Source organism: Streptomyces sp. NPDC041200 (genome assembly GCF_055591805.1).
This window is the reverse complement of the sequence record NZ_JBVIZF010000016.1, coordinates 56993-113674: the sequence shown is the minus strand read 5'-3', so window position 1 is coordinate 113674 and position 56682 is coordinate 56993. Positions and strand designations below refer to the sequence as shown.

The following is a 56682-nucleotide window of genomic DNA, read 5'->3' as shown; positions in this document are numbered from 1 at the left end:
GACGCCTGGCTCGACGCACTGGCCGCCCAGGTCGCGGAGGCCACCGGCCTGGAGCGGGAGGCCACCGAATCCGGGGCCCGCGCCGCGTCGGACCCGGCGGAGGCCCCGGCCCTGCGCATCAACCTGACCCGGCTGCGCGACGACCCCGAGCTGCGCACCCACCACATCGTGGCCAAGCTGGCCGCGTTCGAGCACGCGGTCCTGGCGGTACGGGACCACGCCGAGACGGCCCTGCGCCGGGCCGACGCCCAGCGCGACGAGGTCAAGGAGCTGAAGGGCCTGCTGAACGCGTACGCGGCGCTGCTCGGCGCGAAGGCCGCGTCGGAGCGCCGCGAACTGTTCCCCCTCCAACGCGCCGCCCACCGCGAGTTGACCGCGGTGCCCTGCGACGTAGTGGCGGCGCGCCGCGCCGTAGACCGCTTCGTCCGGGCGGTGCACACGCCCCCGGGCGCGGAGGAGCCGCACGCGCCACCGCACCCGTCGCTGGGCGCCTCGCCGGGCGCCTCGCCGGAGGGAGACGCCCCATGACGGCCGCCGCGACGTGCCCGCGCCCCGACTGCCCCGGCGGCGGCCACGCCCCGATCAACGCCCGCGGCTTCTGCGCGGAATGCGGCCGCAGGCCCCGTACCGTCGTGCCGAGCCCGACCCCGCCCGGCACAGCCACCGGAACGGGCGCAGGGCCCACCACCGGCCCCGGCACGGCCGCAGGCGCAGGCGCCGACCCCAGCACGGGCACCAGCCGCGGTCCGAGCATCGGCACGAGCACAGGCGCAGGCACCGGCGCAGACCCCCGCACCCGCACGGGCCGACGCATCCGCTCCGGCGCGACCGCGGCCACCGATCGGGTCCGCCGTCGCGACGCCGCGCGGAAGTTCACGCTGGGGGCCGCCGGGGACGGGCTGCTGGATCTGCCCTGGGTCGAGCTGCCCTCGCTCACCGACCTCGTGCTCGACGATCCGCGGCCGCCGTCCCGGGGTCAGATCTGCGGGCGGCCGGGGTGCGAGGAGACCGTGGGCGCGCCGTACAACGGGGAGCCCGCGCTGGCCGCGGGGGTCTGTCCGCGGTGCCGCCACCCGTTCGACTTCACCCCTCGGCTGCGCCCCGGCGATCTGCTGGGCGACCAGTACAGGGTGATCGGCTGCGTCGCGTACGGCGGGCTCGGCTGGGTGTATCTCGCCGAGGACACCCAGCTCGACCGGCAGCCCGTCGCCATCAAGGGCCTGATCAACAACGAGGACGAGGCGGCGCTGCGGGCGGCGGTCGAGGAGCGCCGCTATCTGACGATGCTCGACCACCCCGGCATCGTCCGCATCATCAACTACGTCACCCAGCCGGAAGAGCCCGGCAGCGACCGGCTCACCGGCTACATCGTGATGGAGTTCGTCGGCGGCATGACGCTCGCCCAGATACGGGACGCCATCGCGGACGCGATGCCGCCGTACGACGGGCCCCGGCTGTACGAGCACATCCTGGCGTACGGCTGTCTGGTGCTGCGCGCGGTCGGCTATCTGCACGGCGAGCGGCTGCTGTACTGCGACCTCAAGCCGAGCAACGTGATGCACTACGAGAGCCGGGTCAAGGTCATCGACCTGGGCGCGGTCCGCCGCCTCGGGCAGCGGGGCGGCGATCCGCCCGTGATCACCGAGGGGTTCGCCTCCCCCGAGTCGCTGCGGGGCGGCCCGCTGACCGAGCGCCATGACCTGTACGGCGTCGGCGCGACGCTGCGGTCGCTGTCCGACAAGGCGCGGCGGCCCGCGCAGGCGCCGCCGGGGCTGGGCGCCGAGTCGTACCGGCGGGTGCTGGCCCGCGCCACCGCCCGCGATCCGCGGCGCCGGTTCGGGTCGGCGGCCGAGATGTCCGAGCAGCTGTGGGGCGTGCTGCGGGAGATCCACGCGCTGCGGCTGCGGGAGGAGCAGCCCGCGCCGTCCACGCTGTTCGCCCCGACCGCCGCGCTGCTGGACGCGGGGCTCGGCCGGATCCCGGGGCTCGAACACTGGCTGGACGGCGATCCGCGCCGGCCCCTCGCCCACGGGCTGCCGTCCCCTCGGCAGGTGCCGCCGGGGCTGCCGGTGCCGTTCCCGGACGCGTCGGACCCGGGCGCCGCCCTGCTCAACACCCCGACGGACAGCAGCCCGAGGCGGCTGATCGAGCAGCTGGGCGCGTTCCCGTACGCGTCGGCGGAGATCCGCTTCCGCAGCTGCCGCGCCTACCTCGACCTGGGGATGCGGGGCCGCGCGGACGCGGAGCTGACGGCCGCCGAGGAGATCATCGGCAGTGGCGCCGCGTACGACTGGCGGCCCGCCTGGCACCGCGCGCTGCTCCGGCTCGCGGGCGGCGCGGTGGCCGAGGCGCGACGCGCGTTCGACGCGGTGTACAGCGCGCTGCCCGGTGAGTACGCGCCCAAGCTGGCGCTGGGCTACTGCGCCGAGCACCTGGGCGACCACGAGGCGGCCAAGCGGTTCTACGAGGCGGTGTGGGAGCGCAACCGCTCCCAGGGCAGCGCCGCCTTCGGCCTGGCCCGGCTGCGGCTCGCCGCGGGCGACCGGGGCGGGGCGGCCGCCGTCCTCGGCGGGGTCCCGAAGGTCTCGCGCCACTACGACGCCGCCCGGATCGCGACCGTACGGGTGCTGGCGGGGCGGCTCGGCGAGCACCCGCGCGACCGGCCCACCGGCGAGGACCTGGTGGAGGTGCTGACCCGGCTGCCGCGGCTGTACCTCGACGACGGCCGCGCCCAGGGGCAGGCCCGGGACCGGCTCACCGCGGAGGTGCTGGAGGCCGCGCTCGACTGGGCGCCGCGACGGGACGCCGCGGGCGGTCCAGCCGACCCCGGGCTGCTGTTCGGCGAGGGGGACGACGAGCTGTCGGCGCGGTCCCGGCTCGAAGCGGTGCTGCGGCGGCTGGCCCGGCAGGCCGACAGCCCGGAGGCGCTGGGGGTGCTGGTCGACCGCGCCAACGCCATCCGGCCCATGACCGGCGTCTGACAGGCCAGGGGGACGAGGGGATCACATGAGCCAGGACCATCCGCGGCGGGAAGAGCGGGAAGAGCGGGAAGACGGCCCCGCCATCACGCTGCGCGTGCACCAGAACAAATACCTCCCGGCCGCCGCGGGCCCCGCCGAGATGCACGCCGTCATCGGCGTCGAGACCCGGGGACTTGGCCCGGCGGCGGCCCGTACCGCCGCCTCCGAGGTCATCGTCATCGACTGCTCCGGCTCGATGAGCTGGCCCCCGACGAAGATCGCGGCGGCCCGCCGGGCGACCGCGACCGCCGTCGGGATACTGCGCGACGGCACCCACTTCGCGATCATCGAGGGCACCGAACAGGCCCAGGTCGTCTACCCGTATCAGGGCGGCATGGCCGTCGCGGGCCCCGACACCCGGGCCGCCGCCGCCCGCGTCGCGGCCCGGCTGCCCGCGATCGGCGGCACGGCCATCGGCGCCTGGCTGGACCTCGCCCGCCGCCTCCACCTCAGCCGTTGCGCCACGATCCGGCACACCCTGCTGCTCACCGACGGCCGCAACGAGCACGACGCCGCCGGGTACCTTGACAAGGTGCTGGACGGCTGCGCCCCGCACTTCACCTGCGACGCGCGCGGCATCGGCGACGGCTGGGACGCCACCGAGCTGAAGGAGATCACGCGGCGGCTGCACGGCCGCGCCGACGCGGTGCTGGACGACGCGGCGCTGGCCGCCGAGTTCGAGGAGATGACGCGCGCCTCCATGGCCAAGGCCCTTTCCGGGGTGCGGATCCGGATCCGTACCCGGGCGGGCGGCCGGATCGCGTTCGTCAAGCAGGTGCACCCCACCCGGGCCGACCTCACCGCCGAGGGCACCCGGCCCGACGACCGCACGTGGGAGTGCCGCACCGGCGCGTGGGGCGACGAGTCCCGCGAATTCCATCTGTGCGTCCTCGCCGACCCCGGGGGCGATCCGATGGGCGAGGACGTCGAACTGGCCGCCGTCGACCTCGCCCTGGACGGCGATACGGACCTTCCGCCGCCGCCCGCCCAGTCCGTACTCGTCCAGTGGACCGACGACGTCCTGCTGTCCTCCCGCGTCGACCCCCGGCTGGCGCACTACGGGGCCGACTCCGACCTCGGGCACGCCATCACCGCGGGCTGCGACGCCTACGAGGCGGGCGACCGCGAGGAGGCCCGGCGGCAGTGGGGGCTCGCCGTGCGGCTCGCGCACGGGCTGGGCAGCGCCAAGATGCTGGAGCGGCTGGGCGGGCTGGTCCACATCACCGACGCGGCCACCGGCGAGGTGCGGATCAGGGAGCCCATCCGGCCGCTGGACCTCAACTCGGCGATGATCGTGACCGAGGAGAGCGTCCGCTTCACCGGCGCCCACGGCACCGGCGTCCCCGGCACCGCCCCCGCCGCGGCTCCCCCCGGCCCCGACCGGGTCTGCCCGTCCTGCCGCCGCACCGCGCCCGCCACCGCCGCGTACTGCCAAAAGTGCGACACCCCGCTGCGCCCGGAGGGCGTCTCATGAGCGTGGCCCGGCGCGCCGCGCGGGCTGGGCTGAGGAGCCGCGCAGCGACGAGGGAAGCCCGTGCGTCAGGGCGCGCCGGGGCTGAGCGGGCAAGAGAGGGCGGTACCCGCGCCTTCCTGGTGCGGCGGTTGACCGCGCTGCTCGTCGTCACGGCGGCGGCGGTGACCGCGCTGTTCGCCGCGTACTACGGCGTCAGCCGCAACACCACGGCGGTCAGCGACCGGTCGACCCCCGCGATCCTCCAGGTGGCCGCCGCGATCGACGCCCTCCACGTCGCCAACGCCAGGGCCGAGCTGAGCCTCGACGGTCCCACCACGGACGTCGAGGGGCTCGGCGAGGACTACCGCAACGAACTGTCCACGGCCAACCAGAGCCTGGCCCAGGCCGTCAAGAGCACCACCGGCGGCAAGGCGGCCCGGCAGTCGCTGCTCACCATCGCCGGGCTGGTCTCCTCGTACAGCGACATCATCGAGCAGGCGTATGTGAACCGCGGCAACGAGGATCTGCGCGACGCCTATCTGAGCTACGCCACGACCATGCTCATCCGGGACCACGACGGCATCCTGGCCCGGCTGGACACCGTGCAGGACGGGCAGCGGCGGGTGCTGCGCGCGCAGACCTCGTTCGGCTGGCTGCTGACGTTCGCCTGGTGGGTGCTGGTGCCCGCGCTGTTCCTCGCCCTCGGGGCGCTGCTGTGGCGCACCCAGCGCTATCTGCGGCACCGCTTCCGCAGGCTGGTCAACCCGTGGCTGGCCGCGGCGACCGTGCTGCTGATCGCGGTGATACCGCTGGGCTTCTTCACGGCGCAGACCCAGCAGCGGCTGGGCGAGGCGGGCGGCATCCTGCACCGCACGAACATCGGCTCCAGCGGCGGCGAGACCGCCGACAAGGTGGCGGAGACCATGCGGGGCACCCACTGGAGGGCCGGGGCGGTCGGCTGGATCCCGCTGGGCGGCGCGGTCCTCGCGGCGCTGATCCTCATCGGACTCCAGCCGCGCATCGACGAGTACCGGTTCCAGCCGCGATGAGCGCCCACACCCGCTCCTTCAACGTGACCGCGGCCGTCCTCGGGCTGTGGCTGCTGGTGCTGACCGCGGTCGGCGCGGGCGACACCGGCGGGCAGCGGTCACGCGGCAGCGTCAGCGTGCTGGCCACCTGGACCGGCGACGAGGCCGCGGCCTTCCGCGATCTGCTCACGTCGTTCACCGACGAGTCCGGCATCCGGGTCGACTACCAGGGCACCACCGCGCTGCGCGAGGTGCTGTCCTCGGAAGTGAAAGCGGGCACCCCGCCCGACATCGCCGTCCTGCCGAGCCCCGGCGAACTCGCCACCTACGCGGACGCCCCGCTGGTTCCGCTGCAGGAGGTGCTGCCCGCGCGCACCCTCGCCGCCTACGGCCCGCTGTGGAAACCCGCACCGCGCGGGGACGGCGCGGTCTACGGCATCGCGGTCAAGGCCGACCTGAAGAGCATCGTCTGGTACGACAAGAGCCGCCACGACGAGGAGGAGCTGCCCGCCCTCGCCGCACGGGGCGGCCAGTGGTGCGCCGGGATGGGCGGCGACGCGACCTCCGGCTGGCCGGGCACCGACTGGATCGAGGACATCCTGCTCCAGCAGCAGGGCAAGGCCGTCTACCAGGCGTGGGCGACCGGCGGCCTGGAGTGGACGGACCCCCGGATCGGGCGGGCGTGGCGGACCTGGGGCTCCCTGTTCGGGAAGGGCGCGGCGCGCACCGCGCTGCTCACGGACTTCCGGGACGCGGGCGGGAAGCTGTTCGCCGCGCGGCCCCCGTGCGCGCTGGAGCACCAGGGTTCGTTCATCCGCGGCGGCTACCCGCCGAAGGACCGCGCCCGGGCCTCGTTCGCGTTCTCCACCGGGCTGATCCCCGGGGCCGACCCGGACTCCACCGTCCGGGAGGTGTCCGCGGACTTCGCCACGATGTTCCACGAGACCCCGCAGTCGCGCCGCCTGCTGGCGTACCTCGCCTCGGCCGGGGCCCAGACCGCCTGGGCGAGCAACACCCCGGGCGGCCGCACCCGCCCCTTCTTCGCCAACAGCGAGGTCCCCGTCGAGGCGCAGCCCGACGACGGTGTGGCCCGGCCGATCGCCGAAGCGCTGGGGGACTCCCGCTCGCTGTGCCTGGACGCGTCCGACGCCATGCCGACCCGGATGCGGCTGGCCTTCCAGCGCGCCGCCCTCGCCTACCTCAGCGATGTCGCCAAGGGCCCGGGCTCGCTGCTGACCAGCCTGGAGAAGGTCCGCACCGAGCTGCACCAGGAGCGCGGAAGGCCCTGGCTGTCCACCGTGTGCGGGTGACAGCCAGGGCCCGGCCGGTCGTTACGGAGCCATCGCCTTCGGGCGGGGCCCGGGTCCTACGGAGCCATCTCCTCCGGGCAGGGCGTGCCGCGCGGCAGCTTGTACTTGCCCGCTATCCGGTAGGTGCCGGGGTGCGGGGCGTGCAGCACGGTCCACTCGTCCTCCGGCTCGCCCTCCTGGGTGTCCTCGACCCGCGTGGTCAGACAGCCCTGGCGGTTGACCGGCAGCCCCTGGCCCGGGTTCGCCTTCGGCGCCTTGATGCTGCGCCCCTTGGAGTCCACCAGGCCCAGCCACGGCGAGTACGGGATGCGGATCAGGACCGGCCCGCGCTCCCGCACCTTCAGGACCAGCTGGTCGGCGCCCGCCCGCTCCACGGTGGCGGGCGGGTCGGCGACCTGCGTCGGGTTCTTGACCTCGTACAGCTTCCAGTTGTCGTCCGACCACACCTGCCGCAGATACGGCAACTTGGCGTCCTCCAGCAGCCGGACTTCCTTCTCGGCCCCCTTGTCCGGGTCGTCGGCGGGCAGCACGACGAAGTGCACCGCCCAACGCTTGAGCCACGCGTGGTAGGTCGTGGGGGTGAGGGTGTCCTCGCCGTAGAAGATCGGGTTCCGGTCCAGGTCCCGCTGCCGGTTCCAGCCGCGCGCCAGGTTGACGTACGGAACGAACGCGGAGGACTCGCGGTGGCTGCGCACCGGCACCACCTCGACCCGGCCCTGGTCGACGTTCCCCCGCTTCAGCCGGTCCACCAGCGGCGCCAACTCACGGGCCCAGGACGCCGAGGGGGTGGTGTGGATGACGTCGTCGGCGGTCTTGGCGATCTGCCACACCGTGATCGTCGCGAGGGACAGCACCAGCGCGAGCCACCGCTGTCCGGCCCGCGTGGTGCGCAGCTCGGCGCGGGCGGGCCGGATGCGCGGCGCGGTCAGCGCGGCGATCACCACCACACCGCCGAAGATCATGCCCAGCCGGGAGATGTTGGTGCCGATCTGCGAGGGGATCAGCCAGGTGAGCACCACACCGAGCGAGTACAGCGCCGCGCCGACCCGCACCGTGCGCCACTCCGGCGGGGACAGCAGCCAGCCCGCGAGCCCGGCGGTCAGCGGCAGGATCACCGAGCCGATCGACATCGGCTGCTCACCGGAGAACGGGAACAGCCACGCGGACAGCGCGACCACCAGCACCGGCGTGACGCCGAGCGCGTACGCGGCCGGGCGACGCTTGGTCAGCCACAGCGCGGCCGCCACGATCCCCACGAACAGGCCCGCCACCGGGCTGGCCATGGTCGCCACCGCGGACAGCAGCGCGGCCAGCAGGAACCGCCCGGTCCGGTGATGCCAGTGCCGGGACCGCCAGCGCACCGGCCACGCGAAGATCACCGCCACCGCGGCGAGGCCGAACATCGCGCCGAGCCCGAAGGTCACCCGGCCCGAGATCGCGTTGCAGACCAGCGCGAACGCGCCGTACAGGGCGGGCCACATCGGCCGCGCCACCGAGCGGCTGCGGACCAGCAGCAGGGCGAGCAGCCCCGCGGACAGCGTCCCGGCGATCACCATGGTCGACCGCACGCCGAGGACCGCCATCAAATATGGCGAGATGACGCTGTACGACACCGGATGCATGCCGCCGTACCACGCCAGGTTGTACGCGGAGTCGGGGTGCTGGAGCGCGAACTCCGCCCAGGCGTCCTGCGCGGCCAGGTCGCCGCCGCTGTTCGCGAGCAGCGCCACCCACAGCAGGTGCAGCACCGCGGCGGCGGCCAGCGCGGCGGGCACCGGGCGGCGCAGAACGTCCCAGGCGCGCTGGAACACCCCGGTCCGGGCGGCGGTCTCACCCCCGCGTGTCGCCGCTCGATCGTCCGGCTCGGTGGGGTGGCGCTGCGCGGGCAGGCGTATTCGCGCCGCGGTGCTCTCCTCCGAGCTGCCGTTCTTGTCGGCCCGTGTCGGATCCACGGTGGTCACTGTGGCTCTCCCCGTCTTCCCCCGAGGTCTGCCCCTGTCATCTTCTCAACCTCGTACCGGTTCCCCACGGTTCGCCTCGGGTTCACCTCGGCGAGTCAGGTCAAGGGACATTCAGGCGACGCTAGCACGCGAGGTGGTTCGTCAGCGGTTACGGACACGGGCACCGGCGCGACCTCGCGCCGGTGCCCCTGGGGGGGTCTGGCCCCCCTGGTGCGTCAGGAGATACGGGTCAGCTTCGACCCGAACGACGGCTCGGACAAGTCATTTTCCAGCGCCACCGGCGCCTTGACCTGACCGGGCCCGGTGCCCACGGTCACCTCACCCACGACCGTGCCCGCCTTAGCGGTGTGCGGAATGGTTTTGCCACCGTCGCCGATCTTGATGTCGACGTTCAGCCCCGCCCAGCCGACCGCCTTCAGGTCCTTGGTGGCGACGACCGGCACCGTACCGCCGAGACCGTCGTCCACCTGCCCGACGACATCGCCCTTCTTGATGACGGTCGCCGAGGTCAGCGCGTCCTGCGCGGCGGTGATCAGCTTGTAGCTCTCCGTCTGCGCCAGCTGGAGGCTGGCGTCCAGCGTGGTGGGCGCGCGCTGTTCCAGCACGACCCCGAGGATCCGCTGCTTCTTGCCCTCGATCGTCCGCACCGCGCCCCACATCAGGGCGCCGCCGGCCGGGGTGGAGGACCCGGTCTTGATGCCGATCACACCGGGCTTCACCAGCAGGTTGTTGTTGTTGTAGATCTTGCCGTCGAGACCGGGGACCTCGGTGTTGGGCGTCGCCACGACCTCCCGGAACGCCTCGGACTCCATCGCCGCCTTCGCCAGCTTGAGCTGGTCGGCCGCGGTGGACTTGGTGGACTCCTTGAGCCCACTGGGGTCCGTGTAGGTGGTGTTCTTCATGCCCAGGCTCTTGGCCGCGTCGTTCATCTTCTTCGTGAACGCGTCCAGCGAACCCGCGTCCCAGCGGGCCAGCAGCCGGGCGATGTTGTTGCTGGAGTTGATCAGGAGCAGCTGGAGCAGCTGGTGCTGGGTGAAGCTCTGCCCCTCCTTGACCGACGCCCGCGACTCGTCGGCGGACCCCGACTCCTCGGCCGCCGTCGCGTCGATCTTGATGCGCGGGCCCTCCGCACCGGCCTTCAGCGGATGGTCCTTGAGCACCACGTAGGCCGTCATCACCTTGGTGACACTCGCGATCGGCACCGCCTTCTGCGCCCCCGACGTCCCCAGGCTGCCCACGCCCTGGACCTCGGCCGCGGACTGGCCCTCACCGGACCACGGCATGGCCAGCTTCTCGCCCTTGAACGTGTACGACGCGTCGGCCGTCAGCTTCAGCTCCGGCTCGGGCAGCGGCCGCACCGCCTGGGCGACCCCCAGGAGCACCACGAGCAGGATGGCCAGCGGCGTCCAGATCTTGACCCGCCGCACCGCCGTCCGGATCGGCGTCTCGGGCTTGGGCGGCCTGTTCGTCAGCTCCGCCAGCAGATCGAGCGGCGCGGGCTGTTTCCCGTCCGGCGTCTGCGGCGGCAGCGGCTGCTGCCGGGTGCGCTCGGTCTCGGGTACGTCGTCCGGCTTGGCCGGAGCCTTCGCGGACGCCTTCGCCGGTGCCTTCGGCTGTGCCTTCTGCGGCGCGGGGGCGTCGGAGGAGCGCAGGGGTACGAACTTGCTGGTGCGCTCGTTCTCGCCCTCGGACGGCTTGGTGCCCTTGCCGTCCTTGGCACCCTTGCCGCCCTTGTCCGCGTCGCTGGGGAGCGCCTTGATGGCGGTGGTCGGCTGGTCGACGTCCTTCTTCTTCTCCGGGAGCACGCCGAACGCGGCGGTGGGCCGGTCGACGGGCTTGTCGCCCTTGTCCCCCTTGTCGTCCACCTTGGGCGCGCGGAAGACGGCGGTCTTCTGGTCGACGGACGGCCGCGACGGCTTGTCGTCACCGTCACCGTCGTCCCCCGCCCAAGCAGGCCGCCGCCCACCGGACGCCCGCTTCTCATCACCGGACGCGGTGGCCTTGCCACGGTCGTCGGCGCCGGAGCCCGCCTTCCCGGAACCCTCGCCCTCGTCGCCCGACGCGCCCGCGTCGGGGGCGGCGTCCTCGCCGTCGGACGGCACCTTCGGCGCGCGGAACACCGCGGTCTTCTGGTCGACCGGCGCGTCCGACGCGGCGGCCTCGTCGTCGGAGTCGGCGTCACCCTTGGCGTCGGCGCCCGCCTTCCCCGGACGAGACGCCCCCGAGCCCTCGTCACCGGACGCGTCCGCGCCGTCCTTGGCGGCTGAGTCGTCGGCGTCGCCCTTGGTTACGGCCTTGCCCTTGGCAGCCGACGCGCCCGCGTCGCCCTTAGCACCCTTGGCGCCCTTGGTGCCCTTGGTGCCCTTGGTGCCCTTCGGGCCAGAGGCAGTCTTCTCAGAAGCTTCGGCGTCCGACGCGCCCGCGTCGGAGCCAGCCTTCGCCGTACGAGACGCCTCCGAATCCTCGCCCCCGGAAGCGTCCGCGCCACCCTTGGCCTTCCCTGAAGCCTCGCTCTCGTCGCCCGACACGTCCTCGCCGGAGGCGGCGTCCTCGCCGTCGGACGGCACCTTCGACGTGCGGAACACCGCGGTCTTCTGATCGACCGGCGCCTCCGAGGCGGCGTCCTCATCGCCCTCGCCCTTGGCGTCGGAATCGGCGCCGCCCTTGGCGCCCGCCTTCGACGGACGAGACGTGCCCGACCCCTCGCCGCTCGACGCGTCCGCGTCGTCCTTGGTCGCGGCGTCGTCCGACGCGTCCGCGTCGGAGGCGCCCGGCGCGTCCGACGACTCGCCCTCGGCCGCCGCCTCCGCATCCGCATCCGGTTCGTCCGACGCGACCCAGGCCGCGACAGCTTCCCGCAGCCGGGCGTCGCCCCCCTCCGGCTTGGCCGTTTCGCCGGATTCACCGGATTCGCCCGATTCATCCGTCACGTCCGACGAGGACGAATCCCCCTCAGACGCCACCCCAGGGCGGACCGGTAGCCCCGACTCGGTTTCCGTGCCACCGGATTCACTGTCTTCGCTTTCGCGAACACCAGACTCCGGACGCTCCGATTCCGGTTCCGTGGACGCCGTACCGGTCTCATCGGGAGCCGACTCGGACGCCTCCTCGGCGACGGCGATCGCCGAGCGCCCGCCCTCGGCCTCCCCCTCACGGGAGGCCGTGAGCCGCGGATCGCGTGCTCCCCTAGCCGTCTCCCCCGACGACTTCTGCTGATCCGACTTGCCGGGGGACTCGCCCGCCACCGATGCCTCCTCGATACGTCACACGGGACGCCGGGCGCCTCCTGGCGCCGCGTCCCGCATTACAACCATCAACCAGTGTCCTGTGTGCCCGGCGTACGGACGCGCAACGCCACCGCCGGAGAGCGCCTCAAGGTGATCGCTCACCCGCTAGACGAGAAAGACATACCTACCGGTTCCCACCCAAATCCCCCAGGCACTCTCGACAGACCAATGTGGCAGGGGTCACCCTGTCATTCATCCACGCGGGGAGGCATGGATGGGCAGGAGCCGCAGAACAATTCCGGAGGAGCTTCTGTTGCTCGCCCTGGACCCGACCACGGGTACCACGGCGCAGCCGCAGTCGCTCGACCTCGGTCTTGCCGGGGCACAGCTAGTAGAGCTGGCCTTGGCCGGACGGATAGCCCCTGACGGGGATCGTATCGCCGTGGTGCTGCCACGGCCGACTGGAGATCCAACTCTGGACTCCGCACTGGAGCTGCTGCGCCGTCGCGGCAGTCCGGTTCGGGCTGTCCACTGGATCGGCGGGCCCCGGCTGGGGCTGCGCCAGACGTATCTCACGCACCTGGAGCGGTGCGGCATGGTGCATGCCGTGGCGGGCCAGATGTGCGGGGTACTGCCGACGACTCGCTACCAGGCGACGGACACGGCGATCAGCCGGGAGATCAGGAACCGGCTGGACAGTGCGATCCGTACCGGCGTACCGCCGGACCCGCGGACCGCCGCGCTCGCCGCCCTGGCCCACGCGGTCGGGCTCGGCAAGCACTTGTATCCCGGGAACGAGGGGCGCTCGTCGCGCTCCAGGCTCCGGGATCTGATCAGGCACGACCCGATGGGCGGTCTGGTGGCGCACGCCGTGATGGACGTGCAGAACGGTGTCGCGGCGCAGCCACGACGCGCACCGGCCCCGGGCCGACAGCCGGGAGCACGCGCCGCGGAGCCCGCGGCCGGGGTTCCGGCCCAGCCGTCCCGCCGCGGGAGCATGGCCCGCGTCGGAGCGCGCTGACCCGTCACCAGGAGGCCCCCAGGGGGCCTCAGGAGGCCACGGGACCCCCGTGACGACTCCCGCTCCACCCAGCGGACCAAAGAAGCACCACAGGGCACCACAGGGCATTCACAGGGCACCAAGCGGGCTCGCCAGAGCCCGCAGAACCGATACGGCACCACCGAGCACCATTCCGCTCCACCGACCGCACCGCAGCCCCCACCGACCCGGTACGGGAGCCGCTGAAGCGCGGGGTGGTGGGACGGCCGTTCCGGACGACCGGCCGTCCCGCCGCCCCGCGCGTGCGTTCGATCGCCCTTTGTACGGTCTTTGTCGGGCCATTTCCCAGCGCGGCCGGGTCCGGTAGTGGGAGGCTGCTGAACAGCAGGTATCAGCAGTACGAAGCCGGAGGTGCACGTCCCGTGACATCGAACGTCGGCCCCACTGTCCGGCGACGCCGGTTGGGCCAGGAACTGCGCAGGCTCCGCCAGGAGAAGGGCATGACGGCGGAGGAGGTGGCGGAGGAGCTGATGGTCTCCCAGTCGAAGATCAGCAGACTGGAGAACGGCCGTCGCAGCATCAGCCAGCGCGATGTGCGCGACCTCTGCCGGACCTACAAGGTCGAAGACAAGGCGCTGGTAGATTCCCTGATGCAAATGGCGAAGGAGTCCCGCCAGCAGGGCTGGTGGAACGCCTTCGGCGACGTCCCCTACAGCGTCTACATCGGCTTCGAGACGGACGCGGCGTCGCTGCGGGTCTACGAACCCCAGGTGATGCCGGGCCTGTTGCAGACCCCGGAGTACGCCGAGGCGGTCATCAGCGGGGCGCTGCCCGAGGTCGCCGCGGACCAGATCGGCCAGCGGGTGCAGGTGCGTCTGCGGCGGCAGGAGCGGATCACCGATCCGCTGGCCCCGCTGCGGCTGTGGGCCGTGGTGGACGAGGCCGCGATGCGGCGCGTGGTCGGCGACCACAAGATCATGAGCGATCAGCTGGAGTATCTGGTCCGCATGAGCCACGAGCCCCACGTGACGGTGCAGGCGCTGCCGTTCGGCATGGGCTCGCACCCGGGCATGAGCGGGCAGTTCACCATCCTGGAGTTCTCGGATGAGTCGGACACGAGCGTCGTCTATCTGGAGGGCGTGACGAGCGACCTCTATCTGGAGAAGCTCACCGATGTGCAGAGCTACAGCATGATGTACGAGCATCTGCGGGCCCAGGCGCTCAACGTGGACCAGAGCCGCCAGTTCATCACCGAGGTCGCTCAGGACCACGCGCGTCGGCACGGGGAGGGCTGACGACGCCGGTCGAGAGCGAGGGCGGAGCGTACACCTCCGACCCCTGCCGTGGAAGGGGCCGGTGGAATATGCCACCCGGTCGAGTGAATGGCCACCTTTCCTGACGATGTTGACGAGTAACGTCGGCCTCACCTCCAAACGGGGGTGCATCTCCTCAACACACCGCATCGGAGCAATTGTGTCCATTCAGCAGGGAAAGACGAGTACGTGGGTGAAATCCTCGTACTCCGCAGGAAACGGCGCTTGCGTAGAGGTCGCCTCCCCGGTCGTCGATGAGATCGCCGTGCGCGACTCCAAGGACCCGCAGGGACCGACGCTCAGCTTCGCCCCCGCCTCCTGGTCGGCCTTTGTCGCCGATGTCCACGGCGGAGCCTTCGACCTCGGCTGATCCTGCTGTTCGACCGGCCGCGGCAGCGCGGTCCGGCTCCGCAGAACCGCAGTTTCGCGGCATTTCGCCGCATCGCCACCGAGCCCTCTCGACCGGCCGCCGTCCCTGCCGAGAGGGCTCGTCGCATTTCTGCTTCGCTCGCCTTTCGCCAGCCGTCATCGGAGTTCCGCGACATAGCGGTCCGTACCGGGAATCGTCGGAATGAAAGGCGCGACGAATTCCACCCGGCCCAGCCCGGACCGCTCCACATCGGTGTCGAGACCCGTGAAGAATTCCTCCCAGCATTCACGTGGATCGCCCTGCAGGAACCAGAGCAGGGTCAGCCTGGTGTCGACGCCCTCCACCTGCTTGACGTACGCCATCCGGTCCGACGGCAGCGGGGTCGGACGGAAGACGGTCACCATCGCGGCGGGCGAACCGGACAGGCGGCGGGGCAGATGACGGGCCGTGAGCCAGTCGAGCAGCTTGTCGCGCCGCCCGGGGCTCTCGCTCTCGACGACCTCCAGGACCAGCCCGGCGTACGGGTGGTCGAGGGCATGGTGGTCGCGCGGCCCGGCCGCCCCGTCCCGGTAGACGGTCGCCTCGCGGTCGTGGAAGGCCGTCAGGACGTGCGTACGCTCCTGGAAGACCCGGCCGTCCCGGTTCAGCCGCTTGTTGATGCCGACCGTCCACCGCATGTGCTCCGCGTAGCGATCCTCGGTGAGCCAGTAGACGGTGAGGTAACAGCCCGCGGTGACCGGCTGGGCGACCGCCGACTTCTCCGGGTAGCGCAGCAGTTGGAGGTCGCGGGTGGCGACCCAGCGGCGGCCCGCGTAGATCCAGGGCATGGCCATGGCGCCCGCGATGAAGTGATCGTCCTCGTACCAGCGGTTGTACGCGTACTCCTGGCCCGGATGCGGCTCGACCATCGTGATCAGGGCGTGCCCCGGGCGCACCCCGTAGGGGCCCACGGAGGCCAGTTCCCCATACCGCGCGGCGAACGTGTCCTCCAGGCCGCCGCGTGTGCCCTCGCTCGCGTCGCTCGTCGTCATGCCCATCAGGTGTAGCTGACGCGGCGTCAGCTGTGGAGGGGTGGTGCGGCAGAATGCGCCACCCTCCGGCGGATGGGCCCGCGGTATGGCCATATCCACTCCGCGCGCCTAGCCTGACGCCGCGTCAGCCCCGACGAGACCGAGGAGGCCCCATGCTCAGCGGCAGAACGGTCATCGTCTCCGGCGTCGGCCCCGGCCTCGGCCACCGCGTCGCCGCCGCGTGCCTGCGCGAGGGCGCCAACGTGGCGCTCGGGGCGCGCACCGGGGAGCGGCTGGCCCAGGCCGCGGGGGAACTCGACCCGGACGGCACGCGCACCGCCCACCGGGCCACCGACATCGCGGACGAGGCCCAGTGCGAGGCGCTCGCCGCGCTCGCCCTGGACCGCTTCGGCCGGATCGACGCCGTGGTCAACGTGGCAGCACTGGACAGCCACTTCGGCGGCCTGGAGGACGCCGACTTCGCGTCCTGGGGGCGCGTGGTGGACGTCAACCTGTTCGGGACGCTGCGGATGACCCGGGCCTGCCTCCCCGCCCTCAAACGGAACGGCGGCGCGGTGGTGCTCATCGGCACCCAGTCGTCGGTCGCCGCCCCCTCCGAGGTGCGGCAGGCGGCGTACGCGGCGTCCAAAGGGGCGCTCACCTCGGCGATGTACTCGCTCGCGCGCGAGCTGGGCCCGCACCGGATCCGGGTCAACACCGTGCAGCCCGGCTGGATGTGGGGTCCGCCGGTGCGGGCGTACGTCCAGTTCGCCGCGCACACGGAAGGGCTGCCCGAGGCCGAGATAGAGCAGCGGCTGGCGGGCCGGATGGCGTTGCCCGATCTGGCGACGGACGGCGATGTGGCGGAGGCCGCGGTGTTCCTGGCCTCCGACCGGGCCCGGGCGATCACCGGGCAGTCGCTGCTGGTGAACGCCGGTGAAGTGATGCGTTAGCGCGACTCCTGTCCGGCCTTTCGGGATCCCGCTCCCGTACCGACCCATCGATGCGTGGGTGTGCGTCTGACGAAGTGCCCGCTCATGGTGGATTCGCGGACGCGTGCACGACAACGCCCCGTCAGGTCAAGAAAGCGTAAAATCGTTCTTCTTTCTGATTTCTGTTCACACTCGTGACCTCTCGAACCCTTGACCGGCCGCCCGAACAAGCGGTTCAATCCCGGAAGTACCCCGCTCCCGCTCGGGGGAACCGCCCCAAGAGAACGTCGCGGCGAAGTGCGCTCCCGTTCACAAGGCGGACCCCTGGGAGGGGACATGAACAGTCTGGACTGGGCTGTACTCATCGCATACTTCGGCGTCATGGTCGGCATCGGCGTCTGGTCCCACAAACGCGTGGACAACGTCAGCGACTTCTTCACCGCGGGCGGCAAGATGCCCTGGTGGCTGTCGGGCATCTCGCACCACATGTCCGGCTACAGCGCCGTGATGTTCACCGGTTACGCGGCCATCGCCTACCAATACGGCATCACCTCCTATGTCACCTGGTCCTTCCCCATCGCCATCGGCATCGCGATCGGCGCGAACCTCTTCGCGCCGCGCCTGAACCGGGTGCGCAGCAAATTGCGCGTCGCCTCGCCCCTCGAATACCTCAAGAACCGCTACAACCTGCCCACCCAGCAGGCGCTGGCCTGGTCCGGGGTGCTGCTGAAGATCGTGGACGTGGGCGCCAAGTGGGCGGCCATCGCCACCCTGCTCTCCATCTTCACCGGCGTCTCGCTCAACCAGGGCATCCTGATCACGGGCGCGGTCACCGCCGTCTACTGCACCGTCGGCGGGCTGTGGGCCGACGCGCTCACCGAACTCGGCCAGTTCGTCATCCAGTTCGTGGCGGGCATCGCGATGCTGATCGCCGTGCTGAACGAACTGGACGGCTTCAGCACCTTCTGGACCGTCTGGGACGACCTGCCCGACACCCACACCGAGCCGACCGTGGGCCCGTACACGCTGATCTTCCTGCTCTCCTACCTCTTCATCAAGACGTTCGAGTACAACGGCGGCATGTGGAACCAGGCGCAGCGCTACATGGCCACCGACAGCGCCCACTCCGCCAAGCGCTCGGCCCGGCTGTCGGCCGTCCTGTGGTTCGTCTGGCCGCTGGTGCTGTTCTTCCCGATGTGGGTCGCGCCGCTGATCATCAAGACGGACAAGCCCGCCGACTCGTACGCGCAGATGGCCGAACACCTGCTGCCGCACGGTCTGCTGGGCCTGGTCATCGTCGGCTTCTTCTCGCACACCATGGCGATGTGCTCCTCGGACGCCAACGCGATCGCCGCGGTGGTGACCCGCGACATCATGCCCGCGATCTTCAAGTCCGTGCGGCAGTGGAGCACCCGCACCGGGCTGCTCGCCGCCCGCTACACCACGCTGCTCTTCCTCGCCTTGTCCATGGCCATCGCCACCCAGGTGAACTCGGACTTCTTCGGCGACATCATCACCGTGGTCATCAAATGGGTCGCCGGTCTGATGGGGCCGATCGCGATCCCGCTGATGCTCGGCATGCTGCGGGCCTTCCGCAAGTCCGGGCCGACGGCGGCGCTCACCAGCTGGGCGCTGGGCCTGATCGCCTTCTACCTGGTCAACTACCCGATCAACGACGCGGTCGAAGGCGGCGTCAACCTGGAGTACCAGGTCGCCGTCCCGCTCGCGGTCTCGCTCGTGCTCTTCATCGTCATCGGCTACGTGAAGCCGGAGGACACCCCAGAGCGCGACGCCATCCTCGCCTCGCTCAACTCGGATGACGACGGACCGGGTTCGGCGGGTGCCGCGCGGACCGTTCCGGCGCAGGGCACCGAGGGTCGTAAGACGGTCGCCGGCGCGTCCGACTGACAACTCTCCCCGGGCCCCGGTCACCCGCTCGCTCACGGGTGGCCGGGGCCCGCTGCTGTCCGCTGAGCCGGATCCGCAGCGGAAGCGATCTTGAGGTTCCGTAGCGCAGCTTTACGAGACGTACAGGCAACCATCGCCCCAGCTGGGGCCATCATCCGGAACGTACTATCGTCGGCTGCCTGTGCCGTCTGCCGCCTCATGCACCTCTGGAGCGACCTCCGTGACCGCGACACAGATGATCACCCGGCGTCCCACCCTGTGCGCGGCGGTGTTCTGTCTGCTGTCCTTCACGGGCTTCTGGATCGCGCAGCGCGCCGCCCAGGTCTCCATGGCCGACCTGCTGGTCTACCAGGCCGAGGGGTGGACCGTACGGAACGCGGCGGATCTGTATGACATGCGGGCGACCGCGCACCATCTGCCCAATACCTATCCGCCGTTCGCGGCCATGCTGTTCACCCCGCTGACCGTCATGGGCACGGGCGTCCTGCGCACCTTCGGCACCGCCGTCAACCTGGTCCTGATGGTCGGCCTGGCCCATCTGTCGCTGCGGCTCGTGGGCCGCCCGCGCCGGGCGCCGCGCGCCGCCGCCGTCCTGTCCCTGGCCGGGGTCGCGGTGTGGTGCGAACCGGTGTGGACGACCCTGCGCTACGGCCAGATCAACCTGGCTGTCGCCGTCCTGGTGCTGTGGGACCTGACCCGCCGGGAGGGCCACCGCTGGGCCGGGTTCGGCACCGGCATCGCAACCGGGATCAAGCTGACCCCCGGGCTCTTCGTGGTCTTCCTCGCGGCCGCCGGGCTGATCGACGCCATCCGGCGGCAGCGGGCCGGGCACGGCCCGCGGAGCGACCACCTGCGGCGGGCGGGCGTCGCCACCGGCGCCTTCGTCTGGACGGTCGTCCTGTCGGTGGTGGCGCTGCCGTACGACTCGCACCGCTTCTGGACCCAGGTGCTGTTCGCCACCGACCGGCCCGGCGACGTCGAGGGCGCGGGCAACCAGAACCTGCGCGGCGCCCTCGCCCGCCTCCTGCACACCCCCGACCCCGGCCTGTGGTGGCTCGCCGCCGCCGCGCTGATCGGCTGCGTCGGCCTGGCCACCGCCGTCGCCGCCCAGCTCGCCGACGACCGCGCCCTCCCCCACGCCCGCGCCTGGGCCGCCGTGACCTGCGCCGTCACCGCCCTGCTGGTCAGTCCGGTCTCCTGGTCCCACCACTGGGTGTGGGCGGTCCCGATGGTGCTGCTGCTCGCCGTCGAGACGTTCCGCCGGGCGTCCCGGGCCTGGGCGGGCTGCACGGCCCTGACCGGGCTGCTCTTCTGCTCCTTCATGATCTGGTACGCCCCGCACAGCGTGAAACAGCGGGTCGAACTGCACCAGACGCCCCCACAGATGCTGATGACCGCCGTCTACCCGATCATCGGCACCGCCTTCCTGGCGACGGCGGCCTGGGTCATCTACCGCGCCCCGCGCGGCAGCGGCGATACCCCCGCTCAGCCCGTGGAGCCCCGTCGTCCCACGGCGCGAACGCTCACGCGCGCGGGTAGCGGCTGAGCCAGGCGGGGGCCGAGTTCTCGGGGCTGTGCAGGGCGGGGCCCTGGGTCATCTCCATCGCGAAGTCGTCCGCCAGCTCCAGGATCGTGCCGCGCCCCTCCACCTCGGCGAGCCACCCGGGCGGCAGCGCCGTCTCGCCGTGCAGCACGCCCAGCAGATTGCCGCAGACCGCCGCCGTGGAGTCGCTGTCCCCGCCGTGGTTGACGGCGAGCAGCAGACCGTGCCGTACGTCCTCGGCGACCAGGGCGCAGTACAGCCCCATGGCCAGCGCCTCCTCGCCGGTCCAGCCCTCGCCGAGCGATTCGACGCGCTCGGGCGTCGGCAGCCCCTGGCGTACGGCGCCGAGCGCGCGCCGCAGCGCGTCCGTGGTCTCCTCGTGGCCGGGGCGGCCCGCCAAGTGGGCCAGGGCGCGCTGGACGGCGCCGTCCAGCGCCTCGCCGCGCGCCAGCCCGTGAACGATGAGGGAAAACGCGCCCGCCGCGAGGTAGCCGGTGGGGTGGCCGTGGGTCTGGGCCGCGCACTCGATGGCCAGCTGGAACACCAGCTGCGGCTCCCAGCCCACGAGCAGCCCGAACGGCGCGGAGCGCATGACGGCGCCGCAGCCCTTGGAATCGGGGTTCTTGGGCGCCTCCAGGGTGCCCATGGTCGCGTCCCCGAGCCCGGTCAGACAGGCCCGCCCCGGGGCGCGCTGGGCGTACAGCCACTCCTCGCGGGCCAGCCAGCCGTCGTCCGCGCGGCGCTCGTCGGGGCCCCAGTCGCGCTGGGTGGCGTACCAGCGGCGGTGCGCGGAGTGGACGTCGGTGGGCGGGTGCCAGGCGCCGGTGTCGCGGCGCACCTGGGCGCGTATCAGGCCGTCCACGGTGAACAGCGTCATCTGGGTGTCGTCGGTGACCGCGCCGCGCCGCCCGTACGCGGGCAGGAAGTCCGTCACGCCCTGCGGGCCGTGATTCGCCCGGATGTCGGCCAGCGAGGAGAACTCCACGGCCGCCCCCAGGGCGTCCCCGATCGCTCCGCCGAGCAGACAGCCGCGTACCCGGCTGCGGAAGTCCTGCTGTTCGGCGCGACCCCATACGCCGGTCGCTGCGCTGGCGATTGCGGTCACGACCTTTCCCCTTTTCTTCGACACGTGTATGGCCCGGGAGTGCCTTTGAACTGTAAGGGACACTCTTTGATCGCTTCCGGATGCCGTCAATGGCGCGACCCCTTGTGAAGGCGTCGTCACGAATGATGCGGCGGACCGCCTCATTCCGAAATGGCGCACCGGATAACGGACAGTGGACTCAGTTCTTCCGACCGTCGAATGCGGACGGACGAGGGCCCCGACCGGTGTGGTCGGGGCCCTCGTCGTGCAACCGTGTCGATCGTCCCGGGCTTACGCGGCCGAGCCGAAATTGGACCGCCGCTGCGGGGCCCCCGACCCCGTCCGGGCCGATCCGGCGGCGCGACGGGCCTGCGACGGGCGGCTACGTCGTCCCCGCGAGGAGGAGCCGCCGCGCTTGGCGCGTTCGACGACCGGCCTGGCGATGGTGACGGGGATACCGGACGGGGCCTGGGCGCCGGTGATGCGACTCAGTTCGGCCTCACCGGAGCGGACCTTGGTGGTGTGCGGGGTGATGCCGGCCGCGCTCATGAGGCGGGCCATGTCGCGGCGCTGGCCCGGCAGGACGAGGGTGACGACGCTGCCGGACTCGCCGGCCCGGGCCGTGCGACCGCCGCGGTGCAGGTAGTCCTTGTGGTCGCTGGGCGGGTCCACATTGACGACCAGGTCGAGGTTGTCCACGTGGATGCCGCGGGCCGCGACGTTGGTGGCCACCAGTACCGTCACGTCGCCGGACTTGAACTGGGCGAGCGTGCGGGTGCGCTGGGGCTGGGACTTGCCGCCGTGCAGCGCGGCGGCGCGGACGCCGCTGTTCAGCAGGTGCTGGGTGAGCTTGTCCACCGCGTGCTTGGTGTCGAGGAACATGATCACTCGGCCGTCGCGGGCGCCGATCTCCGTGGTGGTGGCGTGCTTGTCGGCGCCGTCGACGTGCAGCAGGTGGTGTTCCATCGTGGTGACGGCGCCCGCCGAGGGGTCGACGGAGTGGACCACCGGGTCGGTCAGGTAGCGCCGGACCAGAAGGTCGACGTTACGGTCCAAAGTGGCCGAGAAGAGCATCCGCTGCCCTTCGGGCCGCACCTGGTCCAGCAGGGCGGTGACCTGGGGCATGAAGCCCATGTCGGCCATCTGGTCCGCCTCGTCCAGCACGGTGATGCCGACCTGGTTCAGGCGGCAGTCGCCACGGTCGATGAGGTCCTTGAGCCGCCCGGGGGTCGCGACCACGACTTCGGCTCCGCCGCGCAGAGCGCTGACCTGTCGGCCGATCGCCATACCGCCGACGACGGTGGCCAGCCGCAGCTTCAGCGACCGGGCGTAGGGGGCGAGCGCGTCCGTGACCTGCTGGGCCAGCTCCCGGGTGGGGACCAGGACCAGCCCCAGGGGCAGACGGGGCTCGGCGCGCTGTCCGGCGGTGCGGGCCAGCAGGGCCAGGCCGAAGGCGAGGGTCTTGCCCGAGCCGGTGCGCCCACGGCCCAGGACGTCGCGGCCCGCGAGGGAGTTCGGCAGCGTGGCGCCCTGGATCGGGAACGGCACGGCCATGCCTTCCGCGGCCAGGGCCGCCAGCAGCGCGGGCGGCATGTCCAGCTCGGCGAACGTCTCGGCCGGAGGCAGGGCGGGAGTACGGGTGACGGGCAGGGCGAATTCTCCCTGCGGCGCGACGGGACGACGGCCGTTCCCCCCGGAGCGGGGACGGCCGGAGCGGGGGTGGCCGGAGTGGTTGTTCGTGCGGGCAGTGCGTTTCATACGGACCTTCCTCGATGCGGCACGTCGAGGAATTCCCGGCAGCAGCAGGCCGCGCATAAAAGAATCGCAAGAACGAACCGAACAGATAAACGAAGCGAAGCGGGGCGGAACAGGTGCGCCCATCGCGTCGAAAGATGACCGGCATACGCCACGAAGACGGACGCTCAAGATGCCGGATCACCGGGAAAACGAGCGGGGGCCCGCACCCAAGGTGCGGGCCCCCACGTCGCTGTACGCGTCAGCGTCAGGCGGGAACGATGTTCTCAGCCTGCGGGCCCTTCTGGCCCTGCGTGAGGTCGAAGCTCACCTTCTGGCCCTCCTGCAGCTCGCGGAAGCCCTGGGCGGCGATGTTCGAGTAGTGGGCGAAGACGTCGGGGCCGCCACCGTCCTGCTCGATGAAGCCGAAGCCCTTTTCCGAGTTGAACCACTTCACGGTGCCAGTAGCCATGTCATATCTCCTTCGGGCGCAGTGCCCGGAGCCCGCACTTTGCGGACCCCGCGTCGCCGCGATGATTGCCCCTCCGGAAATGCACCGGAAAATACAAAAGCATTCCCGCCATATACGACGGCGAGGACACTTGAAGTCTGGGAACCACAACTGCAACCGCCAACGACAGTAGCACGGCACGCCGGGCCACGCACGGAAACGACAGTCGCCCTCGGCGAGGTAAAAACTCCCCACCAATTCAGAAGCTATTTCTGCAGTCGCGGCATTACATATTGAGCATCGGCGGGGAGAACGCCACCGAGGACCGAGGGACCGCCGGGAAGACGGCCGGGGGTGGACGGCGGAGGCGACGCCGGCGGACCCGCCGAAGACCCCATGGCGGCCGAACGGGCGAGGCGGGCGACGGGGAGCTCGGGCCCGCGCGCCACCCGCGCCCGCGTCGCAGCAGGAGACCACCGTGATGACCAGGACCACCGCCACCGCACCCGCACCTTCGCTCCCCCACCTCCCCGCCCCCGGGCCACCCTGGGCCTGTTCCGGCATAGAGGTAAACCTGCATCGGCCGCAGTAGACATGCGGCGCTCCTGCGGTTAGTGTTTCTCGCGTAGCCAACGACGTCAGTCAGGCGCGGCAGAGACGAACTGCCGCGAGCGGAACACGGCACGACAGCGGAGTGGCGGGGCCAGGAAGTGCAGGAAGGTCCCGCCACTGGCTGCCGGGCCGGGTGGCTCCCAGGGCCACCACGCATGACGCACGACAGCAATGCCAGCAAGAGCAGCGAGAGAAGAGGAGAGGCGGAGACACCATCAGGATCGCCCGAGCACGGACCTGGTCCGCTCGGGTACCGCAGGCCCCGGATTGGAAGGTGGTCCCCGGTCACGCAGCCGCGATCCCCGCATCCCGCCCTCCCGGCGGGCAGCGGAAACAGAAGGCCGGTGCACAGCGCCGGTAGATGGTGATGAACCCTCGGGGCCCTGGTGCCATATGGCACCAGGGCCCCTCGACGCGTCCTACAGAGAGGTGCGATGAATTCGAAGCCCCGAGAGCGAGCCACCGACAAGTTCGATGACGACGACTATCCCGCGTACACCATGGGCCGTGCCGCGGAGATGATCGGCGCCACCCCCGCCTTCCTGCGGGCCGTCGGCGAAGCCCGCCTCATCGTCCCCCTGCGCTCCGAAGGGGGCCACCGCCGCTACTCCCGCTACCAGCTGCGCATCGCGGCACGCGTGCGCGAACTCGTCGACCAGGGCACTCCGATCGATGCCGCCTGCCGCATCGTCATACTCGAAGATCAGCTGGAAGAAGCCCAGCGGCTCAACGAAGAGCTGCGGACGCCCGCCGCCGAGGCGAACCAGTCCGACGCTTCCTGACCACACCCCCGCCCCCGAGGCGGCCACGCCACCGTCCCACCACCCGCCCCGCCTGCCGAACCCCCGGGATCACCCGCTTTTCCGATGTATCGTCACCCACATGGGAGCTGGGGTGCTGCGATGCGGGGTATGTGGATCCAGTCGGCTGAGCCCGGTCGGGCAGCTCAGGACGGTCGAAGGCCAGAATGACCGCCTCAGGCTCAAGTTCCCCCGCCCGCGCCTCTACAAGCTCCGCCCGGCGTTCGAGGTCGACTTCGCCCGCGCCTGCCTCGACTGCGGCGCCGTGCTCCCGTTCCTCAGCGACGTGGACCTCAAGCGGCTCAACGAGGACGCCGACGACCTGACCGGCTACGACACCTGAAGTGTCGCCCGCAGGGCGGTGAGCGGTGCGCGCAGGGCCGCGATCCGGGCGCGGTCGGCGCCGGGAGCGTCGGCGAGGTCGTCCAGGGCGCGTACGGCGTCGTCCACGACCTCCCAGTACGGCCGGGCCTCGGCCAGCTCCGTCAGAAGCCGCTCCGCCCCGGCCCAGTCGCCGAGGGCGGCTCGGCTGATGACCGGGGCGGCCGTCCGGGTCTGCGCGCAGCGCCTCTTCCGGAGAGGCGCACAGCCGGTGGTAGGTCTCCTCCAGCCGGCAGTCCAGCCACCGCTCGTGCTCCCACCACCGCTCCTCCGGAAGCGTCTCCTCGATCTCCCCTTGCCATCGCGCGAAGGCGTCGGCGAGACGGAGGTGACGCGCCCGCCACCGCTGGGGTGACTGGTTGCGCTGGAGCCGCAACATGGCAGTACGGACGACGTCGTGATACCCACAGCGGCCGGAGCGGTCGCTGACGAACGGGAGCGAGCGCAGCCAGCCGTAGAGCCCGGCGGCCTCGTCCTCGACCGCGGCCCGGTAGATGTCCTCGTCCAACCGCCGGGGCAAGGCCGCGGCCAGCGCTGCCGAGCGGTGCACCTCGTCGCTCACCCACTTCAGGAAGCGCTCGACGGCGGTGCCGCTCGGATCGCCCACGGCATCGGCGGTGGCGGGCTGGGCCTCGGCCAGCATCGACACCAGAACAGGCAGCCCTCCGGTGAGGCGGAGCGCGACTTCCACCACCTGCTCATCGACCACTCCCCTGGCCGAGAGGAGCTGCCGGGCCTCGGCCTCCGTGAACGGGGTCAGTGGGATGTCCGCGATGAGGTCGGCGTAGTCGGCCCAGCAGTGGGGAGCGAGCGTGCCCTGCCCCGCGAGGGTCACCACCGCGTTGGCCGGGAGCGACCCGTAGCGGCCCTCGATCATCATGTCGCGCAGCCACGTGTCGAGCAGCGGGCCGGTGCGTTCGTACGTATCGAAGAACCAGGTCATCCAGGGCACGGAGGCAGCCACCTCGGCCACGTCGTTCAGGAACGCCGGGGTCAGCACGTCCAGGGGCGAGATCACCAGGTCCACATCGTCGTGGCTGCGGAAGCGGGAGCTGAGTTTGGCCCGCGCCCGATCGGCCGCCTGCGCGATCCGCTCCGGCTCCGCCGCCCCGGCGAAGGCCCCGACGCCCGGCACCATCCCCAGCCCCACCAGCCCGGCACGGGCGACGAACGCACTCGACGCCGAGGCCGGGTCTTCGCCCGTCGCGCCCTCCCCCTCCGACGGCGTCGCGCCTGCCGCCGAGTCGGCCTCGTGCCGTCGCTGCCGGTAGGTCGCCAGCAGCTTGTCGAACGACTTCAACGGATGCCCCTGCCGGGCGAACTGGGCGCTGATGGCCGCCATGACCTCGGGGACGCTGTTCACGGACTCGTCCACATAGGCGATGAGCGCCCGGTGCTCGCGTGCGGTGTTCTCCCACTGCCGCACCAGCGTCGTCTTGCCGACACCGGCGTCCCCGCGCACATGGAACACAAAGCGGTGCGCCTCGTCCTCGGGCGGTACCGCGAAGTTCTCCCGGTACGCGGCCATCTCCTGGCGCCGCCCCACGAACCGGCGCCGCTGCCGGATCAGGTCCCGCATCGTCGGCCGCTGCGCTGCCACGGCTCCCCCTTCCCCCGCATGCAGCGTAGCCGTGGCTGACGACACCGGGTCCGGAACAGGCGCACGTGGCCCCGGCGGCGCAGCGGGAGTTGGGCGCCGCCCCTACTGTTCGCCGGTCAGCGACTTGAACAGGTGCACGTCCGCGTGGCCTCCGGGGATGCCGAGCGTCCTGCCGGTCTCGGCATAGCCGTGGCGCTCGTAGAAGCCGGGTCCCGCACCCCGGCCATCCACCAGCCGGATCGGGCCCGGTGGGGGTCACGTTGATTACTCCTGTCCCGAGGACGCCCGCCGCTTCGTGCGGCCGCCGGACCCCATCGCCGAGATCGACGCCCTGCGCCGCGCGCGGCCGACAGGCGGCCGGGTCAGTCGGTGACGCCCAGGCGGAGGTGTTCGACGTGATGGAGGGCCTGGTCGAGGAGTTCTGCCACGTGGTTGTCGTGGAGGGTGTAGACGACGGAGCGGCCCTGGCGGGTGCCGGTGACCAGGCCGAGGTTGCGGAGCAGGCGGAGCTGGTGGGAGCAGGCGGACTGCTGCATGCCGACGGCTTCGGCGAGTTCGGTGGCGGGGCAGGGGCCTTCGCGGAGGCGGGCCAGGATCAGCAGGCGGGACGGGGTGGCGAGGGCCTGGAGGGTGGCGGCGACCGTCGGGGCGTTCTCGGGGGTGAGGCGGGCGCGCGGGGCGGCGGCGTCGCCTGCGGGGGTTTGTGCTCCATGGCCCATGGGCTCATCCTACGGACCACCAGATGCATGAATAATTGTTCAATTGTTGGTGGTACGGTGTGCGGCCATGACCTCCACGCTCACCACCCGGTCCACACCGACGGCGGCCCGGCCGTCGGCCGTGCCCCGCCGCCGTACCCGTGTGCTCGCCCTGCCGGAGGCCCGCTGGGCGCTGTCGGCGCTGGTGCTGTTCCTGGTCGCGCTGGCGGCGCAGCTCGGCGGCGCGCCCGATTGGGTGTGGGAGCCGCTGTACATCGCCGTGTATGTCACCGGGGGCTGGGAGCCGGGGCTGGAGGGGCTGAAGGCCCTCAAGGACAAGACCCTGGACGTGGATCTGCTGATGGTGGTCGCGGCGATCGGCGCGGCGGCCATCGGGCAGGTGCTGGACGGCGCGCTGCTGATCGTCATCTTCGCGACCTCCGGCGCCCTGGAGGCGCTCGCCACCGCGCGGACGGCCGACTCGGTGCGCGGGCTGCTGGACCTCGCGCCCGCGACCGCCACCCGGCTGCTGCCCGGCGGCGGTGAGGAGACCGTGGCCGCCGACGCGCTCGCGGTCGGGGACACGGTGCTGGTCCGGCCCGGGGAGCGGGTCGGTGCCGACGGGCGGGTGGTGGACGGGGAGAGCGAGGTCGACCAGGCCACCATCACGGGCGAGCCGCTGCCCGCCGCCAAGGCGGCCGGGGACGAGGTGTTCGCCGGGTCCGTCAACGGCACCGGCGCGCTGCGGGTCCGGGTCGAGCGCGACCCGTCGGACTCGGTGATCGCCCGGATCGTGCGGATGGTCGAGGAGGCGTCGGAGACCAAGGCGCCCACCCAGCTGTTCATCGAGCGGGTCGAACAGCGGTACTCGCTGGTGATGGTGGCCGCCACCGTCGCCCTGTTCGCGGTCCCGCTCGCGCTCGGCGCGGCGCTGCAGCCGACGCTGCTGCGCGCGATGACCTTCATGATCGTCGCGTCCCCGTGCGCGGTGGTGCTGGCCACCATGCCGCCGCTGCTGTCAGCGATCGCCAACGCCGGACGCCACGGCGTGCTGGTGAAGTCCGCCGTCGTCATGGAGCGCCTGGGGCAGGTGAACGCCGTCGCGCTGGACAAGACCGGCACCCTCACCGAGGGCACGCCCCGGGTGACCGAGGTGCGCCCGCTGCCCGGTGCGGGGCTGGACGAGGACGCGCTGCTGCGGTTGGCGGCCGCGGCGGAGCGGCCGAGTGAACATCCCCTGGCCCGGGCCGTCGTGGAGGCGGCCCAGGCCAGGGGACTGTCACTGCCGGATGCTGAGGGGTTCAGCTCCGCGCCCGGGCTCGGCGTCCGCGCGACCGTGGACGGACGCGAGGTGCGGGTCGGGGCGCCCGCCCGGCTGCTGCCGACCGGTTCCCTCGCGTACGAGGAGGTCGCAGCGGTGGAGGCGTCCGGCCGTACCGCCGTCGCCGTCCTCGCGGACGGCACGCCGGTCGGCGTCCTCGGCCTCGCCGACCGGCTCCGTCCCGGCGCGGCGGAGGCGGTCGGCGGCCTCACGGCGCTGACCGGCACCGCGCCGGTGCTGCTCACCGGTGACAACCGGCGCGCCGCCGACCACCTCGCCGCCGAGACCGGCATCCACGACGTACGCGCCGGGCTGCTGCCGCAGGACAAGGTGGCCGCCGTACGGGAGTGGGCCGACGCGGGGCGCCACGTCATGGTCGTCGGGGACGGCGTCAACGACGCCCCCGCCCTGGCGGCCGCCCACACCGGCGTCGCCATGGGCCGGGCGGGCTCCGACCTGGCGCTGGAGACGGCCGACGCGGTCGTCGTACGGGACGAACTGGCCGCCCTCCCCGCCGTCGTACGGCTCTCCCGCACCGCCCGGCGCCTGGTCGTCCAGAACCTGGTCATCGCCGGTGTCTGCATCACCGCGCTGGTCGTCTGGGACCTGGCCGGGCAGCTGCCGCTGCCGCTCGGCGTCGCCGGGCACGAGGGCTCCACCGTCCTCGTCGGCCTCAACGGGCTGCGGCTGCTGCGCGAATCGGTTTGGCAGCAGCGCTGAGGCTCAGTCGCCGAGCACCGGCAGCAGCTCCGGAAGGTGTCCGTCCGAGGCGAGGGCCGCCGTCTGCCGCTCCTCCGGGACGTCCGCGTACGTCGTCGTCCGGGCGCGGGCCGGGCGGCCCGCCAGGTCGGCGATGCCGATGAGGTCCTGGATGGAGCGGTAGGAACCGTACGAGGAGCCCGCCATGCGGGAGATGGTCTCCTCCATGAGCGTGCCGCCCAGGTCGTTCGCGCCGGAGCGCAGCATCTCGGCCGCGCCCTCCGTCCCGAGCTTGACCCAGCTCGTCTGGATGTTGGGGATGTGCGGGTGGAGGAGGACGCGCGCCATGGCCGTCACCGCGCGGTTGTCGCGGGTGGTGGGGCCGGGGCGGGCGATTCCGGCGAGGTAGACGGGGGCGTTGGTGTGGATGAAGGGGAGGGTGACGAACTCGGTGAAGCCGCCCGTCTCCTGCTGGATCTCCGCCAGCAGCCGCAGATGGCCCAGCCAGTGGCGCGGCTGGTCGACATGGCCGTACATCATCGTCGAGGACGAGCGGATGCCCAGCTCGTGCGCGGTCTTGATGACCTCCACCCAGGTCGCGGTCGGCAGCTTGCCCTTGGTGAGGATCCAGCGCACCTCGTCGTCGAGGATCTCGGCCGCGGTGCCGGGGATGGTGTCGAGGCCCGCCTCGCGCGCCGCCGTCAGCCATTCGCGGATGGACATCCCGGTGCGGGAGGCGCCGTTGACGACCTCCATCGGGGAGAACGCGTGGACGTGCATCCCGGGGACGCGTTCCTTCACGGCGCGGGCGACGTCGAAGTACGCCGTACCGGGCAGGTCCGGGTGGATGCCGCCCTGCATGCACACCTCCACCGCGCCCACGTCCCACGCCTGCTGGGCGCGGTCGGCGACCTGGCTGAGGGAGAGGGTGTACGCGTCGGCGTCGGTGCGGCGCTGCGCGAAGGCGCAGAAGCGGCAGCCGGTGTAGCAGACGTTGGTGAAGTTGATGTTCCGCGTGACGATGTACGTGACGTCGTCGCCGACCGCCGCGCGCCGCAGGTCGTCGGCGATACCACACAGGGCGTCCAGCGCGGGCCCGTCGGCGTGCAGGAGGGCCAGCGCCTCGGGGTCGGTGAGCTTCGTCGGGTCGTCGGCGGCCTGCGACAGCGCGGCCTTCACGTCCGCGTCGATACGGGACGGCCGCATGCCGGGCGCGGCGGCCTCGCGCAGCGCCTCCCAGTCGCCGTACACCTCGTCGAAGTCGTCACGCCGGTCGCCGGTGCGGCCCTCGGTGTCGATCGTGCGGTGCAGATCGGTGCGGCCCGAACTGGAGGCCGTGAACTCCTCGTCCGGCTCCTGCCAGGGCAGCCCGGCGGGCAGCGCGTCCGGGCGGGCGAGACCGGTCTCCGGGTCGGCCAGCGCGCGCACGTGCGGCAGCAGCCGCGGGTCCAGCCACGGCTCACCGCGCTGGATGAACTCGGGGTAGACCGCGAGCCGTTCGCGCAGTTCGAACCCGGCGGCGGCGGACCGCTCGGCCAGTTCGTCCACCTGGGGCCAGGGGCGCTCGGGGTTGACGTGGTCCGGGGTGAGCGGGGAGACGCCGCCCCAGTCGTCGATCCCGGCGCCGATGAGCCGCTCGTACTCCGCGTCGACCAGGTTCGGCGGCGCCTGGATGCAGCCGGAGGGGCCCAGGATGTGCCGGGCGACCGCGACCGTGGCGAGCAGGTCCTCCAGCTCCGCGTCCGGCATTCCGCGCATCGCCGTGTCCGGCTTGGCACGGAAGTTCTGCACGATGACTTCCTGGACGCCGTGGTACGAGCGGGACACGCGGCGCAGCGCGAACAGCGAATCGGCGCGCTCCTCGTACGTCTCCCCGATGCCGATCAGCAGCCCGCTGGTGAACGGGACGGAGCTGCGGCCCGCGTCCTCCAGGACGCGCAGCCGGACGGCCGGTTCCTTGTCCGGCGAGCCGTAGTGCGGGCCGCCGGGCTCGCTCCACAGCCGCTCCGACGTGGTCTCCAGCATCATGCCCATGGAGGGCGCGACGGGCTTCAGCCGCTGGAAGTCCGTCCAGCTCATGACGCCGGGGTTGAGGTGCGGCAGCAGCCCGGTCTCCTCCAGGATGCGGATCGCCATGGCCCGTACGTACGCGATGGTGTCGTCGTACCCCTCGGCCTCCAGCCACTCGCGCGCCTCGGGCCACCGGTCCTCGGGGCGGTCGCCGAGCGTGATCAGCGCTTCCTTGCAGCCCATCTCGGCGCCGCGGCGGGCGATGTCCAGCACCTCGTCCGGAGACATGAACATGCCGTGGCCCTCGCGGCGCAGCTTGCCGGGGACGGTGGCGAACGTGCAGTAGTGACACTTGTCGCGGCACAGCCGGGTGAGCGGGATGAAGACGCTGCGCGAGTAGGTGATGATCCCGGGACGGCCCGCGGCCTCCAGACCGGCGTCGCGCACGCGCGCGGCGGAGGCGGCCAGATCCTTCAGGTCGTCCCCGCGCGCCTGGAGCAGCACCGCCGCCTCGGCGGTGTCCAGCGCCACGCCCTCGCGGGCCCGCTTGAGCGCACGGCGCATCGCGTTGGCGGTGGGGGCACTCGGTTCATTTCCCTGCGCGCTCGTGGTCATCCTCCGAGCATACGAGTGGTGTCCGACACCGCCAGACTGGCCGGGCCTGCGGTTTTGTGGGTCTGATCACGACAATTCGGCGTGGACGCCGGGAATACGAATGCGGCCTACAGATACTGCGCGTACGCGTCCAGGGCGTGCAGGATCTCCGTCTCGTCCCCGGACGGGAGCTGGACGACAACGTCCTCGATGCCGAGCCCGGCGTAGTGCGCGAGCTTGCCGGGCGAGGGACGCACCGCGTACGGCACCACCTCCAGCGCCGCCGGGTCCCGCCCGGCCTCCGCCCAGACGCGGCGCAGCTCCGGGATGGTCTCCGTGAGCCCGCCGCCGCCGATCGGCAGCCAGCCGTCGGCGTACGCGGCGATGTGCGCGAACAGGCGCGGTCCGGCCGCCCCGCCGATCAGGGTGCGCGGCCCGGTGAGCGGGTCGCCGGGCGGGCGCTCCCGGATCACCGGTTTGGGGTACGCGAGGCTCGCCCGTACTGACGCGTGCGGGCCCTGATGGGCCGTGGGCTCCTCCGCCCACAGCGCGCGCATCAGCGCCATCCGGTCGCGGACCAGCTCGCGGCGCTCGGACCAGACGGTGCCGTGGTCGGCGGCCTCCTCGACGTTCCAGCCGTAGCCGATGCCGAGGGTGAAGCGCCCGCCGGACAGGAAGTCGAGGGTGGCGACGCTCTTCGCGAGGACGACCGGATCGTGCTGGGCGACCAGGCAGATGCCGGTGCCCAGCGCCAGCCGCTCGGTGACGGCGGCCGCCTGGCCGAGGGCCACGAACGGGTCGAGGGTGCGGCCGTAGGGGCGCGGCAGCGGCTCGCCCATGGGGGCGGGGGTGTCGCGGCTGACCGGGATGTGGGTGTGCTCGGGCAGATACAGCCCGGCGAAGCCGCGCTGCTCCAGCTCGCGCGCGAGCCAGGCGGGGCGGACGGTCTCGTCGGTGAGGAACACGGTGGTGGCGATGCGCATGAAGGGGCCGCTCCTGCCGTAGTGAACGCCTGGGGCTCATGGGATGGGTGAGGAACGTGTGGGGGACGTATGTTCCCTCTCCGCCATGGAGTTATCCACAGGCCTTTCCGCGGATGTCACCGACACGTACAACGGTGTGACGCGGGTGACACGAATCCGACTGTGGGGGCAGGGCATGCAGCGACGGGACGTACTCAGACTCTCCGCTCTCGCGGGCGCGGCGGGGGTGGTCACGCTCGACCCGGTGAGCTTCGCGCAGGCCGACGACGCGGACCTCGGGGAGGAGAAGTCCCGCACGATCACCGGCCATCTGCCCACCGGCTCCCCGGACTTCGTCTACCTGCCGGTGGAGGTCCCGCCCGGGGTGCGCGAGATCGCGGTCTCCTACTCGTACGACAAGCCCACCGTGCCCTCCGGCACGCAGGGGAACGCGTGTGACATCGGCGTCTTCGACGAGCGCGGTACGGAGCTGGGCGGGCGCGGCTTCCGCGGCTGGTCGGGCGGTGCCCGTACGGAGTGCGCGATCAGCGCCGCGGAGGCGACCCCCGGCTATCTGGCGGGCCCGGTCCGGCCCGGCACCTGGCATGTCGTCCTCGGCCCCTACACGGTCGCCCCGCAGGGCCTGGACTACAAGGTCACCGTCACCCTGCGGTTCGGCGCCCCCGGCACCACGCCGAAGCCGGTCTATCCCCCGCAGCGGGCCAAGGGGCGTGGCCGGGACTGGTACCGGGGTGACTCCCATCTGCACACCGTGCACTCCGACGGCAAGCGCACCCCGGCCGAACTGGCCGCCGCCGCCCGCGCCGCCGGCCTCGACTTCATCACCACCACCGAGCACAACACCACCTCCGCCCACGGCGCGTTCGAGGGCCTGTGGGGCGACGACCTGCTGATCATCACCGGTGAGGAGATCACCACCCGGAACGGCCATGTGGTCGCCCTCGGCATCGCCCCCGGCACCTTCATCGACTGGCGCTACCGCGCCCGGGACAACCGCTTCGGCCAGTTCGCCCGCAAGATCCGCCAGGCGGGCGGCCTGGTCATTCCGGCCCACCCGCACGGCACCTGCGTCGGCTGCAACTGGAAGTTCGGCTTCAACGGGGCCGACGCGGTGGAGGTGTGGAACGCCGACTTCGGCCCGGACGACGAGGCGACCGTCCTGGAATGGGACAACACCCTGGTCGCCGCCGCCCGGGGCGACGGCCGCTGGCTCCCCGCCGTCGGCAACAGCGACTCCCACCGCGAACCCCAGCCCGTGGGCCTGCCCCAGACCGTCGTCCTCGCCGACGACCTGTCACGCACCGCCCTCCAGGACGGCATCCGCTCCGGCCACTGCTGGATCGCCGAGTCCTCAGAGGTCGACCTCACCTTCGAGGCCGTCGACGGCCGCGGCCGCCACGCGGGCATCGCCGACCGCCTCCCCGCCGCCCCCGACGCCGAGGTGACGGTCCGCCTCAAGGTGTCCGGCGCGGGCCCCGGCCGCCAGGTCCGCTTCATCACCGACCAGGGCCCCCTCTACACCACCACCCTGCCCGCCACCGGCTCCGCCACCGTGGAGTGGAAGACCACCCCCTCCTACGCGGCCTACGTCCGCGCCGAGGTCCGCCATCCGGCGGCGGACGGCGGCGCGTCGGGCATACCGGGCCCGATGGTCGCCCTGACGAACCCGATCTGGCTCGGCGAGCGCGAGGGCTGACGGGGCGTTCCGCTCACGGGCTCAGGAGTCTTCGGCGAACTGGTTGGTGTCGAAGAGCTGGTTGATGTGTCCGCCGAGGGCGGACCAGTGTTGGCCGGAGAGTTCGGCGGCGGCTCGGGCGTCGCCGGTGGCGCAGACATCGATGAGCTGTTCGTGATGGTCGATGGTGTTACGGCCGCCGAGCAGCGTGGAGAACTTGCGGTAGAGGATGCGGTGGATCTGGGGGTGGACCTGTTCGACGATCCGACTGAGCACGGGGTTGTCCGCAGCCGTGATGGGGACGGCGTGGAAGCGGTCGTCGGCGGCGAGGGCGGCCGTGGTGTCGTTGCCCGCGACGGCGCGTTCGAAGTCCCGGTTGGCTTCACGCATGCGCCGCAGGTCCTGCTCGGTCATGACCGGCACGGCGGTCTCTATGGCGAGCTGGTCGAGGGAGCGCAGGACGGCGAGGGTCTTTTCGACGTCGCGGCGGTTGAGGGTGGTGATGCGGGTGTAGACGCCCGGCTTGGCCTCGACGAGTCCGATGTCCGCGAGCCTGGCGAGCGCCTCGCGGACCGGGGTGCGGCTGAGTCCGAGGCGTTCGGCGAGTTCGCTGTCCTTGACCTTCTCCCCCGGGACCAGTTCGCCGCGGACGATGGAGTCGCGCAGGCGGTGGAACACCTCGTCACTGAGGAGGCGGCGGGAGACAGGGCTGTCGAGTGACATATTGCGTACAATACATTGCCCTCGCGAACGTTCACCCGCCTTCTCCGTCACGCCGCTTCTCCGTCACGCCGCGCGGGCCCGGCGGACGAGGCTCCGGGCCAGGATGGCGGCCGGATCGATGAGGGGGACATCCACGGTGTCGGCGTCGGCGGGAAGCCCGAGGGGGATCTCGGTGCACCCTGCGATGATCGCCTGCGCGCCCCGTTCGGTCAGCCGCCGTGCGGCGCGGGCCAGAGACGCGGTCGCCTCACCGCGGGCGCCTGCTTTCACGGCGCGGATGGCGGCCATGACCTCGCTGTGCTGGTCGGCCTCGTCGGGGAGTACGAGGCGAATGCCGTAGCGGTCGAGCCATTCCTGGTACAGGCCCGCCCGGACGGTGCCGGTGGTGGCCAGCAGCCCCGCGGTGCGGACGGCCGGCTGCAGGGTGGTGAGGTGGCGGGCCACTTCGCCGATCATATGGATGATCGGCAGGCCGACGTGGTCGGCGATGCGGGGTACGAAGGCGTGGGCGGTGTTGCAGGGGATGGCGATGACGGTGGCTCCGGCCTCGCGCAGGACGCGGCTGCCGTTGAGCAGCCAGGGGGTGGGGTCGGGGCCGTTGCCGAGGAGCGCCTCGGTGCGGTCGGGGATGGTGGGGTCGGACCAGATGACCGTCGTGAGGTGGTCCTGGTCGCTGCGGCCCGGAGTCATCGACACCAGCTTGGCGTAGAAGTCGGCGGTGGCCGCCGGTCCCATGCCGCCGAGGATGCCGATGATCTCCGTTGTGCCGACCGGGCTGGTCACCGTGCGTTGTCCTTCTGGAGAGCCTGCGCGAACCGCGGTTCCGGGCTGGTGTCGCTGGTGTCGCCCTCGTACGTGGCCTCGCCGGCGGTGGTCCCGCCCGTGCCGTCCCCCTTGGCTTCCCGGCGCTTCTCGGAGCCGTCCACGACGGCGGCGGCGAGCGCGTTGCCGACGACGTTCACGCCAGTACGGGCCATGTCGACGATGAAGTCCACGCCGAGGAGCAGGGCGATGCCCTCGGCGGGCAGTCCGACGGTGTTGCCCGCGGCGATGAGGACGACGACACCGGCGGAGGCCACGCCCGCCATGCCCTTGGAAAGGAGCACCAGCACGCCGACCATGAGGAGCAGGGCGGGCAGGGAGGTGTCGGCGCCGTAGGCGTTGGCGATGAAGACCAGACCGGCGGCCTGGTAGAGGACCGAGCCGTCGGTGTTGAAGGAGTAGCCGAGGGGCACGACGAACGAGGTCGTCGACCGGCTGAGACCGAAATCCTCCAACTTGCCCATGAGGGGAGCCAGCACGGCTTCGGAGCTGCGGGTGACGAACGCGATCCCGGCCAGATTGGCGATCGACTTCAGGAGCTCGAGGTAGCGGATGCGGTAGATCGCGGCGATGAGGGGGAAGAGCACGCCGATCACGATGGCCAGACCCGCGTAGACGACGGCGATGAAGCCCATGAGGCTGCGCAGGTTGCCGAAGCCGTAGTGGGCGACGTCGTAGGAGATGAAACCGAGGACGCCGAGGGGTGCGACGCGGATGACGTAGCCGACGACCTTGAACATCACCGTGGCGATGGAGTCCAGCACCGAGGCGAACGGCTCGGCCTTCTCCCCGATGGAGGCCATGGCCACGCCCACCAGCAGGGCGAAGACGATCGCGCCGAGCAGGTTGCCCTCGCTGAAGGCGGCGAAGATGTTCTTCGGCACGGCGTGCAGGATCAGCTCGTGGAAGTCGATTCCCTGGTCCAGGCTGTCCAGGTCCTTGGCGTCGGCTGCGCCGACAGGGGCGCCCTTGCCGATCCCGGTGAGCTTGGCCAGACCCACCGCGATCACCAGGATGACGGTGGTGACGATCTCGAAGTAGAGGATGGCCTTTCCGGCGATCCGGCCGACCTTCTTGACCGACTCCATGCGGGCGATGCCCAGCACGATGAGCGGGAAGACCAGGGGCAGGACGACGATCTGCACCAGGTTGAGGAAGAGATCACCGAAGATCTTCATCTGCTCGCCGGCACCCGGCGCGAAAACCCCGATAAGGGCTCCGAGCCCGACGGCGATGATCGACTGCACGCCGATCGGCATCCGCAGACATCGCCGCAGAATCCCCGGCCGGGGGCCGGGAGGTGCGTCTGTGCTGGTGGCCTGGGGAGGTGGTGGGCTCATACCGGCTCCAATATATTGCGCTCTGCGTATTGGGCGGTAAGACTGCGCCCCGGGGCGGCGCCCTGTCAAGGGATCCCGCACCGGCCGCGACAGGGAGCACGATCTGGTGGGAGACGAGGAGCGCCCACCTCACACAGATCGGCGACACTCGCGGGCGAACCGCCCTCGGGCCGGGACCGTTCCCGGCCGTGTCCATTCATGCGCCCGGACACCCATCCACCACTATGGGCGGAAACATCCGTTTCACCTGGAGGCCTTGCATGCGCAGCGACGGTTTTCCTGCCCCGGATTCCGGGCTCCTCCTCACGCACTTTCTGACGGTGGCCGACGTCGCCCGATCTCGCGCCTTCTACACCGACGTTCTCGGCGGTGAGGTGGTACTGGAGGAGAACCCCTGCACCATCAAGCTCGCCAACGGATGGATCATCATGAACCCCGGCGGCGGCCCCACCCCGGACAAGCCGGACGTCACCCTGCGCCCGCCCACCGACCCGAGCACGGTCAGCAGCTTCCTCAACCTCCGCGTCGCCGACATCGAGGCATGTCACCGGGAGTGGAGCGCGAAGGGCGCCGAATTCCTCACGCCACCCATCGATCGCAAGGCCGAGGTGCGGTGCTACTTGCGTGACCCGGACGGCTACCTCATCGAAGTCGGGCAGGCCACCGGCATGATGCGCGGCGTCTACGCCGATCGGCCCACCGGTACGAGCTAGAGCTGTTGGCGGAGGCTGATCGACGTGGGCCGGGTCAGTATCCGATGACCCCTCGGAGGAGCAGCACGGTGCCACGCCCTGGGCGGGGTTCCGCGTTGAGGATGAGCGGGCGGTTGACGGCGCCGGGCATCCCGTACACCGCGCGGGCGGTGAGCGGATCGCCCGCGCCTACGCCAAGATCGCGCGTTTGTCGGGCGACCGCACGAGGTTCGCGCAGTACACGGTCAACGGCCTGCCCGGCTTGGTGGCGCGGCAGGACGGCGGCACCGTGACCGTGTTCGCGTTCGAGATCGCGGGCGCCCGGATCAGGCATATCTGGGGGGTGCGAAACCCCGAGAAGCTTCGACCCTGGTCACGGCGCTGCCGCGGAGCCGCCGAGCGGCTCAGACGGGCAGCCTCGCGTCGACGACGAAGCTGATCTCAATGACCTGGCCGGGGAAGGTCAGTTCGGTGACACCCAGGACCGTGCTGGCCGGGCGGTGGTCGCCGAAGTACGCCAGGTTGCCCTCCGCCGTCGCCGCGGCGTTCTGCCGCAGGTCCACCACGTACAGCGTCTGCGAGACGATCTGGTTCCGGGTGACGCCGTAGTGGTCCAGGACCTTGTCCATGTTGGCGTAGGTCTGCCTGAGCTGGGCGGCGAAGTCGCCCGCGGAGCGGAACTCGCCCGCCGCGTCGAGCGAGAGCTGTCCGGAGACGTGGATCAGCTCGCCGGACTTGATCGCCTGCGAGTAGCCGAATTCGCTTTCGGCCGGGACGTTGTAATGGAAGGCATCGATGGTGGCCACGGTGATCGCCCTTCTGCTGTGCTCTCCTGTAGTTACTCGGGAACTGTAGGAGAGCATCAGCTGACCTGGAAGAACGCACTTTTCGGTGACCGAGGAACCTGCTGGTGACCCAGCAGGTCGGCGCGACCGGACCATGGTCGTCAGGGGCTCGCGCCCGCTACCCGTGGGGGTGGTGGATCGAACGGACCCGCGCGAAGGTCGGATCGTAAGCCTCCGCGATCGCCGCCGCCTCGGCGATGTGCTCGCGGACGTCGGGGCGCCGCATCGCTTCCTTGTACTGCTGCTCACTGGCCCACTGCGCGTAGTTGACGACGCGGTGGCCGTCCAGGCTCACGTGCAGGTTCGCGGAGACGAAGCCGGGCACGGCCCGGAAGACGTCGCTGGTCGCCCGGTCGAGAGCGTCGGCCAGCTCGATCTGCCGCTCCGGGGCGACGGTGAAGACGTTCACCAAGGTGATCACGTCGGAGTCGACGGAGATCGTCGTCGTGGGGTTGCTCATGACCAGTTCCTCCGGTGGCTAGGCCCTTGATGTCAGGACTTTGACATCAAGAACGTAAGCACGGCCCACGCCTATGTCAAACTCCTGACATGGAAGCCCAGACGCCCACCCCGCCACCCCACCCCGCCGACAACGTCACGGAGCACGTCGGATACCGCCTCAAACGCGCCGCCGCGGCCCTGCGCGGCGCCATGGACGCGGCGCTGCGCGCGCACCAGCTGACCGTGCCGCAGTACGCCTGCCTCGAACTCCTGGACCAGCGGCCCGGCCTGTCCAACGCCGAACTCGCCCGCGCCACGTTCGTCACCCGGCAGTCCGTGAACGTCGTCCTGCGCAACCTCCAGGACGCGGGCCTGGTCTCCCGGCCCACCACCACCGACCACGGCCGCGCCCTGCCCACCCACCTCACCCCCGACGGCCGCGCCCGGCTCGACGCGGTCCGGTCCGCCGTGTACGCCATCGAACGACAGATGATCGACACCATCCCCGAAAAGCGCCTGGCCGCCCTCCTCACCGACCTCGACCGCATGGCCGCCGCCCTCGGCGGCTGATCCGCCCATCCCTTTTGGTCCTGCCAACGCTGCCGCGCCCCTGCACCGGGCGCCGGGTCGCGGCAGGTCAGGGCGGGTTGGCCGGTTCTACGCGCGGGCTGCCAGCAGGGCCGCGCGGAGGGCCTTTTTGTCGGTCTTGCCGACGCTGGTCCGGGGGAGGGAGTCGGCGGTCGAGTAGGAAGCCGGTGTGTAGAGGTCTCCCAGAGCGTCGACGATCTCGCGCGTCAGCCGGGCAAGATCTGGGGCGTCGTCAGGGTCCTGGGGCACCAGGACGACGTGCACGGTCTCTTTGTCGTCGTCGCCGGGCAGACCGACAGTGGCGGCGTCCTTGACGGCGGGGTGCGCGATGAGGAAGTCGTCGAGGAGACGAGAGTAGACATTGTCGGCCGTGCCGCCCGTCACGATGACGTCCCGTGCCCGGTCGACCAGGTACAGGTAGCCGTCTTCGTCCTGCCGAGCGATGTCTCCGCTGCGGAACCAGCCCTCCCCGTCGAGCACCTCGGCGGTACGCTCCGGGTCGTTCCAGTAGCCCTCCATGACCGCAGGACTGCGCATATACAGCTCACCGAGTTCGCCCACCGGCACCGGCTTGCCGTCATCGTCGCGCAGCTCTACTTCGACTCCGGACGCTGGGCGTCCGCAACTGGTCAAGGACGCGGGCCGGTTCAGGTCGTGCTCCTGTGGGGTGAGCTCGGCGACGAGCCCGTTCTCGGACGCTCCGTACATCTGGTGCAGTACCGGACCGAAGCGTTCGATCGCTTGCCTCACACGGGCGGGGGAAGCTGCCGCACCGGTGTAGTGGAGAGTCGTCAGCGCGGGAAAACGGCCGGGGAGGCAGTCCGGATGATCAAGCAGCTCGTACAGCATGGGAGACACCAGCATCACCCTGGTCACGCGCTCGCTGTCCATCGCTGACAGGGCCGTGCCCGCGTCGAAAGTCCTCAGCAGCACGATGGTGTAGCCGCTCAGGACGCCCAGCAGGAAGGCGCCGTGACCGCTGGAATGCGTCACCAGCGTGCAGATCAGCCACGCGTCGTCAGCAGACACGTCGTCGGCGTTCTCGCTCGCGACCCGCACATAGCTGTCGTAGTAGCTGCTGCGGTGGACGACCAACTTGGGCAGACCGGTCGTACCGCCGGTGTAGAGAAGCGTCGCGATGTGGCGGCCATCGGCAGCCTCACCGAGCGAGGCGGCGCTGCCGGAGGCCACCGCCAGGAAGTCGGCCGCGATCGAGGACGCGCCGATACTGAAGACATGCGGAATGTCGACCCGGCCAGCGATCCGTGCGGTCCGCTCCTCGAAGACCGGGTCGAACAAGAGCATCTTGACGTCAGCGCGCTGGATCAACGCTTCGAGTTCGCCGTTGCCAGGCTCCGGCGGAACGAAAACCATTCGACAGCCTACGAAATGAACGGCCAGCTGGAGCTGCAGCGCCTCCGGAGAGTTCTCCACGAACAGCGCCACTCCGTCCCCTTCCACCACCCCGCTGCCCCGCAGAGCGGCGGCAAAGCGCAGGACCGCGCTGACGGCCTCGGTGCCGCTGATCCGCCGCTCCCCTGCGACGATCGCGTCTCGATCACCCTTCTCCGCAAGCCGTTCCAAGGCCGCGACGGTGTAGTTCTCGCTGGCAGTGACCGTGTTCATGATCCTTCTTCGTGCTTGAGCGTGCCGCGCGGGGTACGACCCCAGGCGTTGTGTGACTAACCATCACCAACGCTACGGGAGCCCCAAAAAGTCCTCGCTCTTTGGCAATGACGGCAAGGAACCCGGCCGACCCGCCCTCCGCTTCACCCGCGAGGGGTGGCAGGCATTCGTCCACGGCGTCGAGAACGGAACCTTCGACGCTCAGGGCAACGGGGCCTACCCCCAGGTGAGCGGGTCGAGGTGGAGGTAGAACCGCTCCCGGTCGCGGTCCAGGACGGTGCCGTAACGGGTGGCGAACAGGGTCTCCGCCGCGGTCGCCTGCCGCTCGTCGGGCCAGGTTTCGCGGGCGGTGGCCAGGAGGAGGGCGATGTCGGCGTAGGGGTCGGCTCGGCCCAGGCGGCCCAGGTCGATGAAGCCCGTCACGGTCAGGGTCACCGGGTCGAGGACGATGTTGGGCAGGCACAAGTCCCCGTGGCAGACGACCGTTTCGGCGGCTTCCTGGGCGAGACGGGCTTCGAGCTGCGGGGCGAGGCGGGCGAGCAGCGCGTCGGGCGGGGTGTGCTGCTGGTCGACGGGGAGGAAGTCCGGGTTGACCGCGCCCCGCGCCACGGCCTCGCACGCGGTGGCGTACATCTGGCGGAGGTCGCGGCTGAAGGGGCAGTCCTGGGGCGGCAGATCGTGCAGTCGCCGCACGGCGTCGGCGATCGGCTCCCACGCCGCGCAGAGCGTGGCGGCCGGGACCCGGTCCGCCGGGACGCCCGGCACGGCGCTGGTCACCAGGCAGCCGCCCGCCGCGGTGACGCGCCAGTCGAGCGCCCGGGCGCCGGGCACGCCCCGCGCGTGCAGCCACTCGACCCGGTCCCGCTCCGCCTCCAGCGAGGCCACCTGGTGCCCGGGTACGCACTTCGCGTACCGCGCGCCGTCATCGGAGCGAAAGACCGCGGCCCCGGACTCACCGGCGGTGACGGGCTCCCACCCGCCGCCATCACCGCCCGTGGACAGCAAGGTTCGCAGCGCCTCGGAACTGATCACGGCCCCAGCCTACGAGCGAGGCCGGGGCCGCTCACGGAGTTGGCGTGGTGCGCGCTCGCCGGTAGGCCGAGGGCGGCATGCCGATGGTCCGCCGGAACGCGGTGCTGAACGAGTTCGGCGAGGCGTAGCCGAGTCGCGCGGCGAGCGCGCTGATCGTCGTGCGCCAGGGCCGAAGAGGTCCACCCGCAACACCCTCGCGGCCGTGTCCAGGCCGGCGCCCGTCACCGCCTCGGTCCGGCCGGGTCCCGCGCTCCGACCAGGACGTCGATACCGCGCCGAGCGAGCTGCCTGGCGACCTCTGGGCCCAGTCCGTGCGCCGCACCGGTCACCGGGGCGACCGTCCCGTCGCCGAAGGCCGGCGCGCCGCTTGGGGTGTCCGCATGCTGATGTTCCGTCATGGCCTCAGAGTGATGCCGGAACCCCGGAATCACCATCGCTTCGCGTCCGGACTTCCTTCGCCTCCGTACAGTGGCGCCGGAGCGCCGGAAGAGGAGTAGGCCATGACGACGCCAGTGACCGTGGACTTCTGGTTCGACCCCGCCTGCCCCTACAGCTGGCTCACCTCGCGGTGGGTGGTGGAGGCGGCCAGGGTCCGGCCCCTGGACGTGCGGTGGCGCGTCATGAGCTTGGCGGTGCTCAACGAGGGGCGCGATGACGATCCTGAGGGTGATCCCGAGGGCTACCTGTGGATGCCCGTACGCATCTGCGCCGCCGTACTGCGGCAGTACGGTCAGGAAGCGCTGGGCGCGTTCTACGCCGGTCTCTGGGCCGATCGCGGCGGCGGCGCCCGGCAGTGGATCAATGATCCCCGGGTGGCGCTGGCCCACGCCGGGCTGCCTCCGGAGCTTGCCGAGGCCGGGTCCCGTAGCGACCTGGACGACGCGGTGCGCGCCTCGCACGCCGAGGGCGTCGCTCTCCTCGGGCCTCATGTCGGCACGCCGACCGTCGCCGTCCCAGCCCCGGGGATCGCCTTCTTCGGACCGGTGATGTCCCAGGTCCCCCGCGGCGAGGACGCCGGTCGGCTCTGGGACGCCACCTTGCTGGTCGCGGGCGCCCCTGGTTTCCACGAACTCAAGGGCGCACCGGCCGCCCCGTCCCCCGACGTGAGCGGCTGGGCCGTGCGGCCGTGAGGCGGCCGCCGTCCACCGCGTGGTCACCCCGCCCGCGTGATCCACTCGGTGCCGCCCAGCGGGTAGTCGTAGCCGGGGCGGCCGGTGTTGGCGCTGGTGCGGAAGGGGGTGCCGTTGTTGTCGATGTGCACGGTGCCGTGGCGGGTGCCGCTGGACCATTTCAGGGCGAGGTCCCAGCGGACGTCGTGCGCCGTGGTGCGGGCGGTGACGTAGAAGACCTCCGGGTCGGACTCGCTGACCTTGTACGGGAAGTCGCGCTGGCCGTTCTTGACGGTGACGGTGGGGCTGCCGTTGTCGAGGTCGACGTCGAACGACTTGGTGCCGACGCCGCCACCGCAGCCGACGCCCATCGAGTAGTCGTTCCAGGCCAGCGGGGCGCCCTTCGCGACGACGCGTATGTGCAGCGCCTCCAGGACGACGGTGTCCTTCCCGGTGCCCTGCACGGTGAGCGCGACGCGCTGCTGGCCCGAGGAGACCGCGTCGTTCGCGGCCGCCCAGCGGGGGGCGTCCTGCTCAGGGACGGGCGGGCCGACCTGTTCGGGCTCGGCGTTGACGAGGAAGGTCTGGCTGCACGGGCTCTCGTAGGTGTACGGGCGGATGGCGACGTTGAGCGGTACGCCGCCGGTGCGCTCGGCGGCGCCCCCGCCCCCACCGGAGCGGGCGTCCCCGTCGCCGGGGGCGGCGGGCTTCGACGCCGGGGCGGTGGGTTCGCCGGGCTTCCCGCTCCGGGACGGGGCTGAGGAGGAGGGTGAGGAGGCCGACGCGGACGGGCGCTTTTCGTTCGCCCGGTCGGTGGTTTCGGGTGCGGTGGTCGGGACGCTGACATCACCGGCCCTCCGGTCTTCGCCGTCGTCCCCGGAGAACGGCGGATTCACGGCCAGTACGAGGGCTCCCAGCACGGCGGCCGTCGCGACGGAGGCGATGAGCGCGGCGCGGCGCCGACCGAGCCGCACGGGGGCGGGCGGGGCGGTGTCGCCGACGACCGGGTCATCGCTCACCGGTTCGCTTCCGCCGGGTTCGGCGCGTGCGGCGGGCTCATCGCCTGCGGCGGGTTCGGCAGGTTCGGCGCGTTCGGCGGATGCATCGCCTGCGGCGGGTTCGGCGCGTTCGCCGTCCCCGGACGACGGCTCGGGCGGGCTGTCGTCCGGGGCGGCGGCGGGCGCCGGTTCATCGGGCCCCGCGCTCTTACGCCTCCGCGCGGCGTCCGCCAGAATCCACCGCCGGTGCAGCTCGACCAGTTCCTCGGGCGTTGCCCGGCACACCCGGGCGATCCGTTCGGCCGGTGCGTAATCGGGCGGTACCGCGCTGCCGTTGCAGTAACGATGCAGCGTGGACGTGCTCATGTGTAACCGCTTGGCGAGCGCCCCGTAGCTCAGACCCGAGCGTTCCTTGAGCCCCCGCAGCAGCTCCGCGAACGCCTCGGCGTCCGTCCCCGTGGCCCCTGTTGCCCCTGACACCCGTTCCCTCCCCATCCCTGTGCGGCCCGGCGCGTCCCATTCCCGCGTCCCAAGCCCCTGACGTTCCCCCTGGTCACAGCCCGTTTTCGCGTTCCACTGTCCCCAACTGCCCGGATTTCGTTGCGGCTGGGACGGATCACCCCACAAGCTCCGGTCATCCAAGCACCACACGCACCGCACCGCCGAAAGGGCTCACCCACATGTCGAGCATCCGCACCTCCCGCACGCGTCTCCTGACGGCCGCCGCGACCGTCGCGGTCGCCGCGCTGTCCCTGACCGCGTACAGCAACACGGCGACCGCCCACGCCGAGGGCGCGCGGGCCGCGGGGGCGGCGAAGGCCAAGGCAGCCGTCACCTGCCAGGGCTCCAACACCAAGACGACCGCGGCTCCCCTGGCCCGCCCCATCAATCACATGCTGCTCACGGTCACCAACACCGGTAGCTCGCCCTGCTACCTCTATGGCTACCCGGCCGTCCAGTTCGGCGAGGCCCAGTCGGTGCCGCCGGTCATCGAGGACTCGAAGCCGCAGGCCGTCGTCACGCTCGCGCCGAAGGAGTCCGGCTACGCCTCCGTGAACCTGGCGGCCGCCGACGGCAGCGGCTCGAACGGCTCCACCGAGAAGTCCCTCACCGTCTACTTCCAGGACCGCGCCGGTGAGAGCCTCTCCTCGGCCGCCCACCCGTCGCTGCCCGCCAAGGGCGTCTACGTCGACGACTCCATCGAGGTCACGTACTGGCAGCAGGAGCTGGACGACGCCATCATGTGGTGACACCCATGATCACGACGCGGGGCAGCCGGACCGTGCCGGCTGCCCCGCGTCGCTCGTCCGAGAGCGCGAGCACGCGTTACGGCGTCAGCGTGTCTCCGGGCGTCGGGGTCGCGCGCTGGACCCAGGTGCCGCAGGACGTGATCACCGGCCCGGTGCGGTCGCAGGTGATGCTGTGCACGGTCCCTGACGTGGTGATGACGTCGATGAAGATGTCACTGCCGGTGCCGCCGCCGGGGCCGACGTCGATGGACGCGGCGCAGGCACCGACGGGTACCGCTCCGCTCTCGTCGGAGAGGTCGTCCCAGTCGATGTCCCCGAGGGGACCGGACTCGTCTCCGACATAGGGGATGCCGAAACTGACGGCCGCGTAGAAGGCCCCGCCGCCGGCCGCTTCCTGACGGACGGTGTCGATGTCGAAGCACCCGTTGGCCCCCGGCCGCGGGGGCTTCGGCTTACCGTGTCCGCCGAGGTCGGTGACCGGGTCGGGGTCGGGGTCGTCCAAGGCGGTGGGCAGGTCCGTGGACATGACGGTCGAGGCCGGGAGCGAGTCCGCGTCGAGGCCTTGCGCCTCGGCGGGCAGAGCACCCAGTACGCCTACCAGCGAGACGGCGGCCAGTGAGGTGAGGCCGCCGAGCGTCAGCCGTGTGGGCCGCCATGAACATCGCACCCGCGGCGATACGGCCCTGCTTTGAGGACGCATGCAGTACTCCTTTGGACGTGAACCGGGTCGATCGCCCGGAAAGCGTTATGTGTCTTGAACTCCTTTCCACCATGATCCATACTCTTATGTGATGAACCATCCGATTAGCCTAATATGACTTTTACGGGGCCTGAGTTCTCCCGCGATAGGCCGCCCGGACGCGGCGGCCGCCGTCCACCACGAGGTCCGTGCCGGTGATCCAGGACGCCTCGTCGGAGACCAGCCAGCGGACGGCGCGGGCCACGTCCTCCGGTTCGCCGATGCGGGCCAGGGGGAGGGCGGCGGCGATGGACGGTTCGTCGGGCTCCCAGACGAAGCGGGCCATCTCGGTGCGGATCAGCCCCGGGGAGACCGCGTTGACGCGGACGCCCGGAGCGAGTTCGGCGGCGAGCTGGCGGGTGAGGCGCAGGAGGGCGGTCTTGCTGGCGCCGTAGGCACCGACGCCCGGCCCCACGCCGTGGGTGCCCTCGGTGCAGATGTTGACGACCGCGCCGCCGTGGTCGCGCATCCAGGCGCGCCAGGCGGCCTGGGTCAGCCGCAGCGGGGCCTCCACGTTGACCGTGAAGGCCCGGCGCCAGGCGAGCGGGTCGGCGTCGATCAGCGGGCCGAGCGGGGCGTTGGTGGCGGCGTTGTTGACGAGGATGTCGAGGCGGCCGAAGGCGGCGACCGTACCCGCCACGGCCGCCTCGACGTGTGACGCGTCCGCCACGTCGCCCTGGCAGGCGATCGCGTGCGGGCCCAGGGCGCGGACGGCCTCGGTGAGGCCGTCGGCGTCCCGCGCCGTCAGGCACACCGCCACCCCGTCCGCCGCCAGCGCCGCCGCCACGGCCAGGCCGATGCCGCGCGAGGCGCCCGTGACCAGGGCGGCGCGCCGCACCGCCTCAGCCACGCGTCGAGACGCTGTGGGTGTCGCGGCCGGAGCGCAGCACCTTGCCCGGGATCGCGCCGGTGATCTCGTCGTCGCGGATCGTCTCGACGCCGCCGACCCGGACGCTCACCACGCCCGCAGCCCGGGAGTCCAGGCGGGGGCTGTCGCCGGGGAGGTCGTGGACGAGCTTCGCCTGCCCCGCGTCGATCCGTTCGGGGTCGAAGAGGACGAGGTCGGCGTGGTAGCCCTCGGTGACACGGCCCCGGTCGCGCAGGCCGAACAGCCGGGCCGGGTCGTCGGTGAGCATCCGGACGGCCCGCTCCAGGGGGACCAGCTTCCGGCCGCGCAGACAGTCGCCGATGAAGCGCGTGGTGTACGGGGCTCCGCACATGCGGTCCAGATGGGCGCCCGCGTCGGAGCCGCCCAGCATGACGTCCTCGTGTTCCCAGGTCCGCCGCCGGAGCTCCCAGCTGGCCGGGTCGTTGTCGGTCGGCATCGGCCACAGGACCGTACGCATCTCGTCCGCCGCGCAGATCTCCACCAGGGTGTGGAAGGCGTCCTGGCCGCGCTCGGCGGCGATGTCGCGGACGACGCGGCCGGTGAGTCCGGCGTTGGCCTCGCTGTACGTATCGCCGATGACGTACCGCTCGAAGTCGGCGAGGCGGCGGAAGACCCCGGCCTCGGGGCTGGTCGCACGGCGCAGCATCTCCGAACGCACGGCGCCGTCGCGGAGCTTCGCGATGCGCCGCGGGATCGGCAGACCCAGGATGTCGCCCCAGCCGGGGATGAGGTTCAGCGCGCAGAACGTGCCGAGCGACATGTTCATGGGCGTCAGGATCGGCATGGTGAGGGCGACGATGCGGGCCCCCGCCTTACGGGCCCGTTCGCTGGCCTCCAGCTGGCGCGGGACGCGCTCCGGCACGGCGGCGTCGATGGTCAGGACGTTCCAGTTGAGGGGGCGCCCGGCGGCGGCGCTCATCTCCACCAGCAGGTCGATCTCCTCGTCCGCGAACCGGTCGAGGCAGCCCGCCACGATGGCCTCGATCTGGGTGCCCTCGTGCTCGCCGACGGCCCGGGAGAGGGCGAGGAGTTCGTCGGGCCCCGCGTGCCGGGAGGCGACCGGCCGGCCGTCCCCGTCGGCGTGGGTGGAGGACTGGGTGGTGGACAGCCCCCACGCGCCCGCGTCCATCGCCTCGTGCAGGAGCCGCACCATCCGCTCCAGCTGGGCGGGGGTGGGGCGGCCGCCGATCGCGTCCGGTCCCATGACATGGCGGCGCAGCGCGCAGTGCCCCACCATGAAGCCCGCGTTGACGGCGATGCGCCCCTCCAGGGCGTCGAGGTATTCGCCGAAGCTGTGCCAGTTCCAGGGCGCGCCCTCCTCCAGGGCGACGAGCGACATGCCCTCGACGCGGCTCATCATGCGGCGCGTGTAGTCGGCGTCGGCGGGGCGGTCGGGGTTGAGCGGGGCGAGGGTGAAGCCGCAGTTGCCGCCCGCGATGGTGGTGACGCCGTGGTTCATGGAGGGGGTGGCGTACGGGTCCCAGAAGAGCTGCGCGTCGTAGTGGGTGTGCGGGTCGACGAAGCCGGGGGCGAGGACGAGACCGGTGGCGTCCTCGCTGGTGCGGGCCTGTTCGCCCACCGTGCCCGGCTCGGCGATGGCCGCGATCCGTCCGTCCCGCAGGCCGACGTCGGCGGTGTACGAGGGGGCGCCCGTGCCGTCCACGACGGTCGCGCCCTTGATGAGGTGGTCGAGCACGGGTGGGGTCCCTTCTCGCTGCTGCGTTCACGCCTGGCGGAAGCGGGTCGTGCGGTGCACCGGATCGGTGTCGATCTTCGGGATGACGTGCTCGCCGATGAGCTTGATGGTGTTCAGGGTGTCCTCGTAGCCGATGCCGATCGGCAGCCCGAAGGAGAGCTGGTCGGCCCCGGCCTGTTCCCACCGCTTGCACTGCCGGAAGACCTCGTCCGGGTCGCCGCAGATCATCAGCTCCTCGGCGATGAGCAGTTCGATGATCTCCTCGGTGTAGTCGGGGAGGAGTTCGGGCCACTCCGGGATGCCCTCCGGGCGGGGGAAGGTGTCGTGGTAGCGGAAGAGGAGCGACTGCAGGTAGTTGAGACCGCCGCCGAGCGCGATCTCGACCGCCTTGGCGTGGGTCTCGGCGCAGATCGCGGTCGAGGTCACCATGACGTTGTCGTTGACGAAGCCACCGACCGGCTCCGCGTCCTTGACGGCGTTCTTGTAGGAGTCGAGGACCCACTCCATGTCGGAGACCTTCTGGACGGAGAAGCCGAGGACGCCGAGGCCCTTGGCGCCCGCCATCGCGTACGAGGACGGGGACCCGGCCGCGTACCACATGGCCGGGTGGCCGGTGCCGTACGGCTTGGGCAGCACCTTGCGGGGCGGGAGCGACCAGTGCTTACCCTGGAAGCCCGGGTACTCGTCCCGCAGCCACATCTTGGCGAACTCGCCGATGGTCTCTTCCCAGATCTCCTTGGTGTGGTTCATGTCGGTGACGCCCGGGATGAACCCCAGGATCTCGTGGCTGCCCGCCCCGCGCCCCGACCCGAACTCGAACCGGCCGCCGGAGAGGTGGTCGAGCATGGCGACCTTCTCGGCGACCTTGACGGGGTGGTTGACCTGCGGGAGGGGGTTGAAGATGCCGGAGCCGAGGTGGATGCGCTCGGTGGCGTGGGCGAGGTAGCCGAGGAAGACGTCGTTCGCGGAGAGGTGGGAGTACTCCTCCAGGAAGTGGTGCTCGGAGGCCCACGCGTATTTGAAGCCGGACCGGTCGGCCTGGATGACGTACTCGGTCTCCTCGATGAGGGCGTGGTGCTCGGCCTCGGGGTCGGTGCGGCGTCGGCGCTCCGGCACGTATCCCTGTACGAACAGTCCGAATTCCAAGGGGGTCACCGCCTCCAGTCACAAGCAATCTGACGTACCGTCAGATTTGATTCCGAACCATGGCACCGGGAGGGTGGACCGTCAAGGCCCAGGCTTCAGAAGACCGAGACGCCGCTCAGCCAGCCGCCGTCGGCGACGAGCGGCTGGCCGGTGATGTACGACGAGTCGTCCGAGGTGAGGAAGAGCGCCAGCCGGGCGACCTCCTCGGGGCGGCCGATACGGCCCAGCGGGATCAGCTTGCGGTAGAGACCGTTCACCGCGTCCGACGCCTCGGAGAGGTCGGCCCCGGGGTCGAGCCGAGCGGGGTTGCTCATGGGCGTGTCGATCGCGCCGGGGCACACCGCGTTGACCCGGATCCCCTGGCCCGCCAGCTCCATCGCGGCCACCCGGGTCATCCCGACGATGGCCGCCTTGGTGGCGGCGTACGAGGTCAGCAGGGCCATGCCGGAGAGGGCGACGTACGAGGCGGTGTTGACGATCGTGCCGCCGCCCGCCGCCGCCAGCTCGGGCGCGACGGCGCGCATGCCGAGGAACGCGCCGACCTGGTTGACCTGGACGACCGCCAGGTACTCCTCCAGCGGTGTGCTGGTCAGCTCGTTGAAGCGGAGGATGCCCGCGTTGTTGACCAGCCCGTCCACCCTGCCGAAGGTCTCTTTCGAGAACGCCACGGCGGCCGCCCAGTCGTCCTCGCGGCTCACGTCCAGATGGACGTAAGCGGCGGACTCCTCCCCCAGCTCCTTGGCGACGGCCCCGCCCTGGTCGTCGAGGACGTCCGCGAGCACCACCTTCGCGCCCTCGGCGGCGAACAGCCGCGCCTCCTGCTCGCCCTGCCCGCGCGCCGCGCCCGTGACGATCACGACACGTCCGTCCAGCTTGCCCATGGCGATCTCCTCAAGGATTGAGATGGGGAGCGACACCGGCCGCGAAGGCCGCCATCTGGTCGGTCAGTTCGGCGCGGTCACGGCTGCGGAACCGCACCTGGATCTGGTCCACACCCATGGCCTCGTACGCGCGCAGGGACTCGGCCAGTCGCTCCGGCTTCCCGGTGAGCGTGCGCCGCCCCACGCGCCAGGACGGGTCGCCCACGTACAGCGGCTCGGCGATGGCGCCGATCTCGGCGGGCTCCTCGACGCCCGCCGCCTCGCGCAGCGCGCGCAGCCGGGCGATCTGGGCGGGGAGCCGGTCGCGCGGATCGCCCTGCGGCAGCCAGCCGTCGCCGCGTACCGCGGCCCGGCGCAGCGCGGCGGGCGACGAGCCGCCCACCCACAGCGGGGGGCGCGGCGTCTGGGCGGGGCGCGGAGCCTGACCGAGGTCCCGGTACGCGAAGTGCTCACCGTGGAAGTCGGCGAACTCCTGTGGCCCCAGCGCGGCCTTCAGCGCGTCGACCGTCTCGTCGAGCAGCGGCCCGCGCGCGTCGAAGTCGACGCCGAGCGCGTCGAACTCCTCCCGTACGTGCCCGGCGCCGACCCCGAGGATCAGCCGCCCGCCGGAGAGGTGGTCGAGCGTCGCGTACTGCTTGGCGGTGAGCAGGGGGTGCCGGAGCGCGGCGACGGCGACATGACTGAGCAGCCGCACCCGCTCGGTGGCGGCGGCCAGATAGCCGAGGGTGGCGACCGGGTCGTACCAGACGGTGCCCATGGCGCCGGCCAGCCGCCGCGGGATCGCGACGTGGTCGCAGACGGCGACATAGGCGAAGCCGGACCGGTCGGCGGCGCGGGCGATGGCCACGAGGTCGGCCGGACCGGCGGCCGCCTCCCACGGCTCGGCGTAGAGGGTGCTCTGTGACTGGATCGGCAGCTGCATGCCGTAGCTCAACCGGCCCCGGGGCAGGACGCGCATGCCGGGCCTCCTTGTCGGTGGACCGCGGTGGACCACCGCGGCTCACGGGTGGACCGCGGTGGACGGCCATCGTCATACCTGACGGTCCATCAGACAAGGCCCGGTGTTAGCGTACGAGTGACGCGAACCCCGGGCATCCCCCAAGGCCCCCGAGGGCCGCGCTCGTCCTTCCCCCGCACGAGGGCAAAAATGATCGAGACGGTGTTCCGGTGCGACGACATCCCCCAGTCGGACCGGTTCGACTACTGGCGCGAGCAGATGACGAACCTGATCGCGCCGATGGAGATGAGCAGTGACCACACCGGTGACTTCCAGGGAGAGGCACGCGTCCTCGAACTGGGCGCCGCCCATGTGTGGCCCACGAAGTTCCACCCGATGCGCTTCCGGCGGACGCCGAAGCTCATCCGGCAGTCGGATCCCGAGCTGTACCACTTCTCGTTCCTCCAGCGGGGGAGCCTCCAGGTCTCCCAGGCCCGCCAGGAGACCGCGTACGGCCAGGGCGGCCTGTACATCGTCGACACCTCACGGCCCTACGAGTGCGTGGCGTACGGCGACTCCCCGATCGGTGTGGGCCTGGAGATACCGAAGGCGCTGATCCCCCTCCCCTCCGACCGGATCGACCCGCTGCTCGCCCACCCCATCCCCGGGCACGAGGGGATCGGCGCCCTGCTGGCCGGGTTCCTCACCCGGCTGGCCTCGGGCAACGGCGCGTACCGCCCCACCGACGGCCCGCGCCTGGGGACCGTGCTGATCGACCTCGCGGCCAGCCTGCTCGCCCACGTCGTCGAGGCCGAGGGCGCCCTGCCGCCCGAGACCCACCGGCAGACCCTGACCCTGCGGGTGCAGAACTTCATCCAGCGGAATCTGCACGACCCGGAGCTGACCCCGGCCGCCGTCGCCGCCGCGCACCACATCTCCGTCAGCTATCTGCACCGGATCTTCCGGTCCCAGGACACCACCGTCTCCCGGTGGATCCGGCAGCAGCGCCTGGAGCGCGCCCTGCGGGACCTCGACGACCCCGGGCTGTCCACCGCCCCGCTCCACGAGATCGCCGCCCGCCAGGGCTTCGCCCACGCCGCCGTCTTCAGCCGCGCCTTCCGCGCCGCGTACGGCATGCCGCCGAGCGACTACCGGCAGCTGGCGCTCAGGTCCCGTGTGCCGGACGCACCCCCGTAACGTCCGGCACACGGGACAGCGCCCGCGGACCAGCCCTGGCCCGCGCCCCGCTGAACGGGGGCAACGCCGCGACCTCCAGCGTGCCGGAGCGCCGCGCGGGTGTCATTGACCGACAGTGACCACTTCCTTGGTCCTGAGTGAACCGCCGTCCTGATGAACCGCCGCCCTGAGCGAACCGCCGCCCTGAGCGAACCGCCCGGCCGGTCGGGGCCCGGGGCTCAGGCCCCCGGTCCGGGCCAGAGCCCCTCGGCGGTGAGCCCCAGCAGCTCGATCGCGTTGCCCCGGACGATCCGCTCCACCACGTCCGGCGCCAGGTGCCCCATCTGCGCCTCGCCGACCTCGCGGGACTTCGGCCAGGTCGAGTCGGAGTGCGGGTAGTCCGTCTCGTACAGGACGTTGCCCACCCCGATCGCGTCGAGGTTCCGCAGCCCGAACGCGTCGTCGAAGAAGCAGCCGTAGACGTGCTCGGCGAACAGCTCGGACGGCGGGCGCAGCACCTTGTCGGCGACGCCGCCCCAGCCGCGGTTCTCCTCCCAGACCACGTCGGCGCGCTCCAGGATGTACGGGATCCAGCCGATCTGGCCCTCCGCGTACATGATCTTGAGGCGGGGGAAGCGCTCGAACGTGCCGCTCATCAGCCAGTCGACCATCGAGAAGCAGCAGTTGGCGAAGGTGATGGTGGAACCGACGGCCGGGGGCGCGTCGGCGGAGGTGGAGGGCATCCTCGACGACGAGCCGATGTGCATGGCGATGACCGTGCCGGTCTCGTCGCACGCCGCGAAGAAGGGGTCCCAGGCGTCGGTGTGGATGGAGGGGAGCCCGAGGTTCGGCGGGATCTCCGAGAAGCAGACGGCGCGCACCCCGCGCGCGGCGTTGCGCCGCACCTCGGCGGCGGCCAGCTCCGCGTCCCACAGCGGGATGATGATCAGCGGTATGAGGCGGCCGCGCGCCTCGGGGCCGCACCACTCCTCCACCATCCAGTCGTTGTACGCGCGCACCCCGAGCAGCCCCAGCTCGTGGTCGGACGCCTCGGTGAAGGTCTGCCCGCAGAAGCGGGGGAAGGTCGGGAAGCAGAGCGCGGACTGGACGTGGTTGACGTCCATGTCGGCCAGCCGGTCGGGCACCGCGTAGGAGCCGGGCCGCATCTGCTCGTACGTGATGGCCTCGAGCCGGACCTCGTCGCGGGCGTAGCCGACGGCGGTGTCGAGCCGGGTCAGCGGGCGGTGCAGATCCTCGTACACCCACCAGTCGGCGATCGGCCCGTCGTCGCCGGGGGCGCCCATCTTCGGGGCGAACTTGCCGCCGATGAAGGTCATCTCCTTCAGCGGCGCCCGGACGATGCGCGGACCGATGTCGTGGTACTTCGACGGGAGGCGGTCCCGCCAGACGTGAGGGGGCTCAACCGTGTGGTCGTCCACCGAGATGATCTTCGGGAAGCTCTCCATGCCGTTCACGGTAGCGCCGATCTGACGGAGTGTCAGTTACTGGGATGGCAGTTGTCGTACGGCGGGTTCGTCGCGGCTTCCCCGCGGATTCGCCGCGCGTCCTCCCGCGCCCCCGCAATCACCGTGGGACCGCATACACCGCGCCACGCACCATGGGCACTTCGGACAACTATGGCGGGGTTGTGGAGGACGCGGGGGCCCTACTGACGCGGAAGGCGTTGACAAGGCAAACTGACCCGTGCGACGGGGAAGGGACAGGCGAGGGGGAGACCATGGACGGCGAAAGGGAGCGAGTGCCGGGACAGCACTTGTACTTCACCGTGCTGGGCCCCGTCCGGGCCTGGCGGGGGGACGAGCAGATCAGCACCGGTTCGCCGCAGCAGCGCGCGCTGCTCGCCGCGCTGCTGCTGCGCGGCGGGCGCACCGCGACCGCGCCCGAGCTGGTCGACGGCCTGTGGGGCACCGAGCCGCCGGAGGCGGCGATCGCCGCGCTGCGCACGTACGCCTCGCGGCTGCGCAAGGCGTTCGGGCCGGACTCCGAGATCCTGGTGAGCGAATCGGGCGGCTACGCGATCCGGATCGGCCTGGGCGCCCTGGACACCGACGTGGCCGAGCAGCTGACGGCCGAGGCGGAGAAGGCGCAGCACTCCGGGGACCGCACCCGGGCGCGCGAGCTGTTCAACAAGGTGCTCGACCTGTGGGACGGCGAACCGCTGGCCGGAGTGCCGGGCCCGTACGCGGAGACCCAGCGCACCCGCCTCGACGAGTGGCACCGCTCCCTGATCGAGACCCGGCTCGACCTGGACCTGGAGCTGGGCCACCACTCCGAGGCGGTCTCCGAACTGACCGCGCTGACCGCCTCGTACCCGCTGCGCGAGCGGCTGCGGGAACTGCTGATGCTGGCGCTGTACCGCAGCGGGCGGCAGGCGGAGGCGCTGGCCGTCTACGCCGACACCCGGCGGCTGCTCGCCGACGAGCTGGGCGTGGACCCGCGTCCCGAGCTGTCCGCGCTGCACCAGCGGATCCTGGAGGCCGACGCGGAGCTGGCGGTCGCCGCGCACGCCGCCGACGAGCCGAGCGGCGGCGGCGCGAGCTTCGTGCGCCCCGCCCAGCTGCCCGCGACGGTCTCGGACTTCACCGGGCGGGCCCCCTTCATCAAGGAGCTGAGCGACCAGCTCGCCACCGCCGAAGGGCGTGTCATGGCCGTGTCAGCGGTCGCGGGCATCGGCGGCGTCGGCAAGACCACCCTGGCCGTGCACGTCGCGCACGCCGCGCGCCACCAGTTCCCGGACGGCCAGCTCTACGTCGACCTGCAGGGATCCGGCCCGCTGGTCGCCGACCCCGGCGCGGTACTGGGCTCCTTCCTGCGCGCCCTGGGCACCGCCGACAACGCCATCCCGGACGGCGTCGAGGAGCGCGCCGCGCTCTTCCGCTCCCTCCTGGACGGCCGCCGCGTACTGACGCTGCTGGACAACGCCCGCGACGCCGCCCAGGTGCGCCCCCTGCTGCCCGGCACCCCGGGCTGCGCGGCGCTGATCACCAGCCGCCACCGGATGGTCGACCTGGAGA

Annotated in this window: 49 protein-coding genes (2 of these 49 only partly in view); 20 read left to right on the top strand and 29 right to left on the bottom strand. The window is 71.7% G+C overall.

Annotated elements, in window-relative coordinates:
- The 5 genes from ACZ6CL_RS28960 to ACZ6CL_RS28940 all read left to right on the top strand — a co-directional run.
- Positions 1-528, top strand: partial view of a trypsin-like peptidase domain-containing protein gene (locus ACZ6CL_RS28960; protein ID WP_468940679.1) — the final stretch only. The gene continues 1248 nt to the left of window position 1, outside the view; the window shows 528 of its 1776 coding nt (coding positions 1249-1776); its start codon lies beyond the left edge, outside the window; the stop codon is at positions 526-528.
- Positions 525-2981 carry a serine/threonine-protein kinase gene (locus ACZ6CL_RS28955; protein WP_468940675.1) on the top strand — a complete coding sequence of 819 codons (2457 nt, stop codon included), beginning with the start codon at positions 525-527 and terminating at the stop codon, positions 2979-2981. The genes ACZ6CL_RS28960 and ACZ6CL_RS28955 overlap by 4 nt, the downstream gene beginning before the upstream one ends.
- Before the next feature lie 25 nt (positions 2982-3006).
- Positions 3007-4494, top strand: coding sequence for a VWA domain-containing protein (locus tag ACZ6CL_RS28950; RefSeq protein ID WP_468940673.1), 1488 nt, complete (start codon positions 3007-3009; stop codon positions 4492-4494).
- A 119-nt stretch (positions 4495-4613) separates the two neighbouring features.
- On the top strand, positions 4614-5522 hold the full coding sequence (locus ACZ6CL_RS28945) for a hypothetical protein (protein ID WP_468940672.1): 909 nt from the start codon (positions 4614-4616) through the stop codon (positions 5520-5522).
- Positions 5519-6811 (top strand): ABC transporter substrate-binding protein, encoded by a 1293-nt coding sequence (locus ACZ6CL_RS28940; RefSeq protein WP_468940670.1) that lies wholly within the window; start codon positions 5519-5521, stop codon positions 6809-6811. Before ACZ6CL_RS28945 ends, ACZ6CL_RS28940 begins: the two co-directional genes overlap by 4 nt.
- Before the next feature lie 56 nt (positions 6812-6867).
- Here ACZ6CL_RS28940 and ACZ6CL_RS28935 read toward each other — a convergent pair whose 3' ends face one another.
- Both ACZ6CL_RS28935 and ACZ6CL_RS28930 read right to left on the bottom strand, forming a co-directional pair.
- Positions 6868-8772 carry an MFS transporter gene (locus ACZ6CL_RS28935; protein ID WP_468940667.1) on the bottom strand — a complete coding sequence of 635 codons (1905 nt, stop codon included), beginning with the start codon at positions 8770-8772 and terminating at the stop codon, positions 6868-6870.
- A gap of 215 nt (positions 8773-8987) precedes the next feature.
- Positions 8988-11702: a D-alanyl-D-alanine carboxypeptidase gene (locus tag ACZ6CL_RS28930; protein WP_468940665.1), complete on the bottom strand. Its 2715-nt coding sequence runs from the start codon at positions 11700-11702 to the stop codon at positions 8988-8990.
- Positions 11703-12273: 571 nt separating this feature from the next.
- On the opposite strand from ACZ6CL_RS28930, the gene ACZ6CL_RS28925 reads away from it, so the two are divergent.
- From ACZ6CL_RS28925 to ACZ6CL_RS28915, 3 genes are all read left to right on the top strand, one after another.
- On the top strand, positions 12274-13020 hold the full coding sequence (locus ACZ6CL_RS28925; protein ID WP_468940663.1) for a GOLPH3/VPS74 family protein: 747 nt from the start codon (positions 12274-12276) through the stop codon (positions 13018-13020).
- 401 nt (positions 13021-13421) lie between these two features.
- Positions 13422-14294, top strand: coding sequence for a helix-turn-helix domain-containing protein (locus ACZ6CL_RS28920; RefSeq protein ID WP_468940660.1), 873 nt, complete (start codon positions 13422-13424; stop codon positions 14292-14294).
- A 178-nt stretch (positions 14295-14472) separates the two neighbouring features.
- Positions 14473-14682: a DUF397 domain-containing protein gene (locus ACZ6CL_RS28915; RefSeq protein ID WP_009715701.1), complete on the top strand. Its 210-nt coding sequence runs from the start codon at positions 14473-14475 to the stop codon at positions 14680-14682.
- A 155-nt stretch (positions 14683-14837) separates the two neighbouring features.
- On the opposite strand, the gene ACZ6CL_RS28910 is transcribed toward ACZ6CL_RS28915, so the two are convergent.
- Positions 14838-15719 (bottom strand): hypothetical protein, encoded by an 882-nt coding sequence (locus ACZ6CL_RS28910; protein ID WP_468940657.1) that lies wholly within the window; start codon positions 15717-15719, stop codon positions 14838-14840.
- 146 nt (positions 15720-15865) lie between these two features.
- On the opposite strand from ACZ6CL_RS28910, the gene ACZ6CL_RS28905 reads away from it, so the two are divergent.
- From ACZ6CL_RS28905 to ACZ6CL_RS28895, 3 genes are all read left to right on the top strand, one after another.
- Positions 15866-16645: an SDR family oxidoreductase gene (locus tag ACZ6CL_RS28905; protein ID WP_468940654.1), complete on the top strand. Its 780-nt coding sequence runs from the start codon at positions 15866-15868 to the stop codon at positions 16643-16645.
- A 315-nt stretch (positions 16646-16960) separates the two neighbouring features.
- Positions 16961-18532: a sodium:solute symporter family protein gene (locus ACZ6CL_RS28900; protein ID WP_468940651.1), complete on the top strand. Its 1572-nt coding sequence runs from the start codon at positions 16961-16963 to the stop codon at positions 18530-18532.
- Positions 18533-18752: 220 nt separating this feature from the next.
- On the top strand, positions 18753-20078 hold the full coding sequence (locus ACZ6CL_RS28895) for a glycosyltransferase 87 family protein (RefSeq protein WP_468940648.1): 1326 nt from the start codon (positions 18753-18755) through the stop codon (positions 20076-20078).
- Here ACZ6CL_RS28895 and ACZ6CL_RS28890 read toward each other — a convergent pair.
- From ACZ6CL_RS28890 to ACZ6CL_RS28880, 3 genes are all read right to left on the bottom strand, one after another.
- Positions 20056-21180 carry an ADP-ribosylglycohydrolase family protein gene (locus tag ACZ6CL_RS28890; RefSeq protein WP_468940646.1) on the bottom strand — a complete coding sequence of 375 codons (1125 nt, stop codon included), beginning with the start codon at positions 21178-21180 and terminating at the stop codon, positions 20056-20058. The two genes, ACZ6CL_RS28895 and ACZ6CL_RS28890, sit on opposite strands and share 23 nt — an antisense overlap.
- A 270-nt stretch (positions 21181-21450) precedes the next feature.
- A complete protein-coding gene (locus tag ACZ6CL_RS28885; RefSeq protein WP_468940644.1) occupies positions 21451-22917 on the bottom strand; it encodes a DEAD/DEAH box helicase in 1467 nt (488 codons plus the stop codon).
- Between the two features lie 244 nt (positions 22918-23161).
- Positions 23162-23365: a cold-shock protein gene (locus ACZ6CL_RS28880; RefSeq protein ID WP_123105039.1), complete on the bottom strand. Its 204-nt coding sequence runs from the start codon at positions 23363-23365 to the stop codon at positions 23162-23164.
- Between the two features lie 1025 nt (positions 23366-24390).
- Between ACZ6CL_RS28880 and ACZ6CL_RS28875 the strand changes: the two genes are divergently transcribed.
- The gene (locus ACZ6CL_RS28875) at positions 24391-24738 is read left to right on the top strand and encodes a MerR family transcriptional regulator (protein WP_468940640.1); all 348 of its coding nucleotides are present in this window, start codon (positions 24391-24393) and stop codon (positions 24736-24738) included.
- On the opposite strand, the gene ACZ6CL_RS28870 is transcribed toward ACZ6CL_RS28875, so the two are convergent.
- From ACZ6CL_RS28870 to ACZ6CL_RS28860, 3 genes are all read right to left on the bottom strand, one after another.
- Positions 24683-26737, bottom strand: coding sequence for a tetratricopeptide repeat protein (locus tag ACZ6CL_RS28870; RefSeq protein ID WP_468940638.1), 2055 nt, complete (start codon positions 26735-26737; stop codon positions 24683-24685). The two genes, ACZ6CL_RS28875 and ACZ6CL_RS28870, sit on opposite strands and share 56 nt — an antisense overlap.
- A gap of 102 nt (positions 26738-26839) precedes the next feature.
- Positions 26840-26968 carry a hypothetical protein gene (locus ACZ6CL_RS28865; protein WP_468940636.1) on the bottom strand — a complete coding sequence of 43 codons (129 nt, stop codon included), beginning with the start codon at positions 26966-26968 and terminating at the stop codon, positions 26840-26842.
- Positions 26969-27099: 131 nt separating this feature from the next.
- Entirely contained in the window at positions 27100-27456 is a 357-nt protein-coding gene (locus ACZ6CL_RS28860) for an ArsR/SmtB family transcription factor (RefSeq protein WP_468940633.1), read from the bottom strand.
- Between the two features lie 67 nt (positions 27457-27523).
- Here ACZ6CL_RS28860 and ACZ6CL_RS28855 point away from each other — a divergent pair, with 67 nt between their 5' ends.
- The gene (locus ACZ6CL_RS28855) at positions 27524-29476 is read left to right on the top strand and encodes a heavy metal translocating P-type ATPase (RefSeq protein WP_468940631.1); all 1953 of its coding nucleotides are present in this window, start codon (positions 27524-27526) and stop codon (positions 29474-29476) included.
- Between the two features lie 3 nt (positions 29477-29479).
- On the opposite strand, the gene ACZ6CL_RS28850 is transcribed toward ACZ6CL_RS28855, so the two are convergent.
- On the bottom strand, positions 29480-32080 hold the full coding sequence (locus ACZ6CL_RS28850; RefSeq protein WP_468940629.1) for a bifunctional FO biosynthesis protein CofGH: 2601 nt from the start codon (positions 32078-32080) through the stop codon (positions 29480-29482).
- A gap of 107 nt (positions 32081-32187) precedes the next feature.
- Positions 32188-33042, bottom strand: a complete 855-nt coding sequence (locus ACZ6CL_RS28845) for a TIGR03619 family F420-dependent LLM class oxidoreductase (RefSeq protein WP_468940628.1) — start codon at positions 33040-33042, stop codon at positions 32188-32190.
- Between the two features lie 175 nt (positions 33043-33217).
- On the opposite strand from ACZ6CL_RS28845, the gene ACZ6CL_RS28840 reads away from it, so the two are divergent.
- Positions 33218-34738 carry a CehA/McbA family metallohydrolase gene (locus ACZ6CL_RS28840; RefSeq protein WP_468940739.1) on the top strand — a complete coding sequence of 507 codons (1521 nt, stop codon included), beginning with the start codon at positions 33218-33220 and terminating at the stop codon, positions 34736-34738.
- A gap of 21 nt (positions 34739-34759) precedes the next feature.
- Here the strand turns inward: ACZ6CL_RS28840 and ACZ6CL_RS28835 are convergent, their stop codons facing one another.
- From ACZ6CL_RS28835 to ACZ6CL_RS28825, 3 genes are all read right to left on the bottom strand, one after another.
- A complete protein-coding gene (locus ACZ6CL_RS28835; protein WP_468940626.1) occupies positions 34760-35440 on the bottom strand; it encodes a GntR family transcriptional regulator in 681 nt (226 codons plus the stop codon).
- Between the two features lie 63 nt (positions 35441-35503).
- Positions 35504-36223 (bottom strand): cysteate racemase, encoded by a 720-nt coding sequence (gene cuyB / locus ACZ6CL_RS28830; RefSeq protein ID WP_468940623.1) that lies wholly within the window; start codon positions 36221-36223, stop codon positions 35504-35506.
- Entirely contained in the window at positions 36220-37521 is a 1302-nt protein-coding gene (locus ACZ6CL_RS28825; RefSeq protein WP_468940621.1) for a dicarboxylate/amino acid:cation symporter, read from the bottom strand. Before ACZ6CL_RS28825 ends, cuyB begins: the two co-directional genes overlap by 4 nt.
- Before the next feature lie 341 nt (positions 37522-37862).
- Here ACZ6CL_RS28825 and ACZ6CL_RS28820 point away from each other — a divergent pair, with 341 nt between their 5' ends.
- A complete protein-coding gene (locus ACZ6CL_RS28820) occupies positions 37863-38315 on the top strand; it encodes a VOC family protein (RefSeq protein WP_468940619.1) in 453 nt (150 codons plus the stop codon).
- 34 nt (positions 38316-38349) lie between these two features.
- On the opposite strand, the gene ACZ6CL_RS28815 is transcribed toward ACZ6CL_RS28820, so the two are convergent.
- From ACZ6CL_RS28815 to ACZ6CL_RS28805, 3 genes are all read right to left on the bottom strand, one after another.
- Positions 38350-38628, bottom strand: coding sequence for a hypothetical protein (locus ACZ6CL_RS28815; protein WP_468940616.1), 279 nt, complete (start codon positions 38626-38628; stop codon positions 38350-38352).
- A 70-nt stretch (positions 38629-38698) separates the two neighbouring features.
- The gene (locus tag ACZ6CL_RS28810; protein WP_468940614.1) at positions 38699-39100 is read right to left on the bottom strand and encodes a RidA family protein; all 402 of its coding nucleotides are present in this window, start codon (positions 39098-39100) and stop codon (positions 38699-38701) included.
- Positions 39101-39257: 157 nt separating this feature from the next.
- Positions 39258-39599 carry an antibiotic biosynthesis monooxygenase family protein gene (locus ACZ6CL_RS28805; RefSeq protein ID WP_468940611.1) on the bottom strand — a complete coding sequence of 114 codons (342 nt, stop codon included), beginning with the start codon at positions 39597-39599 and terminating at the stop codon, positions 39258-39260.
- Positions 39600-39688: 89 nt separating this feature from the next.
- On the opposite strand from ACZ6CL_RS28805, the gene ACZ6CL_RS28800 reads away from it, so the two are divergent.
- Entirely contained in the window at positions 39689-40150 is a 462-nt protein-coding gene (locus ACZ6CL_RS28800) for a MarR family winged helix-turn-helix transcriptional regulator (RefSeq protein WP_468940609.1), read from the top strand.
- An 87-nt stretch (positions 40151-40237) separates the two neighbouring features.
- On the opposite strand, the gene ACZ6CL_RS28795 is transcribed toward ACZ6CL_RS28800, so the two are convergent.
- From ACZ6CL_RS28795 to ACZ6CL_RS28780, 4 genes are all read right to left on the bottom strand, one after another.
- On the bottom strand, positions 40238-41794 hold the full coding sequence (locus tag ACZ6CL_RS28795; RefSeq protein WP_468940607.1) for an AMP-binding protein: 1557 nt from the start codon (positions 41792-41794) through the stop codon (positions 40238-40240).
- A gap of 216 nt (positions 41795-42010) precedes the next feature.
- Positions 42011-42826 carry an APH(3'') family aminoglycoside O-phosphotransferase gene (locus ACZ6CL_RS28790; RefSeq protein ID WP_468940605.1) on the bottom strand — a complete coding sequence of 272 codons (816 nt, stop codon included), beginning with the start codon at positions 42824-42826 and terminating at the stop codon, positions 42011-42013.
- Positions 42827-42857: 31 nt separating this feature from the next.
- Positions 42858-42980 carry a helix-turn-helix domain-containing protein gene (locus ACZ6CL_RS28785; RefSeq protein WP_468940736.1) on the bottom strand — a complete coding sequence of 41 codons (123 nt, stop codon included), beginning with the start codon at positions 42978-42980 and terminating at the stop codon, positions 42858-42860.
- Positions 42981-43047: 67 nt separating this feature from the next.
- Complete coding sequence (locus ACZ6CL_RS28780; RefSeq protein ID WP_468940742.1) at positions 43048-43224, bottom strand: hypothetical protein; 177 nt, start codon at positions 43222-43224, stop codon at positions 43048-43050.
- A 102-nt stretch (positions 43225-43326) separates the two neighbouring features.
- Between ACZ6CL_RS28780 and ACZ6CL_RS28775 the strand changes: the two genes are divergently transcribed.
- Positions 43327-43956 carry a mycothiol-dependent nitroreductase Rv2466c family protein gene (locus ACZ6CL_RS28775; protein ID WP_468940603.1) on the top strand — a complete coding sequence of 210 codons (630 nt, stop codon included), beginning with the start codon at positions 43327-43329 and terminating at the stop codon, positions 43954-43956.
- Positions 43957-43979: 23 nt separating this feature from the next.
- Here the strand turns inward: ACZ6CL_RS28775 and ACZ6CL_RS28770 are convergent, their stop codons facing one another.
- Positions 43980-45428: a helix-turn-helix domain-containing protein gene (locus tag ACZ6CL_RS28770; RefSeq protein WP_468940601.1), complete on the bottom strand. Its 1449-nt coding sequence runs from the start codon at positions 45426-45428 to the stop codon at positions 43980-43982.
- Between the two features lie 185 nt (positions 45429-45613).
- On the opposite strand from ACZ6CL_RS28770, the gene ACZ6CL_RS28765 reads away from it, so the two are divergent.
- Positions 45614-46183 (top strand): DUF4232 domain-containing protein, encoded by a 570-nt coding sequence (locus ACZ6CL_RS28765; protein ID WP_468940598.1) that lies wholly within the window; start codon positions 45614-45616, stop codon positions 46181-46183.
- Between the two features lie 76 nt (positions 46184-46259).
- Here ACZ6CL_RS28765 and ACZ6CL_RS28760 read toward each other — a convergent pair whose 3' ends face one another.
- The 6 genes from ACZ6CL_RS28760 to ACZ6CL_RS28735 form a co-directional block, all read right to left on the bottom strand.
- Positions 46260-46883: a hypothetical protein gene (locus ACZ6CL_RS28760; RefSeq protein WP_468940596.1), complete on the bottom strand. Its 624-nt coding sequence runs from the start codon at positions 46881-46883 to the stop codon at positions 46260-46262.
- Between the two features lie 121 nt (positions 46884-47004).
- On the bottom strand, positions 47005-47772 hold the full coding sequence (locus ACZ6CL_RS28755) for an SDR family oxidoreductase (protein ID WP_468940593.1): 768 nt from the start codon (positions 47770-47772) through the stop codon (positions 47005-47007).
- On the bottom strand, positions 47765-49507 hold the full coding sequence (locus ACZ6CL_RS28750; RefSeq protein WP_468940591.1) for an N-acyl-D-amino-acid deacylase family protein: 1743 nt from the start codon (positions 49505-49507) through the stop codon (positions 47765-47767). The genes ACZ6CL_RS28755 and ACZ6CL_RS28750 overlap by 8 nt, the downstream gene beginning before the upstream one ends.
- 27 nt (positions 49508-49534) lie before the next feature.
- The gene (locus ACZ6CL_RS28745) at positions 49535-50653 is read right to left on the bottom strand and encodes an LLM class flavin-dependent oxidoreductase (RefSeq protein WP_468940588.1); all 1119 of its coding nucleotides are present in this window, start codon (positions 50651-50653) and stop codon (positions 49535-49537) included.
- Positions 50654-50748: 95 nt separating this feature from the next.
- A complete protein-coding gene (locus ACZ6CL_RS28740; protein WP_468940586.1) occupies positions 50749-51534 on the bottom strand; it encodes an SDR family NAD(P)-dependent oxidoreductase in 786 nt (261 codons plus the stop codon).
- Between the two features lie 10 nt (positions 51535-51544).
- Positions 51545-52492, bottom strand: coding sequence for an LLM class F420-dependent oxidoreductase (locus ACZ6CL_RS28735; RefSeq protein ID WP_468940585.1), 948 nt, complete (start codon positions 52490-52492; stop codon positions 51545-51547).
- Positions 52493-52681: 189 nt separating this feature from the next.
- Here ACZ6CL_RS28735 and ACZ6CL_RS28730 point away from each other — a divergent pair, with 189 nt between their 5' ends.
- Positions 52682-53668: an AraC family transcriptional regulator gene (locus tag ACZ6CL_RS28730; protein WP_468940583.1), complete on the top strand. Its 987-nt coding sequence runs from the start codon at positions 52682-52684 to the stop codon at positions 53666-53668.
- A gap of 218 nt (positions 53669-53886) precedes the next feature.
- Here ACZ6CL_RS28730 and ACZ6CL_RS28725 read toward each other — a convergent pair whose 3' ends face one another.
- A complete protein-coding gene (locus tag ACZ6CL_RS28725) occupies positions 53887-55113 on the bottom strand; it encodes an amidohydrolase family protein (protein ID WP_468940582.1) in 1227 nt (408 codons plus the stop codon).
- A 272-nt stretch (positions 55114-55385) separates the two neighbouring features.
- Between ACZ6CL_RS28725 and afsR the strand changes: the two genes are divergently transcribed.
- On the top strand, positions 55386-56682 hold the 5' end (the start) of the coding sequence (gene afsR / locus ACZ6CL_RS28720) for an SARP-family global regulator AfsR (protein ID WP_468940579.1). The gene runs 1637 nt beyond the window's last position; the window shows 1297 of its 2934 coding nt (coding positions 1-1297); the start codon lies at positions 55386-55388; its stop codon lies off the right edge, out of view.

Excerpts from the sequence above, each read along its gene's own strand:
- ACZ6CL_RS28765 (WP_468940598.1), top strand. The coding sequence starts at position 45,614 with ATGTCGAGCATCCGCACCTCCCGCACGCGTCTCCTGACGGCCGCCGCG.
- ACZ6CL_RS28875 (WP_468940640.1), top strand. The coding sequence starts at position 24,391 with ATGAATTCGAAGCCCCGAGAGCGAGCCACCGACAAGTTCGATGACGAC.
- ACZ6CL_RS28925 (WP_468940663.1), top strand. The coding sequence starts at position 12,274 with ATGGGCAGGAGCCGCAGAACAATTCCGGAGGAGCTTCTGTTGCTCGCC.
- ACZ6CL_RS28880 (WP_123105039.1), bottom strand. The coding sequence starts at position 23,365 with ATGGCTACTGGCACCGTGAAGTGGTTCAACTCGGAAAAGGGCTTCGGC.
- ACZ6CL_RS28950 (WP_468940673.1), top strand. The coding sequence starts at position 3,007 with ATGAGCCAGGACCATCCGCGGCGGGAAGAGCGGGAAGAGCGGGAAGAC.
- ACZ6CL_RS28775 (WP_468940603.1), top strand. The coding sequence starts at position 43,327 with ATGACGACGCCAGTGACCGTGGACTTCTGGTTCGACCCCGCCTGCCCC.
- ACZ6CL_RS28795 (WP_468940607.1), bottom strand. The coding sequence starts at position 41,794 with ATGAACACGGTCACTGCCAGCGAGAACTACACCGTCGCGGCCTTGGAA.
- ACZ6CL_RS28825 (WP_468940621.1), bottom strand. The coding sequence starts at position 37,521 with ATGCCGATCGGCGTGCAGTCGATCATCGCCGTCGGGCTCGGAGCCCTT.
- ACZ6CL_RS28805 (WP_468940611.1), bottom strand. The coding sequence starts at position 39,599 with ATGAGCAACCCCACGACGACGATCTCCGTCGACTCCGACGTGATCACC.
- ACZ6CL_RS28725 (WP_468940582.1), bottom strand. The coding sequence starts at position 55,113 with ATGGAGAGCTTCCCGAAGATCATCTCGGTGGACGACCACACGGTTGAG.
- ACZ6CL_RS28740 (WP_468940586.1), bottom strand. The coding sequence starts at position 51,534 with ATGGGCAAGCTGGACGGACGTGTCGTGATCGTCACGGGCGCGGCGCGC.
- ACZ6CL_RS28820 (WP_468940619.1), top strand. The coding sequence starts at position 37,863 with ATGCGCAGCGACGGTTTTCCTGCCCCGGATTCCGGGCTCCTCCTCACG.
- ACZ6CL_RS28770 (WP_468940601.1), bottom strand. The coding sequence starts at position 45,428 with ATGGGGAGGGAACGGGTGTCAGGGGCAACAGGGGCCACGGGGACGGAC.
- ACZ6CL_RS28840 (WP_468940739.1), top strand. The coding sequence starts at position 33,218 with ATGCAGCGACGGGACGTACTCAGACTCTCCGCTCTCGCGGGCGCGGCG.
- ACZ6CL_RS28735 (WP_468940585.1), bottom strand. The coding sequence starts at position 52,492 with ATGCGCGTCCTGCCCCGGGGCCGGTTGAGCTACGGCATGCAGCTGCCG.
- ACZ6CL_RS28850 (WP_468940629.1), bottom strand. The coding sequence starts at position 32,080 with ATGACCACGAGCGCGCAGGGAAATGAACCGAGTGCCCCCACCGCCAAC.
- ACZ6CL_RS28910 (WP_468940657.1), bottom strand. The coding sequence starts at position 15,719 with ATGGGCATGACGACGAGCGACGCGAGCGAGGGCACACGCGGCGGCCTG.
- ACZ6CL_RS28835 (WP_468940626.1), bottom strand. The coding sequence starts at position 35,440 with ATGTCACTCGACAGCCCTGTCTCCCGCCGCCTCCTCAGTGACGAGGTG.
- ACZ6CL_RS28940 (WP_468940670.1), top strand. The coding sequence starts at position 5,519 with ATGAGCGCCCACACCCGCTCCTTCAACGTGACCGCGGCCGTCCTCGGG.
- ACZ6CL_RS28815 (WP_468940616.1), bottom strand. The coding sequence starts at position 38,628 with ATGCCTGATCCGGGCGCCCGCGATCTCGAACGCGAACACGGTCACGGT.
- ACZ6CL_RS28955 (WP_468940675.1), top strand. The coding sequence starts at position 525 with ATGACGGCCGCCGCGACGTGCCCGCGCCCCGACTGCCCCGGCGGCGGC.
- ACZ6CL_RS28730 (WP_468940583.1), top strand. The coding sequence starts at position 52,682 with ATGATCGAGACGGTGTTCCGGTGCGACGACATCCCCCAGTCGGACCGG.
- ACZ6CL_RS28885 (WP_468940644.1), bottom strand. The coding sequence starts at position 22,917 with ATGAAACGCACTGCCCGCACGAACAACCACTCCGGCCACCCCCGCTCC.
- ACZ6CL_RS28855 (WP_468940631.1), top strand. The coding sequence starts at position 27,524 with ATGACCTCCACGCTCACCACCCGGTCCACACCGACGGCGGCCCGGCCG.
- ACZ6CL_RS28900 (WP_468940651.1), top strand. The coding sequence starts at position 16,961 with ATGAACAGTCTGGACTGGGCTGTACTCATCGCATACTTCGGCGTCATG.
- ACZ6CL_RS28845 (WP_468940628.1), bottom strand. The coding sequence starts at position 33,042 with ATGCGCATCGCCACCACCGTGTTCCTCACCGACGAGACCGTCCGCCCC.
- ACZ6CL_RS28780 (WP_468940742.1), bottom strand. The coding sequence starts at position 43,224 with ATGACGGAACATCAGCATGCGGACACCCCAAGCGGCGCGCCGGCCTTC.
- ACZ6CL_RS28905 (WP_468940654.1), top strand. The coding sequence starts at position 15,866 with ATGCTCAGCGGCAGAACGGTCATCGTCTCCGGCGTCGGCCCCGGCCTC.
- ACZ6CL_RS28800 (WP_468940609.1), top strand. The coding sequence starts at position 39,689 with ATGGAAGCCCAGACGCCCACCCCGCCACCCCACCCCGCCGACAACGTC.
- ACZ6CL_RS28760 (WP_468940596.1), bottom strand. The coding sequence starts at position 46,883 with ATGCGTCCTCAAAGCAGGGCCGTATCGCCGCGGGTGCGATGTTCATGG.
- ACZ6CL_RS28860 (WP_468940633.1), bottom strand. The coding sequence starts at position 27,456 with ATGGGCCATGGAGCACAAACCCCCGCAGGCGACGCCGCCGCCCCGCGC.